This window comes from Rhizobium herbae (assembly GCF_019511375.1).
In the GTDB taxonomy this organism is placed as follows: Bacteria; Pseudomonadota; Alphaproteobacteria; order Rhizobiales; family Rhizobiaceae; genus Pararhizobium; species Pararhizobium herbae_A.
In genome coordinates this window covers 229015-285871 of sequence record NZ_JAEUAO010000004.1, presented here as the reverse complement: position 1 = coordinate 285871, position 56857 = coordinate 229015, and the positions used below count along the sequence as shown (strand labels likewise).

Genomic DNA, 56857 nt, shown 5'->3' with positions numbered 1-56857 from the left:
ATTCTCGAAGCGCTCGGCTACGTCGGTGTGGTCGGTGTGGAATTCTTCGTGCTCGCCGATGGCACGCCGATCGTCAACGAAATCGCCCCCCGCGTCCACAATTCCGGCCACTGGACCGAGGCTGCCTGCGTCGTCTCGCAGTTCGAGCAGCACATCCGCGCTGTCACAGGATTGACGCTGTCCGATGGCGCCCGGCATTCCGACTGCGTGATGCAGAACCTGATCGGCGACGACATCAATGACGTCCCGCAGTGGCTCGCCCAGCCGAACGCGCTGGTCCATCTCTATGGCAAGTCCGAAGCCCGGCCGGGCCGCAAGATGGGCCACGTCACCTGGCTGATTTAAGGGTTTAACCCACAGAAAAGCCGAAAGCCGGCGTTAAAACCGGCTCTCTGTGGTTGACACTTTTGCGATGCCGGGTTATTTGCCTGCCACCCTAAGAGCGCGCTCGGCCCGAACGGTCTGCAAGCGCGCTTTTGATTGTTAAAGAGCGGCGAATTCGGATTCGCCAAAACTGCGGATCAGAAAAATGAAGATCAAAAATTCGCTCAAGTCGCTGAAGGCCCGCCATCGCGAAAACCGTCTGGTGCGCCGCAAGGGCCGCATCTACATCATCAACAAGCTGAACCCGCGCTTCAAGGCCCGTCAGGGCTGATCCATTCTGCGGACCGGAGATCGTGGTTTCGGTCGGTCGGCGAATGGAATGAAAGCGCTTGGGCTCCCTCATTGGGGCTCATGCGGTTCATCGAATTGATGTCTCAAATTTGATTTGATCTTCGGCCATGGCGGACTACCTTATCTGTCATGGCTAAACTCATGTCTGCTTTTTCGATTCTCGTGATTGCGCTTTTCGCGTCGATCACTGGCGCACCCGGTCTTCTTGCAGCAGACACCTCACAGGCTTCGGCGACATCGGAACTGGCGACGCCGAAGCAGCGGCTCGACACGCTCTTTTCCGAACTGAAACGGGAACGCGACCCCGAAAAGGCACGCGAAATTTCCGATCGCATCCGCGGCGAATGGCGGGATTCCGGCAGCGCCTCCATCAATCTCTTGATGCAATGGGCAGCAAAAGCGCTCGAAGCGGATCGCAAGGCGAGCGCGCTCGATATCTTCGATCAGGTCATCTATCTTGCGCCGCAATATGTCGAGGGCTGGAACCAGCGCGCGACACTGCACTACAGGATGGGCAACTATCGCAAGTCGATGTCGGACATCAACCAGGTGCTGGCGATCGAGCCGCGGCATTTCGGGGCGCTCGCCGGCATGGCGGCGATCCTTACCGCTGCTGGCAAGGATGAACTGGCGCTGCGGGCCTGGGAACAGTTTCTCGACATCTACCCTGCCGATCGCCAGGCACAGGAACAACTCGGTGACCTTGAAGAAAAGCTCGCCGGCAATCGCACGTAGTTCTGCGCGCCTTCCATTTTTAATGAGTGGCCGATCCAATCAGCAGGCCGAACCGGCATTTCACCATCAGGCGAAACCGAGGGTCACTCTTTCTCGTATCAGACGATGGTGAACCATCTGATCGGTTGCGCATGCGCGCAAACCGCGCGAGATTGATTGATGTCTTCAGCCTTCAGGAAAGCCATGCTGTTCGTCGCATCCGTGTTTCTCGCCCTGCTCGTCACGGGGTTCGGCTTCAGCGCCTATCAGGCAACCGCTTTCGAGAAGAGCAATCCGAACAGGGGCGAACGCTTGGACGTTGGCGGCTATCGGATGAACAGCGTCTACGTGCCGCGCCCGAACACCGCCGACCTGCCGACCCTTGTCTTCATTCACGGCGCAAGCGCCAATCTGCGTGATCAGATGACCGCCTTCAGAAGCAGGCTCGAAGGGCGAGCCGATATGCTGTTTCTCGACCGTCCGGGATTCGGCTTCTCCGACCGCGGCGGTGCGCAAAACGCCTATCCCGACGGCCAGGCCGATGCGATCGCGGCCTTGATGAAGAAGCGCGGCATCAGCAAGGCGATCATCGTCAGCCATTCCTTCGGCGGGGCGGTCGCCGCCAGTTTCGCGCTGAACCACAAGGACATGGTCGCGGGCCTTCTCTTCCTCTCGCCCGCCACACATCCCTGGCCGGGTGGCATCGAATGGTACTACGACGCTGCCAAGGCCCCGGTATTCGGCTGGCTGTTTTCCTCCCTCGTCGCGCCACCCGTCGGCATGGCCTTGATCGACAGTGCGACGAAAACCGTCTTCGAACCCAACGCGCGCCCGGACGACTACGTCGAGCAGACGGCGGCCTATCTGGCCCTCAGGCCGCGCGCCTTCCGCAACAACGCCATCGATGTCGCCAATCTGCTGGACTATGTGAAACGGACGTCGCCGCGCTACAGGGAGATCGAGGCGCCGGCCGTCATCATCACCGGCGATACCGACCGTATCGTTTATCCCGAAATCCATTCTCGCCAGTTGCACGAAGACATCAGGGGTTCCATGCTCCTGCGCATCCACAATCTCGGCCACAAACCGGATTATGCCGCAACCGACGTGGTAATCGCGGCGCTCGAGACGCTGGCGGGAAAGACGCCCGACCTCGAAGGCGTGGTACGCCGGGCCGAGGCCCGCATCGCCGGCGACATGCGCCAATGAACCGCCGCGCCTCGATCGAGGGCGCGGCGTTCGACAGGCTCACAAAGCTGGTATTCAGACGCCGCTGAGGCCGTCCGAACCGATATAGGCGATGCGCAGCATATTGGTGGCGCCGGGTGTTCCAAGGGGTACCCCGGCCGAAATGATCACGCGGTCGCCCGGCTTGCCGAAGCCTTCCGCCGCGACGATGCGGCAGGCGCGGTTGACCATGTCGTCGAGATCGGTCGCGTCACTGGTAACGACGCTGTGCAGCCCCCAGACGACCGAAAGGCGGCGGGCAGTCTGGATGACCGGCGAAAGCGCGAGAACGGGAACCTGCGGACGCTCACGCGCGGCTCTCAGGCCGGTCGTTCCGGACGAGGTGTAGCAGACGATGGCGGAGAGCTGCAGCGTCTCGGCAATCTGGTGGGCGGCCAGCGAAATCGCGTCAGCGCCCGTCGCTTCAGGCGGCGTGCGCTGGGCATAGATGATGCCGGGATAATGCGGATCGCGTTCGACCTTGCTGGCGATCGACGCCATGGTCGTGACGGCTTCGACCGGATATTCCCCGGAAGCCGATTCCGCCGACAGCATGACCGCGTCGGCACCTTCAAAGACGGCGGTCGCAACGTCCGACACCTCGGCGCGGGTCGGGACCGGTGCGGAAATCATCGATTCCAGCATCTGGGTGGCGACGACGACAGGCTTGCCGGCGCGGCGACAGGCGCGGATCAACTGCTTCTGAAGACCCGGAACCGCTTCAAGCGGCATCTCCACGCCGAGGTCGCCGCGAGCAACCATCAGGGCGTCGGAGAGCTCGATGATCTCGTCGATCCGCTCGATTGCCTGCGGCTTCTCGATCTTCGACATCAGGCCGACGCGGCCTCGCGAGACCTTGCGGACCTCCGACAGATCTTCCGGCCGCTGGATGAACGACAGGGCAACCCAGTCGACCTCGTCGGTCTCTAGCACCGCATCCAGATCGGCCCTGTCCTTCTCGGTCAGCGCGCCGACGCCGAGCAGCGTGTCTGGCAGGCTGACGCCCTTGCGGTCGGAAATCTTGGTGCCGGCGACGACGGTGCAGACGATGCTCTTGCCATCGGTCCTGTCCGCCCGCAAATGCAGCCTGCCGTCGTCGATCAGCAGCCGGTGGCCAGGCTGGACGGCTTCGAGGATTTCCGGATGCGGCAGGAAGACACGCGTGTTGTCGCCCGGCTCTTCCTTGTTGTCGAGCGTAAAAGTCTGGCCCGGAACCAGATCGACCTTGCCGGCCGCGAACTTGCCGACGCGCAGCTTCGGCCCCTGAAGGTCGGCGAGAATGCCGATCGGCCGGCCGCTGCGCTGCTCGACATTGCGGATACGCTGGATCAGCGTGCGCATCATCTCATGGCTGGCGTGGCTCATGTTGATCCGGAAAAGATCAGCCCCCGCCTCGTGCAGCTTCTGGATCATCTCTTCTTCGCTGGACGCTGGTCCAAGCGTGGCGAGGATTTTGACTTTTCTGTTCCGCTTCATCAGTTGTGGCTTTCCTGGGTCCCTGGAGTATCGGACAACTGAACCATCCAGCTCCCCTGACGCCCCGTGTCGTATTCCTTGAACCCCATCCGCTGGAAACCGCGGGCGAAGCAATCCTGCACGCCAGTGATCTTGAACTCGTTTTCAGCGACGCACATGTTGATGCCGCCCGTCCAGCGGCCGCCGCGGGCCGCATCCTCAGCGTAGAGGTAATAGTACCGTGATTGAAGTTCGCCCTGGATCAGGGTGGCGCAGGTGGTCGCGGGAACCTGCCACCAGCCTTCCGTGATCCAGCCCTCCTTGGCCCGGTAGCCGATGGCCACGCCGACGAGATTCTGGGTGCCGTTGCAGACGCGGAACTCGGCCCGCGCTTCACTCGCCATCAGCACCGGCGAGAACGCCGCCAGAACGAAAAGAATGCCGGCGCTCAAGGACCAGCTCCGGACGTTCAGCCTGGAAAGAGGATATCTGGACACGGTTTCCAATGGGTCTCCATTGTGATTTGTCGTGGCACTTTCTTGCGACGGTGGGCCCGGAAAGTCAACGCGACTCTAATCGATTATATTCGGCTTTTTGTAGACCGAAATGTCACAAATTCTCCTTTGCCTTGCGATAAGCGCCGCAGCATGCCATCAAATTTCGTCAAGCATGAATCGAGTTGATACTGTATGCGGCAAACATCACCGTTCGAGATCATTGAGGGCAACAGTGCAGCCGGGCTGGTACTCTTGGCGGATCATGCCACCAACCTGCTGCCGCCGGAATACGGCAGGCTCGGCCTCCCCGAAAGTGCCTTCGAAAGGCACATCGCCTACGATATCGGTGTCGAAGCCCTTGTCCGGCGGCTCGCGGCCAGGCTCGGCGTTCCCGCTGTCCTCAGCTGCTTTTCGCGGCTGCTGATCGATCCTAACCGGGGCGAGGACGATCCGACGCTGATCATGAAAATATCGGACGGCGCTATCGTTCCCGGCAACCATCCGATTTCGTCAGAAGAATGGGAAAGCCGCCTCAACCGCTTTCACCGGCCCTATCACCGTGCCGTCGCCGAGACCATCGCGGCGGTGGGCGCGGCGAGCGGCAAAGCGCCGCTGGTAATTTCCCTCCATTCCTACACGCCGGCCTGGAAAGGCACGCCCCGTCCCTGGCATGCTGCCGTCCTCTGGGACAGCGATCCGCGCGCGGTCAACCCGCTGATCGAGGCGCTGGAGGGGTCGGGCGATATTCTCGTGGGTAACAATGAGCCCTATGACGGCGCCCTGCGCGGCGACACGATGTTTCGCCATTGCATGGAAGCCGGCCTCGCCCATGCGCTGATCGAGGTAAGGCAGGACCTGATCGGCGACGAACTCGGCGTGGCGCAATGGGATGAGCGGCTTGGACCGATCCTCGCCGCCTTGAACCAACGCCCTGAATTGCACGAAATCCGGCGATATCCTTCCCGCACCGGGCCGTATGCATCCTCCTGCATACTTCCTTAATTCGGAAGCGATTTAAGGATAAAATTATGCAGCGGACTTAAAGTGTTACAGCGTCCCTTGCGCGTCATGGCCGACGCGCGGCGCTGTCGGCTGAAAGAGACGACGATGACCGAATTGACGCCACAGCAGCAAACGGAATTCGAAGCGGCCGCATTCCGCCGCCTCGTCGCCCATCTGCGCGAGCGCAGCGATGTCCAGAACATCGACCTGATGAACCTCGCCGGCTTCTGCCGCAACTGCCTGTCCAACTGGTATCGCGACGCTGCCAACGCCGCCGGCGTGCCGATCGACAAGGACCAGTCGCGCGAGATCGTCTACGGCATGCCCTATGACGAATGGCGGGCGCTTTACCAGAAGGAAGCCTCCAGCGAGCAGCAGGCCGCCTTCGAGGTCAATAAGCCCAGGCACTAGCCAGCCCAGGCGTGTTCCTCCGTGAAAATGCTGCGCCGTTACGCAATGTCACTTGACGTTGGGCGCGCTTCACGGCAGGTCACAGGCCTTCGCAAATTCAGTCCCCCACCAATCCCCCAACAAGGAGAAGACCATGTCGGATGCCCATGGCGTCGCCCGCGATCAGCTTCGCTCTTTCATCGAGCGGATCGAGCGGCTGGAAGAAGAAAAGAAGACAATCGCGGACGACATCAAGGATGTGTATGGCGAAGCAAAGGGAACCGGCTTCGACACCAAGATTCTGAAAAAGGTCATTGCCATCCGCAAGCAGGACAAGGACGAGCGCATGGAGCAGGAAGCCATCCTCGACACCTATCTCGCCGCACTCGGCATGATCGACGCGACGGAAGCCGAATAAGCGCTCCGCACCAACAAAAAAAACCCGCCATGCGGCGGGTTTTTTTTATGCCTGATGCCTGGAAGATCAGTTCGTGCTGAACTTCTTCACTTCCAGGAAATTGACCGCACTGCCGCTGAACCTTGCCGTGTCCACCGAGACTGCATCGTTCGAGAAGCCGGCCGAATAGACGGTGGTCGGCGAGGCCCTGAGCGTCTTGCTGACGAAGCGCGGCGCCTTCACCGGCTTGGACAAGGTCGCCATGCGGCCATTCGACAGCGCCCAGTTCGAAATGATCTGCTGGGTCAGCTTCGGCTCGGTGCGCACCGACGAACGGGTGGCCGCGTCAGCCTCCTGCTTGTTCGGACGCTTCCCCTTGGCGGGCGCATCTGCATTCGCATCGAAGGCATCCTCGAAGATTGCGGCGCGTGCTTCGGCGCTCGACGGCGGCACGTAGGCCGCAAGCTCGACAGGCCGCTCCTGCGGCGTCGGCTGCGCGAGCGCCACCCGCGTCTGCGCTTCGGCGACCGCCTCGACCGGCTGCTCCGCCTCGGCCACGGCCTGTGGCTGCTGCTCCGTCCGTTCGGCAAAGGACGGCACGACGACATTAGCGTCGGCGACGGCCATCAACGAAGCCTCGTCAGCCGGGCGCATCGCCGGCACGGGAACAAAACCAAGCGCTGCGACATCCTCGCCAAGCACCGCAGCGTTCGGATCGGTCGAGGCCATCAGCGTGTCGCTGCCCGCGTCACCGTTCAGACCGCGCTTGCCGAGTATCTGCGGCACTGGAATCTTGTAGGCGCTGAGATCAGCATATTCGCCTGCGGTGGCGGTCTGTTCGGGCAAGGCCGCAGCCCACGCCGCCTGCGCCGTCTGCTTGGTCGGAGCAACGAGCGCCGTCTGGACGCCAGCGTCAGCCGGTGCATCCTGGAAGGCTGGCCGAGAGCCGGGGACGGGAGCGGCCACTTCCTTCTCGGGGGCGGGCTGCGAGCCGTCAACACCGGGAAGGGCCTGCTCGGCCTCGGCAACGGCGACTTCAGAGACCTTGGCCCTGGCAGCCGGCTGCTCATCCCCACCCTCTTGCCCGCCGCTGGCAATGGCATTGGGTTCCTCGTCTTCGTCACCGCCGCCAAACAGCATGGCGAAGAGATTGCCCTTGCGTTTGGTGTCCTTGTCGCCCGGCCCCTTGGCACCGCCGCCGGCCACTTCGATGGCATCGGCACCGACACGGCGCTTGTAGTCGGCGAGCGCCTGCTGGTAACCGGGCAGCGGTCCACCGCCGTCGGCAGGCATATGTATGGTCTTGCCGTCAGGGAACAGGCGGGCGAGTTCGCTGCGGCTCATGCGCGGCCAGGCGCGAACGCCGCCGACATCCATGTGCACGAAGGGCGAGCCCGAGGTCGGGTAATAACCGACACCGCCGACCTGGAACTTCATGCCGATTTCGCGCAGCGTCTTCAGCTTGACGTCGGGCAGATAGAAATCCATCGCCTTGCCAAGCATGTGCTGGCTCTTCTTCGCCACGCCCTTGGAACGCGACCGCAGCATGCCATTGGTGGCCGGCGAGCGGTAAGCGGAAACCACATGGATATAATCGCGCGAGCCGCTCTTCTGGTAGACTTCCCAGACCAGGTCGAGAAGACGCGGGTCCATCTTTGTCGGCTCGTTGCGGCGCCAGTCGCGCAGGAAGCGATTGATCTGCTGCAGGCCCTTGGAATCATAGCGACCATTGCGCTTGAACGTGATCGACGCCTTTTCACGGGTATGGACGAAATAGAGTTTGAGCGTGCGGGTCTGGCCGGCAGCCTCCACCGGAGGAGCCATGCCCGGCGTGACCATCGATGCTGCGATCAGGAGTGATGCGAGGACGCGCGGTGCCTTTCGGGCTGCCGCGGCGCAAAAGCGGGTGATCACGGAGCCGCTAGGCTTCTTGAATCCGAACAAATTTTGCAAACTCAATCCCCGTCCGACGGACAATGTGTCCCGTGGCTGCTCAGATGACTGTCAATTGCGGTCACAGCATGGCAAATATGCCACAGTCATCGGTTATCCTTATAATATAGTGAATGGATCACTAACAAGGTCTAAACGACAACAGCCAAATACGAGCGATCGTTATGCTTTGTTATCCCTCGTTTTATGCGGCTTCACTGAACGGATCGTCGGGATTAATGCCATAATCCTTGAGTTTGCGGTACAAAGTCGACCTGCCTATGCCCAGCTTTCGGGCCACCTGGCTCATCTGACCCCGGTAGAATTTGAGCGCAAAGCGAATCAGTTCCTCTTCAACCTCGGCCAATTTGCGGACGTTGCCGCCGTCATCGACGCTGGCAATCGCATTTTCGGGTTGATGATCCGCCGCCAGGGCATTGCGCCCTTCTCCCCTTTCGGCCGTGGCGAAATGCGGATAGACCGGCGGCAGGTGACCGGCGTCGGCCACGGCGATCTTGGCGGGCCCGGCCTCTTCCCAGGTGAAGCCCGACTTCTCGGCAACGACATAGCCGGGGATCTGGGTGGCGATCTGCGGAAAATCCTTGACCGTCAGCTCCCCCCCTTCGGCAAGCACGACCGCCCGGAAGATGGCGTTCTCCAGCTGGCGGATATTGCCCGGCCAATCATAGGCGGTCAGCAATGCCATTGCTCCGCTGGAGACGACGAGCGGCGCCGTAAGCCTCTGTTCCGCCGAGAAACGTTCGACAAAGGTACGCACCAGGACCGGAATGTCTTCCTTGCGCTTGCGCAGCGCCGGAATGGCGATGGGGAAAACATTCAGCCGGTAGTACAGGTCTTCGCGGAAGCGGCCTTCGCGCACCTCGTTGATCAGGTCTTTGTTGGTCGCCGAAATCAGCCGCACATTGACCTTCTGCGGATGGCGCGCACCAATCGTCTCGATCTCGCCCTGCTGCACCGCGCGCAACAGCTTCACCTGCACTTCCACCGGCAGGTCGCCGATCTCGTCCAGGAACAATGTGCCGCCATCGGCATCGGCAAACTTGCCGGAATGCTTGTCCGTAGCGCCGGTAAAGGCGCCCTTCTCATGGCCGAAGAGGATGCTCTCGACCAGATTGTGCGGGATCGCACCGCAATTGACGGTGACGAAGGGCTTGCCGGCGCGCTCGCTGGCGTGCTGGATGGCGCGGGCGACCATTTCCTTGCCGACGCCCGATTCACCTTCGAGCACGATCGGAATATTCGACTGCGCGGCGCGGCGCGCGAGATCGAGCACGCGGATCATCGCAGGGCTGGCGGACACCACGTCATCGAAGGCAACGGTACCGCTGCGCGACCGCTTTGACGCCCGCCCGCGGTTTTCGCGCTGGTCCAGCTTCAGGGCGTTGGTGATCGCGACGTTGAGACGTTCGGGCGAAACCGGCTTGACGACGAAGTCGAAGGCGCCGGCCTGCATGGCGAGAACGACCGTCTCGATGCCGCCTTGGCCCGTCTGTACGATGACCGGCGTTTCGATACCGCGCTCGGCGATCGCTTCGAGGAAGCCGTGGCCATTCATTTCGGGCATCATCAGATCGAGCAGGATGACGCTGATCAGGCCGCGCTTGCGTTCCAGCAGTTCAAGGCCGCTGCGGCCGTTGTCGGCCAGATGGGCGATATGCCCGAGGCGCTCGATCATGTTCGTCAGCAGCCGGCGCTGGACCGGATCATCATCGATGACGAGAATTTGGGATGTCATGAAGGCCTCCTGCTCTCTACATAGAACCAAAACGACACCTCATGTGCCGCATCATGGGAAGGATTCGTGTCACAAAGGCCTGAAAATCCTCTTTTGAGAAATGCTTGCATTTTAACCATTGCCGACGTTAGCTCATGGCCCCATATCCGCCCTCTGCTTCGCCGCCCGAATCCGGGCCGGCGCCCGTTGAAAAGAGTGAACGTTCATGCGCCATCTTCCTTCCTTCCGCATCGCCCGTGCGACCGCTTCAGGCGCTGCTGAAGCAGCGCCGCTCGGCGACCTGCCGTCCTGGAAACTCGAGGATCTCTACCCGTCGGCGACATCCCCGGAATATCTCGGCGACCTTGCGAAGGCCGAGGCGGCAGCCAAGGCTTTCGAAGAGAAATGGAAAGGCAAGCTCGCCGCTGCCGCGACGCGCGGCGGTGACGCGGGCATCGGCGCGGCCGTGCGCGAATACGAGGCACTGGAAGACCTGATGGGCAAGATCGGCTCCTTTGCCGGCCTCACCTATTTCTCCGACACCGCCAACCCGGCGAACGGCAAGCTCTACGGCGACGCCCAGTCGAAGCTGACGGACATGGCGAGCCATCTGTTGTTCCTCTCGCTGGAATTGAACCGGATCGACGACGCCGTCATCGATGCCGCGCTCGAAAGCGATCCGCTGGCGGGCCATTACAAGCCATGGATCGTCGATCTGCGCATGGACAAGCCCTACCAGCTCGACGACAAGCTGGAGCAGCTCTTCCTCGAAAAGTCGATGACCGGTGCCAGCGCCTTCAACCGCCTTTTCGACGAGACGATGGCCTCGCTGACCTTCAATGTCGACGGCGAGGAACTGCCGCTCGAAGTGACGCTGAGCATGCTGCAGGAGGCCGATCCGGCCATCCGGAAAAAGGCAGCGCAGGCGCTGGCCAAGACCTTCAAGGCCAATATCCGCACCTTCACCCTGATCACCAACACGCTCGCCAAGGACAAGGAAATCTCCGATCGCTGGCGCGGCTTCAAGGACATCGCCGACAGCCGGCATTTGGCAAACCGGGTCGAGCGCGACGTGGTCGACGCGCTTGCCGCTGCCGTGAAGGAGGCCTATCCGCGCCTGTCTCACCGCTATTATGCGATGAAGGCGAAGTGGCTCGGCATGGAACAGATGGAATTCTGGGACCGCAACGCGCCGCTGCCGGAAACGCCGACTTCGCTCATTCCCTGGAGCGAGGCCAAGGAGACCGTGCTTTCCGCCTACGGCAATTTCGACCCCGAAATGGCAGCGATCGCTCAGCGATTCTTCGACGGCGGCTGGATCGACGCGCCGGTCCGCCCGGGCAAGGCGCCGGGCGCCTTCGCGCATCCGACAGTGCCGTCTGCACATCCCTATGTGCTCGTCAACTACATGGGCAAGCCGCGCGACGTCATGACGCTCGCCCATGAACTCGGCCATGGCGTGCACCAGGTTCTCGCCGGCGCTCAAGGGGCGCTGATGGCCTCGACACCGCTGACGCTTGCAGAAACCGCCTCCGTCTTTGGCGAAATGCTGACGTTCCGCGCCCTTCTCGACAAGACGAAGGACAAGCGCGAACGCAAGGCCATGCTCGCCCAGAAGGTCGAGGACATGATCAATACGGTCGTGCGCCAGATCGCCTTCTACGAATTCGAGCGCAAGGTCCACACGGCCCGCAGACAAGGCGAACTGACCGCCGACGACATTGGCGAACTGTGGCTGTCCGTTCAGACGGAAAGCCTCGGCCCGGCGATCCGGATTTCGGAAGGCTACGAGACCTATTGGGCCTATATTCCCCACTTCATCCATTCGCCCTTCTATGTCTACGCCTATGCCTTTGGCGATTGCCTGGTGAATTCGCTCTACGCAGTCTACCAAAAGGCCGAAGCCGGCTTTCAGCAGAAGTACTTCGAGTTGCTCAAGGCCGGCGGCACCAAGCATCATTCCGAACTGCTCGCCCCGTTCGGCCTCGACGCTGCCGATCCGTCGTTCTGGGCACAGGGGTTGTCGATGCTGGAGGGGCTGATCGACGAGCTTGAGGCGCTTGATAGACAGGCGTAGGAAGCGGGCTTAGCGCGTCTCGCCATGGATCCTCGGGTCGAGCCCGAGGATGACGAACCGGGGACTTGGCTAACTGAAAAACCGCTACCGACATTGATTTGGCACCCGATTCTCCGTCATCCTCGGGCTCGACCCGGGGATCCACGCGGATACCGACATGAGCAGCATGACCGACACCGGCCCCTTTGTCCTTTTCCGCGACGACAGCGAAGACAGGACGACCGTTTTCTCCGAGCCGACGCATGTCATCACCGCACGGACGAAAGCTGAGTTCTGGCGCGGACTTAAGGACATGGAAGCCGCACATGCGGCGGGAAAGTGGCTTGCGGGCTTCATGAGCTACGAGGCCGGCCATCTGTTCGAAAGGAAGCTTGCTCCCTTTGCCGAGGAAAACCGCCGCACGCCGCTGATGTCCTTCGGCGTTTTCGACGGGCCGGCCGAGGCACATCCGCTTTGCGCGCCCAAGCGCCGCATCGAGAACGAGCCCTTCATCACCGAGCCGCGCGCAAGCTGGAACTTCGAAGCCTACAGGAAGCGCTTCGACCGCCTGCACCAGCACCTGCGACAGGGCGATTGTTACCAGGCCAATCTCACCATGCCGGTCACCGCCCGCTGGAACGGCGATCCGCTGGCCGCCTTCTGGTCGCTGATCGAGCGGCAGCCGGTGAAATATGGCGCGCTCGTCTCCCTCGACGGCCCTGCCCTTCTGTCCCGCTCGCCGGAACTTTTCTTCAAGGTCGACAAGCAAGGCTGGATCGAGACCCATCCGATGAAGGGCACCGCCCCGCGCGGCGCAAGCCCGGCGGAGGACGAGGAGATCATCCGCGAGATGCAGGCCGATCCGAAGTCCCAGGCGGAGAACCGGATGATCGTCGATCTCTTGCGCAACGACATCTCCCGCATCACCGAGGTCGGCACGCTGGAAGTCCCGCGCCTGTTCGATGTCGAGACCTATCCGACGGTGCACCAGATGGTGAGCCACGTCCGGGCGAAACTGCTGCCCGATGTCGGTATCACCCAAATCTTCGAAGCCCTGTTCCCCTGTGGCTCGGTCACCGGCGCGCCGAAAATGCGGGCGATGGAAATCCTGCACGATCTGGAAGCCGGGCCGCGCGACGCCTATTGCGGCTCGATCGGCTTCATCGCGCCGGACGGCACCATGCGCTTCAACGTGGCCATCCGCACCCTGTCGCTGTTTGCGGATGGCGAAGCCGTCTTCAACGTCGGCGGCGGCATCGTCTTCGATTCGACCGCCGAAGCGGAGTACGAGGAATGCCTGCTGAAGGCCCGTTTTGCGGTCGGTGACGCCTGGATCGAGCGATGACGGATTTTTCCCTGATCGAAACGATGCGATGGGAGCCCGGCACCGGCATCGTCCGCCTGCGGCTGCACCTCGCCCGACTGAAAAGATCGGCCGGGCGGTTAGGGTTTGCGGGGGCGGAAACGGCGGAGCGACGTCTGGCAGAAGCGATTGCAGAGGCTTTACCCCCCTCTGTCCCTCCGGGACATCTCCCCCTCAAGGGGGGAGATTATTCGCCTCAACCGCACGCGACATCCCAAGGGTCCGTGGGCAGTGAATTCGCGCCACTTGTGATCTCCCCCCTTGAGGGGGAGATGCCCGGCAGGGCAGAGGGGGGTAACACCGCGGATACCACAGCAGAATTTTCGCAATCACCCCTGCGCGTTCGCCTCACGCTCAGCCCTTCCGGCGACATCGCCATTACCACCGCGCCCTTCACGCCGCTTCCGGAAACCACCGTCTGGCGCGTCGCTGTCGCCGCCGCCCGCCTCGATTCGGCCAACAAGCTCCTGCGCCACAAGACCACCAGGCGCGAGATCTACGAGCAAGCGCGGGGCGAGTACCCGCCCGCAGCTGCCGACGAAGTCCTGCTGCTCAACGAGAAGGGCGAGCCGTGCGAGGGCACGATCACCTCGCTTTTCATCGACGACGGCTCGGGCGTCCTGAAAACGCCGCCGATTTCCTGCGGGCTGCTGGCCGGCGTGCTCAGGACCGAATTGATCTGCGCCCGCCGCGCCCGCGTCCAGCGCCTGACGCTTGGCGACCTGCGCAACGGAACATTGTTCATGGGCAACTCGCTGCGCGGCCTGATCCGGGCCCGGCTGATTTAGCGCAGGCTGACGGCGATCCGGTCGCGGCCGGAATGCTTGGCCTCGTAAAGCGCGGCATCGGCCCGCGAATAGAGCGACCTTGCGGTATCACCCCGCTCCAGCACGGCAATGCCGGCGGAACAGGTATAGAAAAACTGCGGTGCCGACGGTAGCGGGCGCGCGGTGCGCACCTTGTCCAGCACCCGATCGACGATTTTGCGACCTTCCGGCAATGTCGTCTCCGGAAAGATCAGCATGAACTCCTCACCACCGATGCGCCCGAAGCAATCGTGACGCCGCACCACCGGATGCACCCGGCGCGCAAAATCGAGGAGAATGTCGTCGCCCGTCTGATGGCCGTACAGGTCATTGATGCCCTTGAAAAAATCGATGTCGAGAATGCAGATGCAGCCCCTCCCCGAGCCTGCCGCGGCTTGGCTCTGCACCATCTCCTCGAGCTTCGACATCATGTAGCGGCGGTTGGAAATGCCGGTCAGTTCGTCGGTCTGGGAGGCTTTCAGGGCGAAGTCGCGATCCTGCCGCAACGTACGCTCATCGGCGCGCAAATGGGTGATGTCGTTGGCAATGCACAGCATCCAGCCGTTGCGATCGACGGTTTCGGTCATCCACAGCCAGCGGCCGCCGACGACATCGGTCTCGAAGGCCCTGAACGGAACCTTGCCGCGCCGCGACTGGGCCGAGACCACCCAGGCCTCGAAGTCGGGCACGCTGATGACGGTGCCGCGGCCGAGCGCATGATTGCGCCGCATCAGATCCGGCCAAAGCGGCGTCTCGTCGTCGTGAAGATGGAAGGTCGAGCGGAAGGCCCGGTTGGCGTAGCGCAGGCGATCGTCATGATCGTAGAGCGCGATCAGGACTTCGGTGTCGTCTGTTAATGACGCAAGACTGGCCGCTATATCATCCATCGCACCGATTCCGTATTGCCGCATTCATTGTAGGGGGCGCGCAATACAGCACCATCGCGAAATATGGCGAGTCGCGCCGATTGAGCGCATTCATGAAATACGAAAATTTGTCCGAAGAAGGAAGGTCGCAAAGTAATCAAGGGCAGGACGGCAGCCCGCTTGTGCGCAGCAGGCGCCCCGGCAATGCCTTGCCGCTTCACGAACAGCGAAAGATCACCGAATGGACAAGGGCCCCGCCGGCGGGAAGCCGGCAGGGCCTGGATCGAATGTGTGGGGTTCCTTATTCGGCTGCCGCCGGATGGAGAACGCCGCGACGGATCTGGTCGGCCTCGATTGACTCGAACAGCGCCCGGAAGTTGCCTTCGCCGAAGCCTTCATCGCCCTTGCGCTGGATGAACTCGAAGAAGATCGGGCCAATGACGGTTTTCGAGAAGATCTGCAGCAGGATGCGGGTCGTGCCGCCATCCACCACGCCTTCGCCGTCGATCAGGATACCGTGCTGCTTCATCCGCTCGATCGGTTCGTCGTGGCCGTGCACGCGCTCATGCGACAGTTCGTAATAGGTATCAGGCGGACCCGGCATGAATTTCAGACCATTGGCCGCGAGTTTGTCGGTGGCGTCGTAAATGCCCTCCGTGCCGACAGCAATGTGCTGGATGCCCTCGCCCTTGTACTTGCGCAGATATTCCTCGATCTGGCTGGTATCATCCTTGGATTCGTTCAGAGGTATGCGGATCTTGCCGCAGGGCGAGGTGATCGCCCGGCTCGTCAGACCCGTGATGCGGCCATCGATGTTGAAGAAGTGGATCTGCTTGAAACCGAAGAGTTCGCGGTAGAAGTCCCACCACTTGTCCATGTTGCCGCGATAGACGTTGTGGGTCAGGTGATCGAGATAATAGAAGCCGACGCCCTCCGGCTTCGGATCGCGTTCGCCCAGCCATTCGAATTCGGCTTCATAGGGCGAACCCTGCTTGCCGTAGGTCTCGATGAAATAAAGCAGCGACCCGCCGATGCCGACGATGGCCGGCACGTCAAGCGCCTTGTCCTTGCCTTCATAGGGCGTCGCGCCCTTGGATACGGCGTGCTCGAAAGCATGTCTGGCATCGACGACGCGCCAGGCCATGGACGGCGCGCAGGGGCCGTGATCGGCGACGAAGCGCATGGCATGGCTGCCCGGCTCGGCATTGATGAGATAGTTGATGTCGCCCTGGCGCCAGACGGTGACGTCCTTCGTGCGGTGCTTGGCAACGCAGGTGTAGCCCATGCGCGTGAACAGTTCTCTCAGCTGTTCCGGCTCGGGATGGGCGAACTCGACAAATTCGAAGCCATCGGTTCCTGCCGGGTTCTCGGCGGTGATGCCGGACGGGGGTGCGTCATGCGGGAAGGGTCCCATGGTTCTCTCCTCTGAACTCATCGACTGTCGAGGCGATCATGACGCAAATCCCGTGCATTGTGCTTGCATTCTTGCGTGTTATAACCAGATCAGCGCACGATCTGTGCGAAATTTGACGAAGGCATGCACAAATGGAACAGATGGACGGCTATGACCTGAAGATCCTTGCCGAATTGCAGCGCGACGGCCGCCTGACCAACAACGAACTGTCGGATCTGATCGCTCTGTCGCCGTCGCAATGTTCCCGTCGCCGCGCCCGGCTGGAGGCGGAAGGCTTCATTCACGGCTACCGCGCCGTGCTCGACCGCGGCCGACTCGGGCTTGATCTGATGGTCGTGATCGCCGTCACGCTTGCCACCCACAATCGCGACAATGCGAAGCGTTTCGCCGCCCTGATCGCCGATCTGCCGGAGGTGCTCGAATGCTACGCACTGACCGGCGAAATGGACTATCACCTCAAGGTCGTCACCTATGACCTTGCCGGCCTGTCACACTTCGTCAACGAAGTGCTCTTGCCGCATGACAGCGTGCAGCATGTGAAAACATCGATCGTGCTGGCGACACTGAAGGATTTTCAGGGACTACCGGTCCGCCAGCGCGGCAGGCATTGAGCGTGCCTGAACAGGTGTCGGAAAAGTGTCCCACGGTTTTCCGATCAAAACCTGCGACAAACAAGAAAAGCCAAGCAGTCGAATCGTTGGCTTGCCAACGAAAGTGTGCTCAGCGGCGCCGTTTCACCATGGCGTTTTCAACGGCGGTCAGCCCGGACGACAGGGCCTTGAGGCCGTCGCTTCCCAGCAGGTTTTCCAGCTCTGCCGAATAGGCGCGCGCAAGCCGCGTCAGTTCCCGATAGGCCTTGATCCCGGCCGCCGTCAGCTCCAGATGTTCGACCCGGCGGTCGTCCTCGTGCTGCGTCCGCTTCAGCCAGCGGCGTTCCTCCAGCGCGAAGACGGCGCGGCTGACCTTGGTCTTGTGCATGGTCGAATGAACGCCGACCTCGGTCGCCGTCATGCGCCCTGAGCTGCCGAGCGCCGCCAGCGTCCGCCACTCCGGCCGTGTCAGGCCGTATTCGGCCTTGTAGGCGGCGGCAAAGCGCAGCGCGATGAACTCCGCCGCGCGATTGAGACGAAATGGCACAAATTGCTCCAGATCGAAGTCGTCCATGGCTTCCTTGATAGTTACAAAATTGACAGTTACGTTTGTAACCATATAGACGGAGGAGGTGCAAGCCATGTTGGAGAAAGCCAAGGGGTTCGCGGTCGATGCCGTGGCCAACAACCCGCAATACATGCCGGGCTTCGGCAACGACTTCGAGACCGAATCCCTGCCCGGCGCGCTGCCGCAGGGACAGAACAGTCCGCAGAAGTGCAATTATGGACTCTATGCCGAACAGCTCTCCGGTTCCCCCTTCACCGCACCGCGTGGCACCAACGAGCGCTCCTGGCTCTACCGCATCCGCCCGAGCGTGCGCCACACCCGCCGTTTCTCCAATGCGAGCTATCCCTTCTGGAAATCGGCCCCATGCCTGGACGACCACTCTCTGCCGCTCGGCCAGCTGCGCTGGAACCCGATCCCGGCGCCCACGGAAAAGCTCGACTTCCTCGCCGGTATCCGCACGATGACGGCTGCGGGCGATGTCATGACCCAGGTCGGCATGGCCGCGCATGCCTATGTCTTCAATGAAGACATGATCGACGACTATTTCTTCAACGCCGACGGCGAACTGCTGGTCGTGCCGCAGCTTGGCAGCATGCGCGTCTTCACCGAAATGGGCATCATCGATGTCGAGCCATCCGAGATCTGCCTCATCCCGCGCGGCATGATGTTCAAGGTGTCGCGCCTCGGTGATGGGCCGGAATGGCGCGGCTACATCTGCGAGAACTACGGCGCCAAGTTCACGCTGCCGGATCGCGGCCCGATCGGTGCCAATTGCCTCGCCAACCCGCGTGACTTCAAGACGCCGGTTGCAAGCTATGAAGACAAGGAGACGCCGTGCCGAGTGCATGTCAAATGGTGCGGCAAGTTCTATGTCACCGAGATCGGCCATTCGCCGCTCGACGTCGTCGCCTGGCACGGCAACTACGCGCCGTTCAAATATGATCTCAGGACCTTCTCGCCCGTCGGCGCCATCCTGTTCGACCATCCCGATCCGTCGATCTTCACCGTGCTGACGGCGCCGACGGAGGAATCGGGCACCGCCAATGTCGATTTCGTCATCTTCCCGCCGCGCTGGCTGGTCGCCGAGCACACGTTCCGTCCGCCCTGGTACCACCGCAACATCATGAGCGAGTTCATGGGCCTGATCCATGGGCAATACGACGCCAAGGAACAGGGCTTCGTGCCGGGCGGCATGAGCCTGCACAATATGATGCTGCCGCACGGTCCGGATTCAATGGGCTTCGAAAAGGCCTCCAATGTCGAGCTGAAGCCGGTCAAGCTCGACCACACCATGGCCTTCATGTTCGAGACCCGTTACCCGCAGCAGTTGACGCGCTACGCCGCCGAACTGGAGACGCTGCAGGACAACTATCTCGAATGCTGGGACGGCCTGGAGCGCAAGTTCGACGGGACGCCGGGAATCAAGTGAAGTAGACTTCGGAGCTGCACCTGATCTGCACTACAATGCCCCTCATCCGCCCTATCGGGCACCTTCTCCCCGCCAAGACGGGGAGAAGGAACCAGCGGCAAACCTCCGTCGTCCCCTCTCCCCGCATGCGGGGAGAGGGCTAGGGTGAGGGGCAAGCCATGAACAAACTACGGAAGCAAAGAACATGAAACTTGCAACGCTCAAGGATTCGACCCGTGACGGCCGGTTGGTCGTCGTCTCCCGCGACCTCACCCGCTGCTCTGAGGTCGGCCATATCGCCCGAACACTGCAGGCGGCGCTGGACGACTGGGAACACGTGGCACCACGTCTCGCCGCGGTGGCCGAAGGGCTGGAGGCCGGCGCGCAGCCGTCGATGCGGTTTCATGAACACGAAGCCGCCTCGCCGCTGCCGCGCGCCTATCAGTGGGCGGATGGTTCGGCCTATGTCAATCACGTCGAGCTGGTACGCAAGGCCCGCAATGCCGAAATGCCGGTAACGTTCTGGACCGACCCGCTGATGTACCAGGGCGGCTCGGACAGCTTCATCGGTCCGCGCGATCCGATCGTCATGGCCGACGAATCCTGGGGCATCGACATGGAGGCAGAGATCGCCGTCATCGTCGACGACGTACCGATGGGAGCGACGATCGACGAAGCCCGCGCGGCGATTCGGCTGGTGATGCTCGTCAACGACGTCTCCCTGCGCGGGCTGATCCCCGCCGAACTCGCCAAGGGCTTCGGCTTCTTCCAGTCCAAACCCTCTTCCGCCTTCTCGCCCGTTGCGGTGACGCCGGATGAACTGGGCAGCGCCTGGGACAGTGGCAAGCTACACCTGCCCCTGCTCGTCGACCTGAATGGCAAGCCTTTCGGCCGCGCCGATGCCGGCGTCGACATGACCTTCGATTTCGGCCAGCTCATTGCCCATGCCGCCAAGACCCGGACACTCTCAGCCGGCTCCATCATCGGCTCGGGCACGGTTTCCAACAAGCTCGACGGCGAGCCGGGCAAGCCGGTGTCGGAAGGTGGCGTCGGCTATTCCTGCATCGCCGAACTGCGCACGATCGAAACAATCGAGACAGGGGCTGCCGTTACGCCGTTCATGCGGTTTGGCGATACCGTCCGCATCGAGATGAAGGACAAGGCAGGACATTCGATTTTCGGGGCGATCGAGCAGACCGTCATGCAATACGAGAAGCGCTGAGGGCCTCGTCATGAGCGACACGGTTCTGTTCGACTACTGGCGTTCCTCGGCCAGCTACCGGGTGCGGATCGCGCTCAATATGCTGGCAATCCCCTATCGCTCCGTGGCCATCGATCTTCTGGCCGGGGAACACAGGCAAGCGGAGCACCTCGCCCGCAATCCGCAAGGCCTGGTTCCAGCGCTTGAGATCGATGGGCAAATGCTGACACAGTCGCTGGCGATCATCGAATATCTGTCGGAGACGCGGCCCGGTTCCGGCCTCCTGCCCTTAGACCCGGTGGCGCGCCAGCGCGTGCGGGCGCTGTCCTACGCAATTGCAATGGACATTCACCCGATCTGCAATCTGGGCGTCGTCGTCCATGTCATGCAGCAATCGCAAGACCCGGATGCGGCTCGATCGGCATGGATGCGCAAATTCATCGGCGATGGCCTGGGTGCCTTCGAGCGGATGCTGGACACGCGAGAAACCGGCGAATTCTGCCACGGCGACCAGCCGACGATGGCTGATCTCTGCCTCGTGCCGCAGATCTACAATGCCCGCCGGTGGAACGTTGATCTTTCCACCTGCCCGCGCGCCGCGGCAATCGCCATGACATGCGAACGGCTTCCCGCATTTGCAAAGGCTCATCCGGATCAGTGCCGCACTAATATTAGCAATTTCTAATTGATATTTTGAAAATGATGAGATTTCTGCCATAATGCCGGTGTGGCGGCACCGCTTACGCGTGTCGCATTCGGTCCGACCATAGAATTGCCGGCCCCGGCAGGACGGGTCAAACCAATCTCCTTTTCCGCCAGGCTTCGGTAAAAGGAGGTGCCTGATGGCACGTAAACCGATCCGCTCTTTCATCCGGTTCGCTCTTATGGCGCTTGCGCTGACAGCGTACCCGGCAGCCGCCCAGCCGGTCCTCAACTGCGCCGAACATTCCAAGATCGTCGAATTCCTCGGCTCTCATTATTCCGAGACGCTGCAGGCCATCGGCCTTATCAATGACGCCGCCATTCTTGAGGTCTATGTGTCGAAGGGCGGCAGTTGGACAATATTGGTGACCAACGTCAGCGGTCGCAGCTGTGTGGTCTTTGCCGGCCAGAACTGGGAGACGCTCCCGATTGGCCCCGGCTTGAAAACATGATCGTGCAGCAGCGCCTGCAGCATTCCGCGTATGGGTAAGGAGCCAAACGCGCAGCGCGTCGAGGCGTCGCCTTTCTTCTCCTTCATTGCATCAGCCTGACGACCCCCCACCACGGCGAATCGGCGTCGCTTGGCCACCCCGCAATGTCCGCTGGCAGCGACGAGAGCTCCCTGCGCTCGCTTTCCGGCTCTTTATTGTGACAGAAATCTATGCTCTAGGGCCATTCGAGGCATGACAGGGCAGAATCTGCCCGCTAAACAGTCGAGAGACCCCGTCGCAGGAGAGAAAGCGAAATGACAGAAACAACCTACCCGGTTTACGGCGAAATCACCGGGCCGATCGTGATGATCGGTTTCGGCTCCATCGGTCGCGGCACCCTGCCCCTGATCGAGCGCCACTTTAAATTCGACAAGAGCCGGATGGTTGTCATCGACCCGCGCGACGACGAAGACCACACCGAAATTCTGGCAAGGCACGGCGTCAGGCACATCAAGTCGCATGTCACCAAGGACAACTACAAGGATCTCTTGAAGCCGCTTTTGACCGAAGGCGAAGGCCAGGGCTTCTGCGTCAATCTTTCCGTCGATACCGGTTCGGTCGACCTGATGAAGCTCTGCCGCAAGCTCGATGTCCTCTACATCGACACGGTCATCGAGCCCTGGCTCGGCTTCTATTTCGACAAGTCCATGGAGAATGCCGACCGCACCAACTACGCGTTGCGCGAAACCTTGCGCAAGGAAAAGGCGAAGAACCCTGGCGGCGCGACGGCCATTTCCACCTGCGGTGCCAACCCGGGCATGGTATCCTGGTTCGTCAAGCAGGCGCTGCTCAACCTTGCCAATGACCTCGAGATCAAGTTCGACGAGCCGGACCAGCATGACCGCGAAGGCTGGGCCAGGCTGATGAGAAAGGTCGGCGTCAAGGGCATTCACATCGCCGAACGCGACACCCAGCGCACCAAGCACCCAAAGCCGCTCAACGTCTTCTGGAACACCTGGTCGGTCGAGGGCTTCATCTCCGAAGGCATGCAGCCCGCCGAACTCGGCTGGGGGACGCATGAGAACTGGATGCCGAAGAACGCCAGGAGGCACAAGAAGGGTTGCCAGGCCGCCATTTACCTTGAGCAGCCGGGCGCCAACACCCGCGTGCGCACCTGGTGCCCGACGCCGGGTCCGCAGTACGGCTTCCTCGTCACCCACAATGAATCCATCTCGATCGCCGACTATTTCACTGTGCGCGACAAGGATGGCGACGTGACTTTCCGTCCGACCTGCCACTATGCCTATCATCCTGCCAATGACGCCGTGCTGTCGCTGCATGAAATGTTCGGCAACGGCGGCAATCCGCAGCCCGTCCATCACGTTCTGGACGAGGACGAGCTGGAGGACGGCATCGACGAACTCGGCGTGCTGCTCTACGGCCACGCCAAGAACGCCTACTGGTATGGTTCGCGCCTGTCGCTGGAAGAGACCCGCCGCATCGCCCCCTACCAGAACGCCACCGGTCTGCAGGTGACCTCGGCCGTGCTCGCCGGAATGGTCTGGGCGATTGAAAACCCGACCGCCGGAATCGTCGAAGCCGACGAAATCGACTACAAGCGCTGCCTTGAAGTGCAGACGCCCTATCTCGGCCCGGTTGAAGGCCACTACACCGACTGGACCCCGCTCGATGGTCGTCCGGGCCTCTTCCCGGAAGATCTCGACACCAAGGACCCCTGGCAGTTCAGGAACATCCTGGTTCGGTGAACCCGCTGATTAGGCTTGAAAATTCCACGCCCGGGGACCGATCTCCGGGCGTTTTTTGTTGCCTTTGCGAATAATCCCGCCGTGCTCGTGCCCCACTCTTGCATTCAACTCCTGATCACGGCATGGTTTTTTCGACTGAAAGACAGCTTTGCGCAGAGCCTCCGGGAGACATATATGAAGCCGATCACCATCCTGACCCTTCTGTCCGCAGCGGCAGCGCTGGCCTCCTGCATGGGGCCGCGCGAAGTGCGCCAACAGCCGCCCGCCCAGATGGCACCGGCCGGCGTCGAGGGCGCATGGGTGGATCCGAACGGCATCGTCTCGACATTCGCGGCGGGCACCTTCACCACGCGCACGACCGACACCAATCAGGTCCTGGCCTCCGGCAACTACACCAATCTTTCGCCGAAGCTGGTCGAGATCAACATGACCTCGATGGTCCGCAACACCCAATCCAAGGTCAACTGCGCCATGGTGAGCCCGACGCAGCTCAACTGCACGACGGATTCCGGCGCCCAGTTCTCGCTTACCCGCAAGAGCTGAACAGCGCCAGACAGCCTGAAAAGCCTCCCGCCGCGGAGGCTTTTTCCGTTTAAACCCCTGGTTTTTAACCTTGCGGGGAATTGGTTGCAAAGAGTGGATTTTGCCGCTTGATGTCTGCAGCGTCTGGTGAAACCATCATTGCCGACACCGCTGTCACGGAACACGCACTGCTCTGTTCCGCTGCCGGCAGACCGACCCGTCGAAACAGGAGATATTCATGATCAAACATTTGCGAACCGGGCTGATGACGGCCTCGATCCTTGCACTTTCAACCGGTGCCGCCTTCGCCGATTATGAATTGAACATCCTGCACATCAACGATTTCCACTCGCGCATCGAATCGATCAACAAGTTCGATTCCACCTGCACGGCGGAGGAAGAAGGCAAGAACGAATGCTTCGGCGGCGCCGCCCGGCTGAAGGTGGCGATCGACCAGAAACGCCAGGAATTGACCGGCAAGAACGTGCTGCTTCTGAATGCCGGCGACAACTTCCAGGGCTCGCTGTTCTTCACGACCTACAAGGGTGCCGCCGAAGCCGAATTCCTCAACCTGATGAAGTTCGACGCCATGACCATCGGCAACCACGAATTCGATGAAGGCGAAGACGGCCTGGCGACCTTCCTCGACAAGGTCACCTTCCCGGTCATCTCCTCCAACGTGCTGGCCGGCTACAAGTCGAAACTGATCGACCGCATCAAGCCCTCGCTGGTGCTCGATGTCGGTGGCCAGAAGATCGGCATCGTCGGCGCGGTCACCAACGACACGGCCGAAATCTCCTCGCCGGGCGACAACGTGCTGATCGGGATCGACGTCGATACGATCACCACCGCTGTCCAGGACCTGAAGAAGCAGGGTATCGACAAGATCGTCGCGCTCACCCATGTCGGCTATCCGCGCGACCTCGCCGTCATTGCGAAGATCCCGGATGTCGACGTGGTTGTCGGCGGCCATTCGCACAGCCTCTTGTCCAACACGGCCGAGAAGGCCGAAGGCCCCTACCCGACGATGGTCGACAATCCCGGCGGCTACAAGGTGCCCGTCGTTCAGGCCGGATCCTACAGCAAGTATCTTGGGGACCTCGTCGTCACCTTCGATGACAGCGGCGTCGTCAAGTCGGCCAAGGGCGATCCCATCCTGATCGATTCCAAGATCAAGCCGGACCAAGCGGTCCTCGCGCGCATCAAGGAACTGGCAAAGCCGATCGAGGAGCTTAAGACCAAGATCATCGGCAAGACCGACGCGCCGATCGACGGAAGCCGCGAATCCTGCCGCGCCCGCGAATGCCAGATGGGCGACCTCGTGACCGATGCCATGCTTGACCGCGTCAAGGGCCAGGGCGTTACCATCGCCATCACCAACGGCGGCGGCCTCAGGGCCTCGATCGATGCCGGCGACGTCTCGATGGGCGAAGTGATCACCGTTCTGCCCTTCCAGAACACGCTCTCGACCTTCCAGATCAAGGGCGCCGATATCGTTGCAGCGCTTGAAAACGGCGTAAGCCAGATCGAGGAAGGGGGCGGTCGCTTCCCCCAGGTGGCCGGCCTTAAGTTCGCCTTCGACAGGTCCAAGCCCGTCGGCAGCCGTATTTCGAACGTCGAGGTCAAGGAAGGCGAAGCCTTTGTCGCGCTTGATCCGGCCAAGGCCTACAATGTCGTCTCCAACAACTATATGCGAAATGGCGGCGACGGCTACAGCATCTTCAAGACCAAGGCCGAGAACGCCTATGACTACGGTCCGGGCCTTGAGACGGTGCTCGCCGACTACCTGGCGGCCCACAACCCCTACAGGCCAATGACCGACGGGCGCATCACCGAAATCGCCGCTGCGACCGAGATCAAGCCCTCGGCGCAGGCAAGCACCGACACCACCGCACAGACTGCAACCCCGGATGTCAAGCCGGCCGAGCAGACCAAGACGGAAACCGCAACGCCGGAAGCCAAGCCGGCAGCAGAAGCGGCGGCAGGGGCAGAAACCAAGCACGTCATTGCCAAGGGCGATACGCTCTGGGGCCTGGCCAAGGCCATCTACGGCAATGGCGAGCTCTGGAAGACGATTGCTGCTGCCAACGGCAATCCGGTTCCGGAAAAGCTGGAAATCGGCAAGGAGCTGCAGATTCCCGCCAAGTAAGACAATATGTCTCTTGTCCAAGGACCGGTCCGGGCTTTCCCGGGCCGGTTTTTCTTTTTAAGAACGGCATGAATCGCCGGGCTGCCTGCACCATATAGCAGGCACGCCCACTTACCCGCAGGATATCCGCATGACCGCGACCGACATCACCGCCCCGAACCATCCGCCTGTCAAATTCGGGAAAGTGGGCGTTTTGCTGGTCAATCTCGGCACGCCCGACGGCACCGACAAGGTCTCGATGCGGCGCTACCTCAAGGAATTCCTGACGGATCGGCGCGTCATCGAATGGTCGCCGTTCTTCTGGTATCCGATCCTGTTCGGCATCGTTCTCAACAGCCGTCCTGCCAAGGTCGGCAAGGCCTATGCGACGATCTGGAACAAGGACCTGAACGAGAGCTACCTGCGCACCTACACCCGCAACCAGGCAGAACTCATGGCGAAATCCCTCGCCGATCTGCCTGATGTGCGTGTCGACTGGGCCATGCGCTACGGCCAGCCGTCGATCCGGTCGAAGATGGAGGAACTGCACAAGGACGGCTGCGAAAGGATCCTCGTCTTCCCGCTATACCCGCAATATGCGGCCGCGACCACGGCGACCGTCAATGACGAGGCCTTCAAGGCACTCCTGAAAATGCGCTGGCAGCCAGCCCTGCGCACGGCAGCGCCCTACCACGACGATCCCGTCTATATCGATGCCTTGGCCAACTCGATCACCAGCCACCTCGCCACGCTCGACTGGCAGCCGGAAGTGGTGCTCGCCTCATTCCACGGCATCCCGCAGTCCTATTTCGACAAGGGCGACCCCTATTACTGTCAGTGTCAGAAGACCGCCCGGCTCTTGCGCGAAAAGCTCGGCTGGCCGAAGGAAAAGCTGCAGGTCACCTTCCAGTCGCGTTTCGGGCCTGAGGAATGGCTGCAGCCCTATACCGACAAGACCGTCGAGAAACTGGCTCAGCAAGGCACCAGGCGCATCGCCGTCATCAATCCCGGCTTCGTCTCGGACTGCCTGGAAACGCTGGAGGAAATCGCCGAACAGGCGGCCGAGAGCTTCCATCACAACGGCGGCGAGAAATTCACCCATATCCCCTGCCTCAACGACGGCGCCGACGGCATGAAGGTGCTTGAGACCGTGGTGCGCCGGGAGCTTCGGGGCTGGGTCTGACCACCTTCACTGGCCAGGGGCGAACCGCAGGTCAGGGTCGGGGTGACCGTGGCGTCACCGCGCCCTCTCCCCACCCGCAACCTCGTCGCCAGCCCCCTAAAACAGAGCCGCAACAGCGCCGAAGAAACTCCACCAGTCCTTGCAAATAACCCTGCCAACTGTCACGTCTTGTCCTAGAGTGCATCAACAACAGGATGCGCCCAACAGGAGAACACCCAATGCCACTGGCCGGACTGGATATTGCCGTTATCGTACTTGTGGTCCTTGCCGTTCTGGTCATTTTCAAAGGCGTAAAAACCGTCCCTCAAGGCTACCGCTACACCGTCGAACGTTTCGGCCGATACACGAAAACCCTTGAGCCCGGCCTGAACATCATCATTCCGTTCATAGACGGCATTGGTGCCCGGATGAACGTGATGGAACAGGTGCTCGACGTGCCGACGCAGGAGGTCATCACCCGCGACAATGCGAGCGTCTCGGCCGACGCCGTCGCCTTCTACCAGGTGCTGAACGCCGCCGAGGCCGCCTATCAGGTCTCCAGTCTTGAAACCGCCATCCTCAACCTCACCATGACCAATATCCGCTCCGTCATGGGCTCGATGGACCTCGACGAGCTGCTGTCGAACCGCGACACGATCAACGACAAGCTGTTGCGCGTCGTCGATGAAGCCGTCGGCCCCTGGGGCATCAAGGTTACCCGCGTCGAGATCAAGGACATCCAGCCGCCGAAGGATCTGGTCGACGCGATGGCGCGGCAGATGAAGGCGGAGCGCGAAAAGCGCGCCCAGGTGCTCGAAGCCGAAGGCTCGCGCAACGCCCAGATCCTGCGCGCCGAGGGCGCCAAGCAATCGGCGATCCTCCAGGCCGAGGGCCAACGGGAAGCTGCCTACCGCGAGGCCGAAGCGCGCGAGCGCCTCGCCGAAGCCGAAGCCAAGGCCACCAGGATGGTGTCGGAAGCGATCGCTGCCGGCGACGTGCAGGCGATCAACTACTTCGTCGCGCAAAAATACACCGAAGCGATGGCCTCGATCGGCACTGCCCCGAATTCGAAGGTCGTGCTGATGCCGATGGAAGCCTCCTCGCTGATCGGCTCGCTCGGCGGCATCGGCGCGATCGCCAGGGAGGTGTTCGGCGATGGCGGTACGCCGGCTCCCTTGCGGCAAGCGACGCCACGCACGACGCCCGTGCGCAATCCATTCGCAACACCGCAACAGGAAAGCTGATCCATGATCGAGCGCATCATCCTTGAACTTGGTCCCTGGGGTTGGTGGGCATTGGGTCTGGTGCTGCTGGCAGCCGAAGTCGTGGCGCCCGGCATGTTCCTCGTCTGGATCGGCATAGCCGCCATTCTGACCGGCGCCGTCTCGCTGCTGCTCTGGGAAGCCAGCTTCTGGGTCTGGCAGGTGCAGCTGGTATTCTTCGCCCTCCTTGCCGTCCTCGCGGTTTTTGTGGGACGCCGCCTCATTGCCCGCTCGGACGCGTCGGACGAGCCGCTCCTCAACCAGCGTGGCGCCCGGCTGATCGGCCGTACCGCCGTACTGGAAAAGCCGATCACCGAGGGCCGCGGCCGGATCCGGCTCGACGACACGACATGGACCGTCAGCGGACCGGATCTTCCCGCCGGTGCGCGTGTCAAGGTAACCGGCAGCAGCGGCGGCCGGCTGACCGTGGAAAGCGCCTGAAATTAAAGCCGAAAGCCGTTTCGGAAAGAAACGGTTAACCACATCCGTTTACGGTTGCGCAACACTGGTAAACGGATTCCCGGGCATTCGGCAGATGGCGCCAATCTTTCCACGAACGAAGAGGACTTGCGTCCCGCGCCCGGCCGCGGTTGCGTGGGCCGTCGCCGGCTGTACGCTGCTTTCGCCCCATCTGGTTTTCGCCCAGGCCTTTTTGCCTGCATCTGACGACGCCGACACGACAACCGTCAGCAGCACTGCAACAACAACAACCGGCACCGCCGCAGCCAATGCGACCACACCGGGCTCCGCGGCCGGCCAGGACCCTGTAGCTACGCTGACCACCGGTTCGATCAGCACCGATTCCGGCGAACCGCTGCTCAATGATCCCACCATCGATGAAGACTTGACCCGCACCAATCTGCGCGAAAGCACCGTCGATGGCCTGCGGTCGCAACTCGATCTCGACCGCAACGATGCGCCCGGCGTCCGGCTTGGCAGCTTCGTCCTGAAACCGACCCTTGGCCAGACCTTCAATTACGAAAGCACCAAGACCGGCGGTTCGAAGCAAAGCCGCAGCTATCTCGAAACCGGCATGAAGGGCACTCTGACCTCCGATTGGTCGCGCCACCAGTTGACCGTCACCGGCGAAGGCACCTGGCAACGCAACGTCTCCGGCTCCGGCGAAACCGAACCGACCGCCGACATGGAGGCGGCCCTTCGCCTCGACATCGGCAACGACACCACGGGGACGCTGAAGGCCGGCTATCATTTCGAGCGCGAGGATGCGACCGATCCGAACGCGATCAGCGATGCCAGCTCGCAGTCGGGCGTCAACCAATATACGCTCGGCGCCGGCATTGCGCATGACTTCGGCATCCTGCGCGGCTCTGCCAAGGTGGATTACGACCGCTACGTCTATGGCGATGTGGATCTCAGCGACGGCTCGACATTGTCGCAGGAAGACAGGAACCGCAACGCAGGCGCAGTCACGGTGCGCGTCGGCTATGACCTTTCGCCGGCGCTCATCCCGTTCATCGAAGCCTCGGCCGGAAAATCGATCTACGACCTGCGCACGGACACCTCCGGTTTCGAGCGATCCTATGACAGCTACGGCGGCCGGGCCGGCGTCGAGGTCGATCTCGGCGAAAAGCTCAACGGCGAAATCGCGCTCGGCTATCAAACCTACCGGTTCGACGACAATCGCCTCGAAGACCTAGACGGCGTCACCATCGACGGCCTGCTCAACTGGTCGCCGCAACGCGGCACGGACATAACATACGGCATTTCCACCGGCATCGAACCCTCCACCACCCCCGGCGACAGCGGCGCGCTCGCCTATACGCTAAGCAGCAAGGCGACGCATGAACTGCGCTCGAACCTCGTGGCCCGCCTGTCGAACAGCCTGACGTTCCGAAACTATCCGTCCGGCAGCGTTTCGGAAGACCAGAGGGTCTGGCTGGCGGGCGCCGGCTTGACCTGGGACCTGAACCGCTATCTCGCCCTCACCGGCGATGTCGGATACGAACGCACCACGCAGGATACCGCCCCATCGACCAATATTGCCCGCGTGGGCGTCGGCCTGACGTTGCGGCGCTAACAACAGCCCCCCGCCTGCGCGGCATACGGGGGTTCCATGCATGTCCGGCGGGTTACTGCAGCTTCGAAACCAGCGCCTTGAACTGGGCTTCGACGGCCGGGCGGATATCGGCGCGCTCGAGGGCGAAGGCAACGTTGGCAAGGATGAAACCGTCCTTGGCGCCACAGTCATAGGTGTTGCCGCGGAACACGTAGCCGGCGAAATCCTGGGACCGAAGCAGCTTGAGCATGCCGTCCGTGAGCTGGATCTCATTGCCGGCGCCACGCTCCTGGTTTTCCAGGATAGAGAAGATTTCCGGCTGCAGGATATAGCGGCCGTTGATGAAGAAGTTGGACGGTGCCGTTCCCTTGGCCGGTTTTTCGACCATGCCGGTGATGCGGAAGCCGTCGCCGATCTTTTCGCCAACGCCGACAATGCCGTATTTGTGCGCCTGGTCGGGTTCGCACTCCTCCACCGCTATGATGTTACCGCCGCTCTGAGAATAGAGATCCATCATTCCCTTCATGCAACCCGGCTCGCCGCGCATGATCATGTCGGGCAAAAGCAGCGCGAAGGGTTCGTTGCCGACGATCTCGCGGGCGCACCAGACGGCGTGACCAAGCCCCAGCGGCTCCTGCTGGCGCGTGAAGCTCACCGAGCCCGCCTTGGGCAGTTGCTGCGCCAGAAGCGTCATCTCGGCCTTCTTGCTGCGCTCGCGCAACGTCTGCTCGAGCTCGAAATGAATGTCGAAATAGTCCTCGATCACGTGCTTGTTGCGGCCGGTGACGAAAACGAAATGTTCGATGCCTGCCTCCAGCGCCTCGTCGACGACATACTGAATGATGGGCTTGTCGACGACCGTCAGCATTTCCTTCGGCACGGCCTTTGTTGCCGGGAGAAATCTCGTCCCAAGCCCCGCCACGGGGAATACGGCCTTACGAACCTTGCGCTTGTCAGTCATTGACATCTCCAGAATCACGAACAGTGCGATTTAAAACGGGGTAAATTGGTATGAATAGGGATTAAATGGCAAATTGCTATTTTTTTGCGAAGCAAGACGGTTCCACCCATTCATGGTAAAGAATTTGTTGACTTCATTTTCGTAAGCTTCCCACTCTGGCGGTTGCATTTTGGCTGAACGGCCCGAAAATGGAACCACATGCATGTAACCTATGCGTGAAGCTTGGCTCTAATACTGTAAATTTGCGCGCTTCAGACTCATGGTGCCTGGCAGCGCGCCGAGCAACGGAAACGACAGCTGATGACAAAGACCCGAAAAGATCTCCTTTGCCGTGCCGCAGCCGCGTTCATCACAGCCACAGCCTTGTTTGCCTCGTCCCCCGCCCGGGCGGATGCCGGTTTCGAGACCTGGATCAACAGCTTCTATGCCACCGCGGCAAAGAGCGGGATCAGCAAGGCCACCTATCGACAAGCCTTCGCCGGTATCAAGACGCCCGATCCGGACGTGCTTGAGAAAGCACGCTACCAGCCCGAATTCAAGCACAAGATCTGGGAATATATCGATAGCCGCGTAAACCCCTATACGCGCAAGATCGGGCAGGAAATGGCGGTCAAGCATGGCCGGACCCTCGCTGCCCTCGAGCGCCACTTCGGCATCGACAGGAACATTCTTCTGGCGATCTGGTCGATGGAATCCAACTATGGCGCGGTCCTGGCAAAGGACGAGCGGCTTCACTATGTCCCGCGCGCTTTGGCCACGCTTGCCTATGCCGATCCGAAACGGGCCAAATACGCCAAGACGCAGCTGATCGCTGCCCTGAAGATCCTGCAGAACGGCGATGTCGGCCCGCGCGACCTGAACGGCTCCTGGGCCGGCGCCATGGGCCACACGCAGTTCATTCCGACCAGCTATCTGCTCTACGCCATCGACGCCGATGGCAATGGCCACAAGGACATCTGGAACTCCGTGCCGGATGCGCTGGCAACCGCTGCCAATCTGTTGAAGAAGAATGGCTGGCAGCCCGGCCAGACCTGGGGCTATGAAGTGGCCCCGCCCCGCGACGGCAGCCAGTATGCCGGCCAGACGAAGACGCTGGCACAGTGGGCCGCCCTCGGCTTTACCCGCCCGAACGGCAAGGGCTTCCGCAACGGCGACCAGCGCGCGGAGCTGAAAATGCCCGGCGGCGCCGGCAGCCCGGGGTTCCTGATGACCAAGAACTTCTTTGTCATCAAGCGCTATAACGCCTCCGATTCCTATGCGCTCGGCGTTGGCCTGCTTGCCGACGAAATCGCCGGCTATGGCGGCATGCAGCAGGCCTGGAGCCGTCCGGACGGCTCGCTCGACATCAAGCAGAAGTTCGAGCTTCAGTCGCGGCTGAAGCAGCTCGGCTATTATGACGGCGAAGTCGACGGCAATTTCGGCTCCGGCTCCAAGGCCGCCATTCAGGCCTTCCAGAGCCGCAACGGCCTCGCACCGGACGGCGAACCGACGCAGCATCTGTTAAAGGCTCTGCGCAACTAGCCCTCAATTGCGGCGCATTCCTGCGCCACGATCGACGGATAAGGTCCTAAAGGGAGCCGATGCGCATTGGCTTTAGCGCGAAAGACGCCCGGTACGGTTCATGAGCACGAAGACGATGGCATTCAGACGCGGCATGAAGTGGCTGCTCAATAGCCTGATCGTCGTTGCGGTCGGCGTCACGGCATTCGTGATCGAACCGCCACGACAGGCCGGCGCCCAGGAGCGCCGGTCGATCCTCGACATGCTGTTCGGCTTCGGCCGGCGGCGGCCGCCGCCGGTCTATGAAGACGTTCCGATCTACGAGCCCCGGCAGCGGCAGCCGCAGCAACAGCGGCAGCGGCCGCGAAAGGTAAAGCAGAAGGCCAAGCCCGCACCGGTCGAGCCCGCCCCCGTCGTGGTGGAAAAACTGGACAATGCCAAGAAGGTGCTGGTCGTCGGCGACTTCATGGCTGGCAGCCTCGGCGACGGGCTGAAGACCGCATTTGAAACAACCCCCGGCATTGTCATCGAAACCCGCGCCAACGGCTCCTCCGGCCTGGTGCGCGAAGATTATTTCAACTGGCCGGAAAGCCTGCCGGCCTATGTCGCCGAGATAAAACCGTCGATCGTCATCGTCAGCCTCGGTGCCAACGAACGCCAGCAAATGTCGATCGATGGGGAAAAGGAAAAATTCCGCACGGATCGCTGGCTTGCCGAATATACCCGCCGCACCAGCGCCTTTGCGGCGCTTGCCCGCAACGGGAATATCCCCCTGCTCTGGGTCGGCATGCCGCCCTTCCAGTCCACCGCGATGACCGCCGACATGGTTACGTTGAACGGCATCTTCCGCACGGAAACGGAAAAGGTCGGCGGCACCTTCATCGACATATGGGACGGCTTCGTTGACGAGGGCGGCAAATTCGTCATGACCGGCTCTGACATCAACGGCCAGCAGGTCCGCCTGCGCGGCTCGGACGGCATCAACCTGACCAAGGCCGGCAAGCGCAAGCTCGCCTTTTACGTCGAGAAGGACATCCGCAAGCTGCTCGGCGATGCCGCCGCCTCGACGCTGGACGTTCCGGGCGCCGCCGGCCTCAAAGACCTCGTCGTCGCTGCTCCGACCGCCAACGAAGATATCATCCAGACCCAACCGATCAGCCTCGACGACCCCAATCTGGACGGCGGCGCGAGCCTTCTCGACGGCGCGACGGCGCTCACCAGCAACGGCAAAAGCCCACGCGACCGCCTCGTCGAAAAAGGCGAGGTCGCCGATGCTCCGATCGGACGCGTCGACGACTTCCGCCTGGCAAAGCCGCAGACGGTGATCAGCAACCCAGTGATCCGGAATTGAACGAAGGCAACGTGGCGTGCGAACCTCGCAGCAGGCGTCGTTGACTTGACGACGGCGTCGGTTTCCGTTACATGTAACAGGAATCGGAGGACTTCGAGCCATGCCGACGCCTGTCAATCAGCGGGTCCAAAAGCGCCGGGAGAGTCTCCGCGCAGCAGGACTGCGGCCTTTGCAGATATGGGTTCCCGACACGCGGCGACCAGGATTCGCGGAGGAATGCCGCCGTCAATCGCTATTGGTGGCGAAGGCCGACGTGCTCGATCAAGACCTGCGGGACTTCATGGACGCAGCCCTTGCCGAACTGGATAGCGACAGCGCATGAGGCGGGGCGACCTTGTGACGGTTGCGATGCCCGGCGATTTCGGTAAGCCGCGTCCCGCCCTGGTTATTCAGTCAGATCAATTCGATCGCACCGCTACAGTCACGGTCCTTTTGATTTCCAGCACGCTGGTCGATGCGCCCTTGATCCGGGTGATCACATATCCGACTCCCGGAAACGGGCTTCGCAAGGCATCACAGATCATGATTGACAAGGTCATGACCGTAAAGCGCGACAGGCTGGGAGAGGCGTTCGGCCGGATCGACGACGAAACAATGATCGCCGTCAATCGGTCCCTAGCCCTGTTCTTTGGCTTCGCCTGATCGTTGCCGTTGCCAACGTGACCATGCGACACCCTCCGGTGGCGCCTCGACGAATTCCGCCTGGCAAAGCCCGTCAGCAACCCGGTCATCCGGCATTAGCGAGAGGCAACGGGTCTGCGGTCTGCCCCGCAGCATCCCCGGATTTGACGGAAAATCCCGAGGCGAGGACGCGGAATGCCTCGACGGCCTTCGGCAACACGTCCTGCGGGTTTTCGCTGGCAGCGATCCATAATGCCGCGTTCAGCGCCGCGCCACTCAGGAGCCGGGCTGCCGCTTCGGCATCGACCGGCTTGACCACCCCCTGCGCAATCAGTCGCTCCACGGCCCGCTTGGTGACCTGCAGGCAGCTGTTCTGACTGGGCCATTGAGACGGATCGCCCAGCACGGCGGGTCCGTCGAGCAGAACGATACGCTGGACTTCCGGATCAAGCGCCATCTCGATATAGGCCACCCCTTCCGAAAGCAGGCGCTGCCAATCATCTCCCGCGCGAGCTCCAATTTCCTGCGCGCGCGATGCCATTTCCGAATCGATCTGGTCGACGACCGCCGCCAGAAGCCCGCGTTTGTCCCCGAAGTTGTGATAGAGCGCGCCGCGCGTCAGTCCGGCATCGGCGGTCAGTTCATCCATCGACGCAGCGGAATATCCTTTTTCGGCAAATGCCTTGCGACCCGCGGCAATCAACTTTGCCCGGTTCTGCTCCATCGTTTCGGCGCGCTTGTTCGCCATTTTCGATAATTCCACATACGCATCGTATATTAATTTGACATACGGGTCGTATATCAGTATCTGCATACGCACCGTATATCAAAGGGAGCCGCGTGTGAAGGGCAGCCCGCAGGCTGGCGCTCCCCCACAAAGGAAGGATCAGACATGATTGAACGACAGGCAGTCTTCCCCGCCAACCGGCACGCTCTCTACGAGGCGCATGGCTATTCGGCGGCAATCCGTTCCGGTGACCTGCTGTTCGTTTCCGGGCAGGTCGGCAGTCGCGCCGACGGAACACCTGAACCGGATTTCGAACAGCAGGTGAAACTGGCTTTCGACAACCTCAAGGCGACGCTGAACGCGGCAGGCTGCACGTTCGACGATCTGGTGGACGTAACCACCTTCCACACCGACCCCGAAAATCAATTCGGGGCGATCATGGCCGTCAAGCAGTCGATTTTCGAACGGCCGCCCTACCCGAACTGGACGGCTGTCGGCGTAAACTGGCTCGCGGGATTCGATTTCGAGATCAAGGTCATCGCCCGTATTCCTTCGAAATCATGACGCTGTTAACGTTTTTTGGGGGAAGCCGCAGACTTCCGGAATTGACGAGAAGCCTGCCGCAAACCGGACGAACAAACCCGGTTTTGCGGCAGTTCTCGTTCTTTTAGCCGGCGCATGGCATTGCCGGAAAGCCGCTTATCAGCGCGGCAGCACCGTCGACCCCATCAGCGCCTCGTCGATGGCGCGGGCCGCTTGGCGGCCTTCGCGGATCGCCCAGACGACCAGCGACTGGCCGCGGCGCACATCGCCGGCCACCCAGAGCTTGTCGACCGAGGTACGGTAGTCCTTGTCGTTGGCAACGACATTGGTCGAGCCGCGGCGGTCGGTGTTGATCTTCAGCTTGTCGCCGAGATCCTTCAGCACGCTGTCGGTGAACGGGCCGCTGAAGCCGATTGCGATGAAGGCGAGATCGGCCTTGATGACGAATTCCGTGCCGGCGATCGGCTTGCGGCGCTCGTCGACCTGGCAGCATTTGACGCCCGTCAGCATGCCGTCTTCGCCGACGAATTCGAGCGTCGCCACCTGGAACTCGCGCACGGCGCCTTCGGCCTGCGAGGACGAGGTGCGCATCTTCGTTGCCCAGAACGGCCAGACGGCAAGCTTGTCTTCCTTTTCCGGCGGCATCGGGCGGATATCGAGCTGGGTCACCTTGACGGCGCCCTGGCGAAAAGCGGTGCCGACGCAGTCGGATGCGGTATCGCCGCCGCCGACGACCACCACATGCTTGCCGCCGGCAAGGATCGGGTCCGACGGCCAGCCGACGCTGTCGATATTCTCGCGGCCGACGCGGCGATTCTGCTGGACAAGATAGGGCATCGCGTCATGCACGCCGGCGAGATCGACGCCCGGAATGCCGGCATCGCGCGGCGTTTCCGAACCGCCGCAATAGAGCACGGCATCATGGTCGGCCATCAGGCTTTCGACGGTGCGATCGACACCGACATTGACGCCGCAATGGAAGGTGACCCCCTCGCCGCGCATCTGGTCGACGCGGCGGTCGATGAAGTTCTTCTCCATCTTGAAGTCGGGAATGCCGTAGCGCAGCAGGCCGCCCGGCTTGCTCTCGCGCTCGAACACATGGACCTCGTGGCCGGCGCGGGCGAGCTGCTGCGCGGCTGCCATGCCGGCCGGGCCCGAGCCGATGATCGCCACCTTCTTGCCGGTCTTCACGACGGCCGGTTGCGGCACGATATAGCCCATTTCATAGGCCTTGTCAGCGATCGCCTGCTCGACGGTCTTGATCGCCACCGGCGCGTCCTCGAGGTTCAGCGTGCAGGCTTCCTCGCAGGGAGCGGGGCAGATGCGGCCGGTGAACTCCGGAAAATTGTTTGTCGAGTGCAGGTTGCGGATCGCCTCGTCCCAGTTGCCGTTGTAGACGAGATCGTTCCAGTCGGGGATCTGGTTGTGCACCGGGCAACCGGTCGGACCGTGGCAATAGGGGATGCCACAGTCCATGCAGCGCGCGGCCTGTTTCTGCACTTCCGGGTCCGACATCGGGATTGTGAATTCGCGGAAATGCCGAATGCGGTCCGATGCCGGCTGATACTTCGCCAGCTGCCGGTCGATTTCCATGAAACCTGTAACCTTACCCATGTTTCGTCCCTTATATCATAGAGGAGGCCACGCGGGACCCCAGTACCAGAAGGCGAAGCCGATCAGCGCCCCAGCACAATGAATTCCATATCGATCTCGCCGTTCGCCATGAACCGATCGCCGGAACAGCGACCGCGACACCCGCCGAAATCACCCGATGAATGGCAGCGCCGCGCGGCATTACTCCGCCGCAATGCCCATCCGCATGCGCTCCATCTCCTCCAGCGCACGCCGGTATTCCACCGGCATGACCTTGCGGAATTTCGGCCGGAACTCGACCCAGTGGTCGAGGATTTCCTTGGCGCGCGGCGAGCCGGTGTAGTGCAGATGGTTCGAGATCAGCTGGTAGAGCCGCTCGTCGTCATGGCGCGTCATGTCGCCGGACACATCCACCCTGCCCTTGTGCATGAGATCGCCGCCGTGATGATGCAGCTTCTCCAGCATGTCGTCTTCTTCCGGAACAGGCTCGAGCTCGACCATCGCCATGTTGCAGCGCTTGGGGAAATCGTCGCTCTCGTCCAGCACATAGGCGACGCCGCCCGACATGCCGGCCGCGAAGTTGCGGCCCGTCTCGCCAAGAACCACGACCACACCGCCGGTCATGTATTCGCAGCCGTGGTCGCCCACACCCTCAACGACGGCGATGGCGCCCGAGTTGCGCACGGCGAAGCGTTCGCCGGCGACGCCGTTGAAGTAGCATTCGCCGGAGATGGCACCGTAGAGCACCGTGTTGCCGACGATGATCGACTTCGCCGCGACGATCTTCGAGTTTTCCGGCGGGCGCACGACGATGCGGCCGCCCGAAAGGCCCTTGCCGACATAGTCGTTGCCGTCGCCGATCAGCTCGAAGGTGATGCCGCGCGCCAGGAAGGCGCCGAAGGACTGGCCGGCCGTGCCGCGCAGCTTCACGGAGATCGTGTCGTCCTTCAGGCCCTTGTGGCGATAGCGCTTGGCGACTTCGCCCGAGAGCATGGCACCGGCCGAACGGTCGACGTTCTTGATGTCGACCTCGATCGAGACCGGGGTCTTCGCTTCCAGCGCCGGCTGTGCGGCGGCAATCAGCTTGCGGTCGAGGATGTCGTGGATCGGATGGTTCTGCCTCTCGGTCCAGTAGGTCTTTTCCTTCGGCGCATCGACCTTGTGGAAGATGCGCGAGAAGTCGAGCCCATTGGCCTTCCAGTGCGAGATCATCGCGTCCTTCTCGAGCAGTTCGGAAAGGCCGATGATGTCGTCGAACTTGGCAAAGCCGAGCGATGCGAGGATTTCGCGCACTTCTTCGGCCACGAAGAAGAAGTAGTTGACCACGTGCTCCGGCGCGCCCTTGAAGCGCTTGCGCAGGACAGGATCCTGCGTCGCCACGCCCACCGGACAGGTGTTGAGGTGGCACTTGCGCATCATGATGCAGCCGGCGGCAATCAGCGGTGCCGTCGAGAAGCCGAACTCGTCGGCACCGAGCAGCGCGCCGATGATGACGTCGCGGCCGGTCTTCAGGCCACCATCGACCTGCAGCGCGATGCGCGAGCGAAGCCCGTTCAGCACCAGCGTCTGATGGGTTTCGGCAAGGCCGATTTCCCATGGGCTACCGGCATGCTTCAGCGAGGTGAGTGGCGAGGCACCCGTGCCGCCGTCGTAGCCGGAAATGGTGATGTGATCGGCGCGCGCCTTGGCAACGCCGGCCGCAACCGTGCCGACGCCGACTTCGGAAACGAGCTTCACCGAGACATCGGCTTGCGGGTTGACGTTCTTCAGGTCGTAGATCAGCTGCGCCAGATCCTCGATCGAATAGATGTCATGGTGCGGCGGCGGCGAGATCAGGCCGACGCCCGGCGTCGAATGCCGGGTCTTGGCAACCGTCGCATCGACCTTGTGGCCGGGCAGCTGGCCGCCCTCGCCTGGCTTTGCCCCCTGCGCCACCTTGATCTGCAGCATGTCGGCATTGACCAGATATTCGGTCGTCACACCGAAGCGGCCGGACGCCACCTGCTTGATGGCGGAGCGCTCGGGGTTCGGCGAACCGTCATAGAGCGGGAAATAGCGATCGCTCTCCTCGCCGCCTTCGCCGGTGTTGGACTTGCCGCCGATGCTGTTCATCGCGATCGCCAGCGTCGTATGCGCCTCGCGGCTGATCGAGCCGAAGGACATCGCCCCTGTCGAGAAGCGCTTGACGATGTTGACGGCCGGCTCGACCTCGTCGATCGGGATCGGCTTGCGGCCGAGCGCCTCGGCCGACCTGATCGAGAACAGGCCACGAATGGTGTTCATGCGCAGTGCGGCACCATTCACCATCTCGGCAAATTCGCGGTAGCGCTCGACGGCATTGCCGCGCACGGCATGCTGCAGCGAGGCAACCGCGTCCGGCGACCAGGCATGGCCTTCGCCGCGCATGCGGTAGGCATATTCGCCGCCGATCTCCAACGTGTTCTTGAGCAGCGGGTCCGGACCGAAGGCGGCCTGATGGCGGCGGAAGGTTTCCTCCGCGATCTCCGTCAGGCCGATGCCTTCGATCTGCGTTGCCGTACCGAAAAAGTACTTGTCGACAAGCTCCTGCTTCAGACCGACGGCATCGAAGATCTGGCCACCGCAATAGGACTGATAGGTCGAGATGCCCATCTTGGACATGACCTTGAGGATGCCCTTGCCGACTGCCTTGATGTAGCGGTAGACGACTTCGCTGCTCTCAACCTCCTTCGGAAACTCGCCGCGCTTGTGCATGTCGGTGAGCGTGTCGAAGGCGAGGTAGGGGTTGATCGCCTCGGCGCCATAGCCCGCGAGCAGGCAGAAATGGTGCACTTCGCGCGGCTCGCCGCTCTCGACGACGAGGCCGACGGAGGTACGCAGCCCCTTGCGGATCAGGTGATGGTGCACGGCAGCGGTCGCCAGAAGTGCGGGGATCGCGACGCGATCCGGGCCGATCTGGCGGTCGGACAGCACGATGATGTTGTAGCCGCCCTTGACGGCGGCTTCCGCCCGCTCGCAGAGCCGGTCGAGGATTTCCGGCATACCTTCGGCGCCACGCCCGACGTCATAGGTGAAGTCGAGCGTCTTGGTGTCGAACCGGTCTTCCGTGTGGCCGATCGAGCGGATCTTTTCCAGATCGCCATTGGTCAGGATCGGCTGACGCACCTCGAGCCGCTTGGCATGCGACATGCCGGCATGGTCGAGAATGTTCGGCCGCGGCCCGATGAAAGAGACGAGGCTCATCACCAGCTCCTCGCGGATCGGATCGATCGGCGGGTTGGTGACCTGCGCAAAGTTCTGCTTGAAATAGGTGTAGAGCAGCTTGGTCTTGTCCGACATTGCCGAAATCGGCGTGTCGGTCCCCATCGAGCCGATCGCTTCCTGGCCGGTCGTCGCCATCGGCGACATCAGGATCTTGGTGTCTTCCTGGCTGTAGCCGAAGGCCTGCTGGCGGTCGAGCAGCGACACGTCGCGGCGCAGCGCGCGCGGCTCGACGGGCTTCAGATCCTCCAGGATGAGCTGGGTGTTGTCCAGCCACTGGCGATAGGGGTGCTCGTTGGCGAGCTTCGACTTCACCTCCTCGTCGGAGATGATGCGGCCTTCCTCCATGTCGATCAAAAGCATCTTGCCCGGCTGCAGCCGCCACTTCTTGACGATGCTTTCTTCCTTCACCGGCAGGGTGCCGGCTTCGGACGCCAGGATGACGCGGTCGTCATCCGTGACGAGATAGCGGGCCGGACGCAGGCCGTTGCGGTCGAGCGTCGCGCCGATCTGCCGGCCATCGGTGAAGCAGACGGCGGCAGGCCCGTCCCACGGCTCCATCAGGGCAGCATGATATTCGTAGAAGGCCTTGCGTGCGGGCGCCATCAGCTGGTTGCCGGCCCAGGCTTCGGGAATGAGCATCATGACGGCATGCGACAGCGGATAGCCGCCCTGCACGAGGAATTCAAGCGCGTTGTCGAAGCAGGCCGTGTCCGACTGCCCCTCATAGGAGATCGGCCAGAGCTTGGAGATATCGTCGCCGAACAGGGGCGAGGACACCGAAGCCTGGCGCGCCGCCATCCAGTTGACGTTGGCGCGAAGCGTGTTGATTTCGCCGTTATGCGCGACCATGCGGTAAGGATGCGCCAGCTTCCACGAGGGGAAGGTGTTGGTCGAGAACCGCTGGTGAACGAGTGCGACTGCCGATTCGAAGCGCGGGTCGGACAGGTCCTTGAAATAGGCGGCCACCTGGTAGGCGAGGAACATGCCCTTGTAGACGATGGTCTTCGACGACAGCGATACCGGATAGAAACCGGTCTCGGCGCCATGGAACGCGTCATAGATACGGTTTGAGATCACCTTGCGCAGCGTGAACAGGCGGCGTTCGAACTCGGCGTTGGTCGCTGCATCGCGGCTGGCACCGATGAACACCTGCAGGTGGTGCGGCTCCGTCGCGGCGATCTCAGGTGCCTTTGACAATGAGGAATTGTCGACCGGAACCTCGCGGAAGCCAAGCAGCACCTGACCTTCTTCCGCAACGACGTCGGCGATCACCTGCTTGAAGTGGGCGATTTGCGCCTCGTCGCGAGGCATGAAGAGATAGCCGACGGCATAATCGCCGGCCTTCGGCAGGGTCACGCCCTGGAGCGCCATTTCCTCGCGGAAGAAGCGGTCGGGAATCTGCACGAGAATGCCCGCGCCGTCGCCCATCAGCGGATCGGCACCGACGGCGCCGCGATGCGTCAGGTTTTCAAGGATGAAGAGGCCGTCCTTGACGATCTGGTGCGACTTCTGGCCCTTCATATGCGCAACAAAGCCGACGCCGCAGGCGTCATGCTCGTTCGTCGGGTCATAGAGACCCTGTTTTTTCGGCAGGCCGGACGGGAATGCGGTGTTTTTCTCAACCGTCGCCGTTGGGCGCACAGTGTTGAGTCCAGTTTCGGTGGATGGCGTAAAGTCCGTCATCGTCTTCCTCCTGTTGACCCGGCCGAGCCGGATTTTCCGCAGTCCAGGCAGGCTTTCGCGGGCAAGTTTCCCGTTCCAGCCCGGCGCCGGCATTATCGTTGCATGATCCTGAGCCGGTCGCAAATGAAGCGTTTACTGCATCAGGCATGATGCTCGCGACCATCGCGATTGCCACGTCGGCCCGGACAGCGAGCGTCCGGCGCGGTTGACAATCGTCGGCCGGCCACCGCGTTTGCATGGGCGTTCCGGCGTCTTTCCGGTCTTGAGACCGAAATAGGACAGTCTTGCTGTCCTATTTCATAGGCTCTATGCCAGAAACCTCCCCGCACCGCAAGGGTACCAATATAAAATATTCCGGGAGATTTTGCCGAACATTGCGGTTAATTTCGCGTTTTTGTAATTTTCTTTCGCAATCCCGCGGTTTTCTTCAATTTGGTTTCAAACTGGTCTGACATTGTCCTTATCCGGCAATTCCGGATTGATTGCCGCTGGAGCATCTTTATGGTCGCGACCAGCCATCCCGCCGGAGCGTTTTGCCCGCAAACCACAGGACCACATCGATGATCTTTTCTTCCGACAACTGGGCGGGCGCCCACCCCGTGATTGCCGAAAGCCTGGTCAAAGCCGCCAGCGGCTACGCCTCCGCCTATGGCACCAGCGACCTCGACAAGAAGGTTGAGAAGACCCTTTCGGAGATTTTCGAACGCGATGTCGCCGTCTTCTTCGTCGCCACCGGAACGGCGGCCAATTCACTGGCGCTTTCCAGCGCCAACCGCCCGGGCGGCCATGTCTTCTGCCATCGCGAGGCGCATGTGAATGTCGACGAATGCGGCGCGCCGGAATTCTTCTCGCACGGCAGCCGCATGACCCCGGTGGACGGCTCGTTGGGCAAGATCGATCCCGTAAAACTGGAGGCCGAGATCAGGCGCTTCCCGCCCGGCTTCGTCCATGGCGGACAGCCGATGGCGATCACGATGACGCAGGCCACCGAGGCGGGCACGGTTTACAGTCTCGACGAGATCGACGTGATCGCGCATATCGCCCGGAAATTCAAACTGCCCCTGCACATGGACGGTGCGCGCTTCGCCAATGCGCTGGTGACGCTCGACGTCACCCCGGCTGAAATGACCTGGAAACGTGGCATCGACCTGCTCTCCTTCGGCGGCACGAAGAACGGCTGCTGGTGCGCCGAGGCGCTCATCCTGTTCGATACCGCCAAGGCCAGTCAGATGCACTATCTGCGCAAGCGCTCCGGCCAGCTCTTCTCCAAATCCCGCTTCATCGCCGCCCAGTTCGATGCCTATCTCGCAGGAGGCCTCTGGCTGGACCTTGCCCGCCACGCAAACGGCATGGCGAATCGGCTGGCCGAGGGCATCGAAGCATCGAACGGCGCAAGGCTTGCCTGGCCGAGCGGCTCCAATGAACTCTTCGTCATCCTGAAGAAGGACACCGCAAAAAAGCTGGAAGAAGGGGGCGCCGTCTTCTACGACTGGCCCGTGCCATACACCCTGGCGGGATCGATCGCGGCCGATGAAGGCCTCTATCGCCTGGTCACCAGCTTCGCGACGTCGAGGGAGGACGTCGAGCAATTCATTGCGGCTTGCTAAACCCGGCCCGCGGGTCTACCGGCACAACAGGAGGAAGAGCGGACCAAAGGGGCCCGCGGTCGCCGGCGTCCAGCGCCGGGGATCAGGCCCTGGGAAGACGGCTCTTGAGTTTCATGACCCTGCCATAGGCGGCAACGATCGCGTTACGCACCGCGGGGTCTTTTGCGGCCGCCGCCTCCAGAATGGCGGTCACTTTCGCATCGATCTGCGGATCGACCGATTTGGCATTGCCAAAGACGATGATGTCGTTGCCGGCAAGCACCGCGCCAACGACCGCATCCTTCAGCGCAAACCGGCCGCTGACCGCCGCCATCTGCAGATCGTCGGAAATGACGGCACCGCGAAAGCCGAGCCGTTTCCGCAACAGACTGCGCAGCACGCCCGGCTCGAGGCTGGCCGGCAGCCTGCGGGATCCCGTCTGGAATTTTGCGTCGTACATATGCCCGCTCATCACCAGGTCCGCATAGCCCTGAGAGATGAGGGTGCGGAACACCTCGATCTCCGCCGGTTTCGACGTTTCGGTAACATCCGTCCAGCCGTCGTGGCTGTCGCGGCGACTAGAGCCATGGCCCGGGAAATGCTTCAGCGCCGTCAGCACGCCCTGCTCGCGGTGGCTTTCCACGAAGGCGGCGCAATACTGCACCACCGTCGCCGGATCGGCAGAAAAGCTCCGGCCGAGACGGCCGATGACCGGGTTATCAGGATTGACGTCGAGATCGGCGACAGGGCCGAGGTTGAGGTTGAACCCCCACCGGCGCAGATGGCTGGCCAGATTGCCATAGGTCTCATAGGCATCCCGCGGTGTCGTTCGACCTGCGACCGAGCGCGCCGACGGCACCTGCGGAAAACCGGCTTTCGCCGACGCCCGCTGGATGGCGCCGCCTTCCTGATCGATGGCAATCAGCAAAGGCCGGCCAGCGGAGCGCTGCAGCGCCCTGTTCATCGCGCTGACGCGCGCGCGACCGGCAATATTGCGCTGGAGGTAGAGCACACCGGTAATGCGCCCCCGCCGCGCCTTTTCCAGGATGTGGCGAAAGGCCGGATCGTCGACCGAGGCCCCCTCGAAACCGACCATGATCATCTGCCCGATCATGAGGGCGAGATCGGTTTCGGAGGCGGGCGTGGCAGCCGGCGCAGGCGTCTCCTGCGCAAGCGGCGCCGAGCCCCCGATCGAGCCAAGGAAAAGGAGAGCGATGAAGGCGACGGCTCGCAGCATGCGGTTCCCCTGATCAAGTCTCTCGACACCACCTGACGCGCGGCCGGTCCAGGCCACCGGGCAGGATCGCGGCATCCGCTCTAATCCTTGGGCAGCGCCGGCACCACCCTGAAGGGCGAAACCTGTTCCTCGGCGCGGCGGGCAGAAACGACGCCCCGCGCATCGACGCTGTTTCCGGCATAGCCACCCTTCAGCCAGCACTTGTTCCGCTTTGCCCGGCTGGCGAAGGAGAGCGCGGTGCACCGGTTGTCGCTCCGGCAGTTCTGGAAGCAGGCCGCATAGCTACGATCGTTTGTCGGGCCGAGATCGATCGCCCGGATATCCGCCGACACCATCAGTTCCCACTGGATGCTGATCACCGGCGGCGGTTCGCTGCGCCCGGCCTTGAAGAAGTAGCCGCCGGTCACCCCATCGGCCCGTTGCGCCACCTCATAGCTGCCCTTCAGGAAGCAACGCTGGGCCTTGGCGTTGTAGGTGAACATCCGGCAGGCGAGATTGCTGCCACACAGCGCCGCACATTGATCCGCGCTCTGCACCTTCAGGCCGCTGTCATAGAGGTCGCCGCCGAAGAAATCGATATTGGCATAGGTCGCCATGAACCAGGCCTTCTGCTCGCTTTGCTCCGGAGTGCGTTGCATGGCGCCGTTGAATTCGCCGGGCGTGTTCAGCGCCAGTTCCGTCGCCTCGCCCGGCTCGTGCGCGCCTTCGTCGGCGGTGATCTTGGCGATCCTCGCCTGGGCGAGGTCCGCATAGACCGTTCCGGGGAACATCCGCACGATCGTCTCCATGTCCGTGCGGTTGTTGCTGGTGCTGACGGCTTCCCAGGCGACACGCGCCTTGTCGATCTCGCTGCGCACGTCGTTCTGTCCCGCCGCCTCAGCGCCGCCCTGCCCGGTCTTTTGTCGTTGCGCCGCTGCCTCCTCGGTTTCGGCCATGGTCAGGTTTTCGGCAGGCAGCGAGCCGTATTTGAAGGGTTCCTGCCTGCCGCCGGTGTCCTTCATGACGTCGTCGCGCACATGCCGAAGCATGAAATCGACATCGAGACCGGGCTGCACGATGTGCTTCAACAGCGCCTTGGTAAAGGGGCTGTTGCGCTCGCTCCCGTCGCTCGCCGTCGTCCCGCCCTTGGCGGCAAAGGCAACGACGGTGCCCTCATTGGGTTCGATCGGCGCAAGTCCCCGGCCCAGCGCCGAACGGCTTGCGCCGGGACGTGACTGGAGTTTCTTCAGGAACGGATTGTTGCGGCAGGCATCGAGGAAAACGATACGCAGCCGCGAGGCGCCGTTGACCGCATTGAGAACCAGGTCCAGCGGCAGCGCCTGGAACGCGATCTGGCTTTCATTGTCGAGCCGCGCATCGATCGGGATGAGATAATTGGTGCCGGACATTTCGATGCCGTGGCCGGCATAGAACACGGCAGCGATTTCCGCCTGGTCCGCGAACTGGGTAAATTCCATCAGCGCGTTTCGCAGCGAATTGTAGTCGAGATCGAACTTGACGATGACCTTGAACCCGATGCGCGACAGGACTTCGGCCATATCCTCGGCGTCGTTCTGCGGATTGACGAGCGCTGCCTCGTTCGCATATCGGGAGTTGCCGATGACGAGAGCCACCTTCTTGTCCGACTGCGCTTCAGCCACTTCGCACGTCACAACAAGAGCCACGGCCGCCAAAACCAGCAGCATCACGACGCGAACCCTGAAAAGCTCCAGGCCTGACACGGCTACTCCCCCCATGCGGGATCGGGACGCCGAACAACCGAACCGCGCACATCGTTCAGATTGACACAATTGCGGCAGGAATCAACGCCGCTGACTCAATGACGAATCAGCAGGAAAAATGAGCCAAATAAAAAACGGCGCCCTTCCGGACGCCGCTTCTTCATCTGGTGATCGATGCGCAAGGCTTACTTGGCAGCTGCCTCGACCTGGGTCGCCTCGATCTGCTTCGGCTGCGATGTCGCAGCGCTGATTTCGATGCGGCGCGGCTTGGCGGCTTCGGGGATCTCGCGCAGGAGATCGATGTGAAGCAGGCCGTGCTTCAGCGAAGCGGACTGGATTTCCACGTGATCGGCGAGCTGGAAGCGGCGCTCGAAGGCGCGCTTGGCGATGCCGCGATACAGGAACTGGTTTTCCGGGGTCTTTTCTTCGCTCTTCTCACCCTTGACGGTCAGCGTGTGCTCTCGCGCTTCGATCGAAAGCTCGGTTTCATCGAAGCCGGCGACGGCCATGGTGATCCGGTAGGTGTTTTCACCGGTCCGCTCGATGTTGTACGGCGGATAGGTTTGCGACTGGTCCGGCTGGCCGAGACTGTCAAGCATGGTGAAGAGACGATCGAAGCCGACCGTGGAACGATACAGGGGGGAAAAATCAACGTGACGCATGGTGTCCTCTTGAGAGCAACTGTTAGCGATCATGGCCTTGTCACCCCGAAAAGCGGCGATGGCAAAGCCGGTTAGACGGGCCCGCCTTCGGCGCCCGCAACGATGAGATGGGGATTGTTTTTCCGGCCTTCAAGACCCCGGAAAACAAGTTCGGGCTGCCGGAAACAAGGGCCTTTTTCGGTAAACGCAGGATGAACGGTCGGTTCGTCTTGCGTTCAGCTTGAGCCGGCTAGATTGGCACGATCGGAAGACAAGGCGGGCAGCACGGTCAACGTCCCTTCTCCCGCAGGCTGCCCTGCCCGGCCGACCGACTGTCTCTGGCCGGGAACGGTAAACCTGTCCCCCACCGTTTCCGGCCCTTTTTCTTTGACGGCTGGTGCGCGCTCGCCTATCCCTTGATGCGCAGGCCTGCACCCTTCCTTAATCGGAATCTTTCAAGGTTGGGTCCTGAGTATCCAGTGCTATCAGCACGCAACTTGAGAGCGCCGCCGGACCGACCTTGCCATGATGCCAACCCTTCATTCCACCCCGGACAATCCGATCCCCGGCAATCATACCGTCGGCTTCTTCGAAGGGGTCGGGGGCAAGAAAATCCGCTATGCCATTTTCAAATGCGCCGCGCCGGTCGCGAGCGGCACCGTCGTGCTTTTGCAGGGCCGCAACGAATCGATCGAGAAATATGCCGAGACCATCGGCGAATTGACGGCGCGGGGTCTCTGGGTCGCGACCTTCGACTGGCGCGGCCAGGCCGGCTCGGAGCGCCTCTTGAAGAAGCCGCGCCGCGGCCATGTCCGCCGTTTCTGCGACTATGAGCGCGACCTCACCATCTTCCTCGACAGGATCGTGCTGCCCGATACGCGCCTGCCCTTCTTCATGATCGCCCATTCGATGGGTGCGCTGGTCGCGCTGTCGCAGGCGCCGCTGCTCGCCAGCCGCATCGATCGCCTGGCGATCCTGGCGCCCTTCGTCGCGCTTGGCGCTCAAAGGTTTGGGCACCGCACGATCGGCTTTCTCGCCGCCGCCTTCAGCCTGTGCGGCCTGGGGTTCCTGCCCTTGATGCGCGATAAAGGCGCGCTGCCGTTTTCGCAAAACCTGCTGACATCGGATGCGCGCCGCTTCGCCCGCAACATCGCGCTGACCGACATCCACCCGGAACTGGCGCTGGGGCCGCCGACCGCCCGCTGGCTGCATGAGACCTTCAAGGCCATCAGGCGCGTTTCAAGCCGCGAGCACCTGACGCAGATCCGGGTGCCGACAATCCTTTTGGCACCGACGCGGGACCTGCTCGTGCCGCATCTCGCCGTCGAGAACCTTGCCCGCAACTTCCGCGCCGGCCACATGATTCCGATCGACGGGGCCCGCCACGAGTTGCTGCAGGAGGCCGACTACTACCGCGCCCAGGCGATTGCCGCGATCGAAGCCTTCATTCCCGGCAGCAGCGGCGATATGGCGATGACGGACGCCGATGAACCGGCCGGCGAGAGCGTCTCAGCCCTTTAGAATGGCCAGCGCCTGCCGGTGAACCTCTGCGCTGCCGGCCGCGATGATTTCGCCGCCCATTTCCGCCGGCCCGCCGTTCCAGTCGGTGACGATGCCGCCGGCCTGCTCGATCAGCGGGATCAGCCCGCCGACATCATAGGGTTTCAGGCCACATTCGATGACAACGTCGATATGGCCGGAGGCGAGCAGCGCGAAGGCGTAGCAATCGCAGCCGTAGCGGGCGAGTTGCACCTTGCTCTGCACCGCCTCGAACCGGACCTTGATGTCACCGGTATAGAGATGCGGCGAGGTGGTGAACAGGATCGCCTGCGAAAGATCGGCGCAAGCGCGCGTCGCGATCTTCCGGTTGCCATCGCGGCCGCGATAGAAGGCATCCTTGCCGTCGGCGAAATAGCGCTCCTCGGTGAAAGGCTGGTCCATCAACCCCATTACGGCCTCGCCCTTGTGATAGAGGCCGATCAGCGTGCCCCAGACCGGCAGCCCGGAGATGAAGGCACGCGTGCCGTCGATCGGGTCGATGACCCAGACATAATCCCGGTCGAGGCCGACATTGCCGAATTCCTCCCCGAGGATGCCGTGATCCGGGAAATGGCTTTCGATCAGGCTGCGGATCGCCGCTTCTGCCGCACGGTCGCCTTCGGTCACCGGGTCGAAACCGGCAGCCTCCTTGTTGGCAACGCTGATGCCGGTGCGGAAACGCGGCAGTGTTTCGGCCTTGGCCGCATCGGCGAGGCGGTCGAAAAATTCACGGTCCGGCAGCATGGGGCCTCACGAAATTCGAGGAAGGAGGGTGCATGACGTGCTTATTGCAGATTTTTTTAAAAAAGAAGGCCATGCCTGAAAAATTGGAAAAACGCGGGCAATTTATTCTGGAGAAGCGACATCTGCCGGGATTTTCCGAAGAACGTGCCTCGAAAATCCCAATGCGCCTCGAAAACCCGCCGTTTTCGGCAAATTTGCTTCGATCCCGAAATGGCGCAGCGCAGCACGAAAAGCCCGGCCCCGCTTGACAATTGTGCGCTGCAATAATAGCTTTTTTCCTACAGTCACTTGTGGCTGTAAATACCCTCCTTGGGTGTTTCCTCCCTAGACTTAGCCGCGCCACAAGCGCGGTTTTTTTTGCCTGGATTTTGGGGCTGCAGTGCTATTCGGCCGCCAGCGAAGAATTCCCGGCGTATTTTTCCACATGCGCGGCAAGGCCGGCGAGGAAGATGCCGATGGCGTCAGCCAGCGTCCGAAAGCCGTTCTTCTTCTGCAGCGTCGTCTCATCGACATAGAGACCGCGATTGATCTCGATCTGCAGGGCATGCAGCCCGCGCGCGGGCCGGCCGTAGTGCTCGGTGATGAAGCCGCCGGCATAAGGCTTGTTGCGGGCAACCGAAAAGCCGAGATCCTCCAGCAACGAGACGGCCGTGCGCGACAGGTCGGCTGCGGCGCTGGTGCCGTAGCGGTCGCCGATGATGAAATCCGGACGCTGGCCGGTGCCGGCCAGCCGGATATTGCCCGGCATTGAATGGCAATCGATCAGCACTGCCAGCCCGAACTGGACATGGGTGCGGGCGATCAGCCGCCGCAGGCAGGCATGATAGGGCTTGTAGATGGTTTCGATCCGCTCCAGCGCCTCGGCGACCGGAAAGCGGCTGCGGTAGATTTCCATGTTTTCCGCCACCAGCCGAGGCACGGTGCCGAGGCCGCCGGCCACCCGCATCGAACTGATATTGGCATGCGGCGGCAACGGCCCCTCGAACATGCGCGGATCGAGTTCATAAGGCTCGCGGTTGACGTCGAGAAAGGCGCGCGGGAAATGCGCCAGCAGCAGGGGCGCACCGAGATTAGTCACACAATGGAACAGCTCGTCGACGAAATGATCCTCCGAACGACGGATCGACAGGCCGTCCAGACGCGACTGCTCGAGAAAGGACTGGGTATAGGTCCGGCCGCTGTGAGGGGAATTGAACACAAAAGGAATGCGCTGCAGTTCCGGCTCGCGAACTTCGAAGTGTTCGGTTTCGCTGACGTTCTGCGCCATCGCAGCCCTTTTTTACCATGTCACAATCTTGGTGCTTCGTGTATGTTGCCAGCAGGCAGCATTCATGTCCATAGTCGTTTCCTGCCAGTGAACGGGGCTTGACCTCATGTCTTCACCGGATATTTACCCACATGCGGTTTCCTGAAAGTCACCGCAATTCCCGACATCGACACGTAAGGTGCAACGGCTTTATCCATGAGTCCAAAAATTCTCCTCGCCGAAGACGATAACGACATGCGCCGCTTTCTGGTGAAAGCCCTGGAAAAGGCCGGCTACAAGGTATTGTCCTTCGACAATGGCGCAAGCGCCTATGACCGGCTGCGCGAAGAACCGTTCTCGCTCCTTCTGACCGACATCGTCATGCCTGAAATGGACGGCATCGAACTTGCCCGCCGCGCAACCGAGCTCGATCCGGACCTGAAAGTGATGTTCATCACCGGCTTTGCCGCCGTCGCCCTGAACCCCGATTCGAAGGCCCCGAAGGATGCAAAGGTGCTGTCCAAGCCGTTCCACCTGCGCGATCTCGTCGACGAAGTGAACAAGATGCTGGCCGCCTGAGGCCGGGTTTTTAAAGGCGTCCACGAACTCGCAAAACTTCCTGTCAAAAAGCCGATAAAAGCCTATTGACGCCGCAAGAGGTTTTGTGGTCTATGCGCCGACATCGGATGGGCGTGTAGCTCAGCGGGAGAGCACTACGTTGACATCGTAGGGGTCACAGGTTCAATCCCTGTCACGCCCACCATTCCGATACTCCAAGATGAAAATGGCTCCTTCGGGAGCCTTTTTCATTTGCGTCGCAGGGTTACAGGCCCCTTGCCGCCTACCCGCTCTTTCGACATGTCAGCCCGTTGACTCCCCGCCGGCCAACACGAACTGCCCCCATTTGGGGCACTGTTCATCCTTTGCTAAGCACCTGAGGGTTTCCGGCGCGCCTCACTCTTCCCATCAACCTCGACCGATCTATAGTTGTATCAGCCGCATGATGCGGCTGATAGGAGAGCATGATGCCCAATACCGTGGCCAAGAAATTGGCCGCTGATCCAAGTGTCGGTACCGAAGAATTGGAAGCGGCCGTACATTATATGAGAGAAAAACTTATTGAAGCTGCACTGAGGGACGACCCAGCGCCTTTTCTCACTTATCGCAACAAAGTGATTTTCGAGACCACACTGCAAATCCGGCGCAGAAGACAGTCGTCGATCTGAGCACAACCCAAAATAGCCCCTCGGGGATATGGGTATATTGTTCCAACACCTCCGAGCGGGATCATCACACGCTCAGCCCTGAACCCGGGTACGTCCCCGCCGGATACTGACCGGCGGGGACTTCATGCGACACCGGCATCGCGCGACACCAATGCCGTCATCCGCACGGCCTGTGGCGGCGAAATGCGGGGCCGCAGACGCACAAAGGACATTTCGGCACTTGGAAGTGCCGCATGTTTCCTTAAATCCGGCTAGGATCGAAGGAAGCATGCAGTAGGACATCTGCCGATGAACGAGCCCCGCTATAGCCTGCGCCAGGAAACGAACGGCACCTGGACCGTGATCGACATCATCACCCGCCTGCCGGCAGCGTCGGACGGGCGTGACCTGACCGGCCTTGAACATGACGATGCGAGAGACATTGCCGAGGCGCTGAACCGCGATTACCTCGCCGGCCGCGAAAGTCCGCTCGTCTAGAACGAAAAAGCCCTTCCCCGTTGCCGGAGAGGGGCTGGAAAAATGTTGCGTGCTGAAATTGCCGACTGCAAAGTGTCCGGCAGTACCAATAAAGAATGAAACGCCGCGCCGCGCATCCCCCGAATGGGTTAGGTCTTTGTCATCGCCCGCCAGAAAAATTCAAAGTCTTGCGAAGCGTAATTCCGCGGCGCGGTTGCAAGGACACCGCGGACATCTGCCGCGGGCGGGTCATGTGTCGTGCCTCCCCCCAAGACCGGTTCAACGCTCCGTCGCTCCGTCGCTGAAAAAACACGAAATATTGTTACGAAAATCGTGACGGGGGCGCAGTTTTACGATAGGAACCGCTGCAATTGTAAGCCCTGCTCCCCATATCCGCCCTTACCCAGGCTTAACGTTCAAGGAAGACGTCCATGCCCGCCTATCGCTCCCGCACCACCACCCACGGCCGCAACATGGCCGGCGCTCGCGGCCTCTGGCGCGCGACGGGCATGAAGGATAGCGATTTCGGCAAGCCGATCATCGCCGTGGTGAACTCGTTCACGCAGTTCGTGCCCGGCCATGTCCACCTCAAGGACCTCGGCCAGCTGGTCGCGCGCGAGATCGAAGCGAACGGCGGCGTCGCCAAGGAATTCAACACGATCGCCGTGGACGACGGTATCGCCATGGGCCATGACGGCATGCTCTATTCGCTGCCGTCGCGCGAACTGATCGCCGACTCGGTCGAATACATGGTCAATGCCCACTGCGCTGACGCCATGGTCTGCATTTCCAACTGCGACAAGATCACCCCTGGCATGCTGATGGCTTCGCTGCGGCTCAACATCCCGGTCATCTTTGTTTCCGGCGGCCCGATGGAAGCCGGCAAGGTCGTGCTGTCGGACGGCAAGATCCATGCGCTCGACCTGGTCGACGCCATGGTTGCCGCCGCCGACGACAAGGTGTCCGACGAGGATGTCAAGGTCATCGAGCGCTCCGCCTGCCCGACCTGCGGCTCGTGCTCGGGCATGTTCACCGCCAATTCGATGAACTGTCTGACCGAGGCGCTCGGCCTGTCCTTGCCCGGCAACGGTTCGACGCTTGCCACCCATTCCGACCGCGAAAAGCTGTTCCTGCGCGCGGGCCGCGAGATCGTCTCGCTCGCCAAGCGCTACTACGAGGCCGAAGACGTCACCGCCCTCCCCCGCACGATCGCCAGCAAGGGCGCCTTCGAAAACGCCATGGCGCTCGATATCGCCATGGGCGGCTCGACCAACACCGTCCTGCATATCCTGGCTGCTGCCCATGAGGCCGAAGTCGATTTCACAATGGACGACATCGACCGTCTGTCGCGCAAGGTGCCGTGCCTCTCCAAGGTGGCGCCGGCCAAGGCGGACGTGCACATGGAAGACGTGCACCGCGCCGGCGGCATCATGGCGATCCTCGGCGAACTCGACCGGGCCGGCCTGTTGAACAGCGACCTGCCGACTGTGCATTCGAAGACCCTCGCCGAAGCGCTGGCCAGCTGGGACATCGCCGTCACCGACAATCCGGCGGCGCTCGAACTGTTCAGCGCAGCCCCTGGCGGCGTGCCAACCCAGGTCGCCTTCAGCCAGAGCGCGCGCTGGAAGGAACTCGACCTCGACCGCGAACATGGCGTCATCCGCGATGCCCAGCATCCCTTTTCCAAGGATGGCGGCCTGGCCGTATTGAAGGGCAACATCGCGCTCAACGGCTGCATCGTGAAAACCGCCGGCGTCGATGAATCGATCCTGAAGTTCTCCGGTCCCGCCCGCGTCTTCGAAAGTCAGGACGCTTCGGTCAAGGCGATCCTCGCCAACGAGATCAAGGCCGGCGACGTCGTCGTCATCCGCTACGAAGGCCCGAAGGGCGGACCGGGCATGCAGGAAATGCTCTATCCCACGAGCTACCTGAAATCGAAGGGCCTTGGAAAGGCCTGCGCGCTGATTACCGACGGCCGCTTCTCCGGCGGCACCTCGGGTCTTTCGATCGGCCACGTTTCGCCGGAAGCCGCCAATGGCGGCCTGATCGGCATCGTGCGGGAAGGCGACATGATCGACATCGACATCCCCAACCGGACGATCTCGCTGCGCGTCGACGAGGCCGAAATCGCCACCCGCCGCGCCGTACAGGACGCCAAGGGCTGGAAGCCGGTCGAGCAGCGCAAGCGCAAGGTCACGACGGCGCTGAAAGCCTACGCCGCCTTCGCCACCTCCGCCGACCGCGGCGCCGTGCGCGATCTGGGCGACCACTGACGAGGTTGAACGCCGTTTCCCTCCGGAAAGGCGCAACCGATAGTGCCGCGCGTGAAACATGGCGCGGCATGGCCATGGCCCCTCATCCGCCCCTCTTTGTTGGAGAAGTAGGCCGGGCACCTTCTCCTCGTAAACGGGGAGAGGGACCATACGGCCGACTCGGGAACAAGTCCCCTCTCCCCGCGAGCGGGGAGAGGCTAGGGTGAGGGGCAAAAGCGGCCCAGTCGGGCTTTATTTGGTGTACGGTGACACCCGGGCGGCCTGTCGGCAGACCGACACTCAACCGTTCTCGGAAACGAATATGACGACGCCTCCGTCGCACGGCACTGCTCGCGCAAGCCGCTACATGTGCCGCGTTTCCGCCGGTTCATTCCACCAGTTGTTGTGCAGGCCGTCCATATACCGGACCGGCAAGGATGCCAGCACTGTCGGGTCCATGTCGTCCAAGCAAGCGATATTGATGGAAACGAAGGCGCCGCCGATCTCCTCGACATAGCCATGGCCATAAGGTGCGACGCCGCAGGTGTGGCAGAACCGATGATGGCCGCTCATCGTCCCGAACTGGTAGTCGCCAATGCCTGCCTCCTCGCACAACAGACGGAAGTCCTCCGGCTTCACGCTCGCGCCCCAGTACCGCCGTTTGGAGCAGATGGAGCAGTTGCACCGGCTCGTTCCCGCCTCAAGGTCGATATCGGCTTCAAATCGAATGCGGCCGCAATGACAGCTGCCCTTGTAGGTCATTTTCATTCGAATTCTCCCTTGCCTGACGCATCGCAATATGACAGCAAGCAGCCGCTTCCGTGCCGACCAGCTGGAGCATCGATCTTCCGGCCCGCGCACACAAGGACAAGGACGCCAACCGAAGCCCGCGCCCCCAAAAATCAACGGCAAAAGCCCAGCCGCCGCTCAGTTCGCCTGCTGCGGTTCCATATAGGCCAGTTCCCAGACGTGGCCGTCCGGATCCTGGAAGCTGCAGCCATACATGAAGCCATAATCCATCACCGGCCGCCATTCCTTGCCGCCCAGCGAAAGCGCCTTGGCCAGCGTCTCGTCCACCTCCTGTCGGCTTGCGGCCGACAGCGCCGTCAGCACTTCCGTGGTCTTGCTGGTGTCGCTGATTTCATCGATGATGAATTCCTTGAAGCGTGCCTCATGCATCAGCATGACGAAGATATTTTCCTCGACGATCATGCACAGCGTATCGTCGCTCGAAAAGTCCGGGTTGAAACTGAAACCGAGCCCGCTGAAAAATGCTTTCGAACGCGGAACGTCCTTGACCGGCAAGTTCACGAAAATCATCCTCATCTGCTTTCTCCTGTTGATGGAAGGGTTGCCGCCGCCGGCGGAGATGGCATGGGGCTCAGGCGAGCGCCAGGAGGTCCGAACGCAACCGGTCAGGCCGGCCTTCGCCCAGTGCGTCATCGACCTCGGCATGTGTCTTGACCCAGATCGGCAACGCCCGGGAAAGTAGGGCATGGCCTGCCGGCGTCAACTTCATCCGGCGAAGGCGCCGGTCCTTGGCATCGGTCATCGTTTGCAAGAGCCCCCGCTTTTCCAGCGGCTTCAGCGCCGCCGTCAGCGTCGTCCGGTCCATGGCGAGCAGATGGGCGACGGCGCCCATGCCCGGCGGTTCCGGCCGGTTGAGCGACATCAGCAGCGAAAACTGCCCGTTGGTCAGGT

General features: G+C 61.8%; 53 protein-coding genes, 1 tRNA gene and 1 pseudogene (2 of these 55 running past the window's edge). 36 read left to right on the top strand and 19 right to left on the bottom strand.

What is annotated here, in order from left to right; genetic code table 11:
• The 4 genes from JNB71_RS18095 to JNB71_RS18080 all read left to right on the top strand — a co-directional run.
• Positions 1 to 345: the final stretch of a 5-(carboxyamino)imidazole ribonucleotide synthase gene (locus JNB71_RS18095; RefSeq protein WP_220373201.1), read on the top strand. The gene continues 705 nt to the left of window position 1, outside the view; the window shows 345 of its 1050 coding nt (coding positions 706–1050); its start codon lies off the left edge, out of view; it ends in the stop codon at positions 343 to 345.
• Positions 346 to 529: 184 nt separating this feature from the next.
• Positions 530 to 655: a type B 50S ribosomal protein L36 gene (gene ykgO, locus JNB71_RS18090; RefSeq protein WP_018327898.1), complete on the top strand. Its 126-nt coding sequence runs from the start codon at positions 530 to 532 to the stop codon at positions 653 to 655.
• 161 nt (positions 656 to 816) lie between these two features.
• Complete coding sequence (locus JNB71_RS18085; RefSeq protein ID WP_220373200.1) at positions 817 to 1410, top strand: hypothetical protein; 594 nt, start codon at positions 817 to 819, stop codon at positions 1408 to 1410.
• Between the two features lie 183 nt (positions 1411 to 1593).
• Positions 1594 to 2598, top strand: coding sequence for an alpha/beta fold hydrolase (locus tag JNB71_RS18080; RefSeq protein WP_220373377.1), 1005 nt, complete (start codon positions 1594 to 1596; stop codon positions 2596 to 2598).
• A 54-nt stretch (positions 2599 to 2652) separates the two neighbouring features.
• Here JNB71_RS18080 and pyk read toward each other — a convergent pair whose 3' ends face one another.
• Both pyk and JNB71_RS18070 read right to left on the bottom strand, forming a co-directional pair.
• Complete coding sequence (gene pyk, locus JNB71_RS18075) at positions 2653 to 4092, bottom strand: pyruvate kinase (protein WP_220373199.1); 1440 nt, start codon at positions 4090 to 4092, stop codon at positions 2653 to 2655.
• On the bottom strand, positions 4092 to 4475 hold the full coding sequence (locus JNB71_RS18070) for a DUF1036 domain-containing protein (protein WP_223215918.1): 384 nt from the start codon (positions 4473 to 4475) through the stop codon (positions 4092 to 4094). Before JNB71_RS18070 ends, pyk begins: the two co-directional genes overlap by 1 nt.
• A gap of 285 nt (positions 4476 to 4760) precedes the next feature.
• Between JNB71_RS18070 and JNB71_RS18065 the strand changes: the two genes are divergently transcribed.
• From JNB71_RS18065 to JNB71_RS18055, 3 genes are all read left to right on the top strand, one after another.
• Positions 4761 to 5570, top strand: coding sequence for an N-formylglutamate amidohydrolase (locus tag JNB71_RS18065; protein ID WP_220373198.1), 810 nt, complete (start codon positions 4761 to 4763; stop codon positions 5568 to 5570).
• Positions 5571 to 5675: 105 nt separating this feature from the next.
• Entirely contained in the window at positions 5676 to 5981 is a 306-nt protein-coding gene (locus tag JNB71_RS18060) for a DUF1244 domain-containing protein (protein WP_220373197.1), read from the top strand.
• A gap of 133 nt (positions 5982 to 6114) precedes the next feature.
• Complete coding sequence (locus JNB71_RS18055) at positions 6115 to 6378, top strand: DUF2312 domain-containing protein (protein ID WP_220373196.1); 264 nt, start codon at positions 6115 to 6117, stop codon at positions 6376 to 6378.
• 66 nt (positions 6379 to 6444) lie between these two features.
• Here JNB71_RS18055 and JNB71_RS18050 read toward each other — a convergent pair whose 3' ends face one another.
• Both JNB71_RS18050 and JNB71_RS18045 read right to left on the bottom strand, forming a co-directional pair.
• The gene (locus JNB71_RS18050; RefSeq protein WP_220373195.1) at positions 6445 to 8310 is read right to left on the bottom strand and encodes a DUF882 domain-containing protein; all 1866 of its coding nucleotides are present in this window, start codon (positions 8308 to 8310) and stop codon (positions 6445 to 6447) included.
• 184 nt (positions 8311 to 8494) lie between these two features.
• Complete coding sequence (locus JNB71_RS18045; RefSeq protein ID WP_220373194.1) at positions 8495 to 10045, bottom strand: sigma-54-dependent transcriptional regulator; 1551 nt, start codon at positions 10043 to 10045, stop codon at positions 8495 to 8497.
• 205 nt (positions 10046 to 10250) lie between these two features.
• Between JNB71_RS18045 and JNB71_RS18040 the strand changes: the two genes are divergently transcribed.
• From JNB71_RS18040 to JNB71_RS18030, 4 genes and pseudogenes are all read left to right on the top strand, one after another.
• Positions 10251 to 12101 carry a M3 family oligoendopeptidase gene (locus JNB71_RS18040; protein ID WP_220373193.1) on the top strand — a complete coding sequence of 617 codons (1851 nt, stop codon included), beginning with the start codon at positions 10251 to 10253 and terminating at the stop codon, positions 12099 to 12101.
• Between the two features lie 166 nt (positions 12102 to 12267).
• Positions 12268 to 13425, top strand: coding sequence for an aminodeoxychorismate synthase component I (locus tag JNB71_RS18035; RefSeq protein ID WP_220373375.1), 1158 nt, complete (start codon positions 12268 to 12270; stop codon positions 13423 to 13425).
• Positions 13410 to 13673 (top strand): annotated as a pseudogene (locus tag JNB71_RS24850) (hypothetical protein); the annotation flags it as partial. The gene JNB71_RS18035 and the pseudogene JNB71_RS24850, both read left to right, overlap by 16 nt.
• Positions 13674 to 13715: 42 nt before the next feature.
• Positions 13716 to 14231, top strand: coding sequence for an aminotransferase class IV family protein (locus JNB71_RS18030; protein WP_220373192.1), 516 nt, complete (start codon positions 13716 to 13718; stop codon positions 14229 to 14231).
• Here JNB71_RS18030 and JNB71_RS18025 read toward each other — a convergent pair.
• Together JNB71_RS18025 and hppD are read right to left on the bottom strand one after the other, a co-directional pair.
• Complete coding sequence (locus JNB71_RS18025) at positions 14228 to 15136, bottom strand: sensor domain-containing diguanylate cyclase (protein WP_220373191.1); 909 nt, start codon at positions 15134 to 15136, stop codon at positions 14228 to 14230. The genes JNB71_RS18030 and JNB71_RS18025 overlap by 4 nt on opposite strands.
• Before the next feature lie 280 nt (positions 15137 to 15416).
• Positions 15417 to 16529 (bottom strand): 4-hydroxyphenylpyruvate dioxygenase, encoded by a 1113-nt coding sequence (hppD, locus tag JNB71_RS18020; RefSeq protein ID WP_220373190.1) that lies wholly within the window; start codon positions 16527 to 16529, stop codon positions 15417 to 15419.
• A gap of 131 nt (positions 16530 to 16660) precedes the next feature.
• Here hppD and JNB71_RS18015 point away from each other — a divergent pair, with 131 nt between their 5' ends.
• On the top strand, positions 16661 to 17140 hold the full coding sequence (locus tag JNB71_RS18015; protein ID WP_220373189.1) for an Lrp/AsnC family transcriptional regulator: 480 nt from the start codon (positions 16661 to 16663) through the stop codon (positions 17138 to 17140).
• A 109-nt stretch (positions 17141 to 17249) separates the two neighbouring features.
• Here JNB71_RS18015 and JNB71_RS18010 read toward each other — a convergent pair whose 3' ends face one another.
• Positions 17250 to 17693 (bottom strand): MarR family winged helix-turn-helix transcriptional regulator, encoded by a 444-nt coding sequence (locus tag JNB71_RS18010; RefSeq protein WP_220373188.1) that lies wholly within the window; start codon positions 17691 to 17693, stop codon positions 17250 to 17252.
• Positions 17694 to 17760: 67 nt separating this feature from the next.
• Here JNB71_RS18010 and hmgA point away from each other — a divergent pair, with 67 nt between their 5' ends.
• From hmgA to JNB71_RS17955, 11 genes are all read left to right on the top strand, one after another.
• Positions 17761 to 19116, top strand: coding sequence for a homogentisate 1,2-dioxygenase (gene hmgA / locus JNB71_RS18005; RefSeq protein ID WP_220373187.1), 1356 nt, complete (start codon positions 17761 to 17763; stop codon positions 19114 to 19116).
• Positions 19117 to 19300: 184 nt separating this feature from the next.
• A complete protein-coding gene (locus JNB71_RS18000; RefSeq protein ID WP_220373186.1) occupies positions 19301 to 20317 on the top strand; it encodes a fumarylacetoacetate hydrolase family protein in 1017 nt (338 codons plus the stop codon).
• A 10-nt stretch (positions 20318 to 20327) separates the two neighbouring features.
• The gene (gene maiA, locus JNB71_RS17995) at positions 20328 to 20981 is read left to right on the top strand and encodes a maleylacetoacetate isomerase (RefSeq protein WP_220373185.1); all 654 of its coding nucleotides are present in this window, start codon (positions 20328 to 20330) and stop codon (positions 20979 to 20981) included.
• Between the two features lie 157 nt (positions 20982 to 21138).
• Positions 21139 to 21450 (top strand): hypothetical protein, encoded by a 312-nt coding sequence (locus JNB71_RS17990; RefSeq protein ID WP_220373184.1) that lies wholly within the window; start codon positions 21139 to 21141, stop codon positions 21448 to 21450.
• A 293-nt stretch (positions 21451 to 21743) separates the two neighbouring features.
• Positions 21744 to 23195: a homospermidine synthase gene (locus JNB71_RS17985; RefSeq protein ID WP_220373183.1), complete on the top strand. Its 1452-nt coding sequence runs from the start codon at positions 21744 to 21746 to the stop codon at positions 23193 to 23195.
• A gap of 174 nt (positions 23196 to 23369) precedes the next feature.
• Complete coding sequence (omp10, locus tag JNB71_RS17980) at positions 23370 to 23738, top strand: outer membrane lipoprotein Omp10 (protein WP_220373182.1); 369 nt, start codon at positions 23370 to 23372, stop codon at positions 23736 to 23738.
• Positions 23739 to 23955: 217 nt separating this feature from the next.
• Positions 23956 to 25866 (top strand): 5'-nucleotidase C-terminal domain-containing protein, encoded by a 1911-nt coding sequence (locus JNB71_RS17975; protein WP_220373181.1) that lies wholly within the window; start codon positions 23956 to 23958, stop codon positions 25864 to 25866.
• Positions 25867 to 25996: 130 nt separating this feature from the next.
• The gene (gene hemH, locus JNB71_RS17970) at positions 25997 to 27028 is read left to right on the top strand and encodes a ferrochelatase (RefSeq protein WP_220373180.1); all 1032 of its coding nucleotides are present in this window, start codon (positions 25997 to 25999) and stop codon (positions 27026 to 27028) included.
• A gap of 218 nt (positions 27029 to 27246) precedes the next feature.
• A complete protein-coding gene (locus JNB71_RS17965) occupies positions 27247 to 28251 on the top strand; it encodes an SPFH domain-containing protein (protein WP_220373179.1) in 1005 nt (334 codons plus the stop codon).
• Between the two features lie 3 nt (positions 28252 to 28254).
• Positions 28255 to 28710, top strand: coding sequence for an NfeD family protein (locus tag JNB71_RS17960; RefSeq protein WP_220373178.1), 456 nt, complete (start codon positions 28255 to 28257; stop codon positions 28708 to 28710).
• A 94-nt stretch (positions 28711 to 28804) separates the two neighbouring features.
• Positions 28805 to 30307, top strand: coding sequence for an outer membrane beta-barrel protein (locus JNB71_RS17955; RefSeq protein WP_220373177.1), 1503 nt, complete (start codon positions 28805 to 28807; stop codon positions 30305 to 30307).
• A gap of 52 nt (positions 30308 to 30359) precedes the next feature.
• On the opposite strand, the gene galU is transcribed toward JNB71_RS17955, so the two are convergent.
• A complete protein-coding gene (gene galU / locus JNB71_RS17950) occupies positions 30360 to 31247 on the bottom strand; it encodes a UTP--glucose-1-phosphate uridylyltransferase GalU (RefSeq protein ID WP_220373176.1) in 888 nt (295 codons plus the stop codon).
• Positions 31248 to 31547: 300 nt separating this feature from the next.
• Between galU and JNB71_RS17945 the strand changes: the two genes are divergently transcribed.
• The 4 genes from JNB71_RS17945 to JNB71_RS17930 all read left to right on the top strand — a co-directional run bounded on the left by JNB71_RS17945 (position 31548) and on the right by JNB71_RS17930 (position 34740).
• The gene (locus JNB71_RS17945) at positions 31548 to 32768 is read left to right on the top strand and encodes a lytic murein transglycosylase (RefSeq protein ID WP_220373175.1); all 1221 of its coding nucleotides are present in this window, start codon (positions 31548 to 31550) and stop codon (positions 32766 to 32768) included.
• A gap of 100 nt (positions 32769 to 32868) precedes the next feature.
• A complete protein-coding gene (locus JNB71_RS17940) occupies positions 32869 to 34098 on the top strand; it encodes an SGNH/GDSL hydrolase family protein (protein ID WP_220373174.1) in 1230 nt (409 codons plus the stop codon).
• Between the two features lie 100 nt (positions 34099 to 34198).
• Complete coding sequence (locus tag JNB71_RS17935; RefSeq protein WP_220373173.1) at positions 34199 to 34420, top strand: antitoxin MazE family protein; 222 nt, start codon at positions 34199 to 34201, stop codon at positions 34418 to 34420.
• Positions 34417 to 34740 carry a type II toxin-antitoxin system PemK/MazF family toxin gene (locus tag JNB71_RS17930; protein ID WP_220373172.1) on the top strand — a complete coding sequence of 108 codons (324 nt, stop codon included), beginning with the start codon at positions 34417 to 34419 and terminating at the stop codon, positions 34738 to 34740. Before JNB71_RS17935 ends, JNB71_RS17930 begins: the two co-directional genes overlap by 4 nt.
• An 85-nt stretch (positions 34741 to 34825) precedes the next feature.
• Here the strand turns inward: JNB71_RS17930 and JNB71_RS17925 are convergent, their stop codons facing one another.
• A complete protein-coding gene (locus JNB71_RS17925; RefSeq protein ID WP_220373171.1) occupies positions 34826 to 35467 on the bottom strand; it encodes a TetR/AcrR family transcriptional regulator in 642 nt (213 codons plus the stop codon).
• Positions 35468 to 35611: 144 nt separating this feature from the next.
• Between JNB71_RS17925 and JNB71_RS17920 the strand changes: the two genes are divergently transcribed.
• Positions 35612 to 36010, top strand: coding sequence for a RidA family protein (locus JNB71_RS17920; RefSeq protein ID WP_220373170.1), 399 nt, complete (start codon positions 35612 to 35614; stop codon positions 36008 to 36010).
• A gap of 138 nt (positions 36011 to 36148) precedes the next feature.
• On the opposite strand, the gene JNB71_RS17915 is transcribed toward JNB71_RS17920, so the two are convergent.
• Together JNB71_RS17915 and gltB are read right to left on the bottom strand one after the other, a co-directional pair.
• Positions 36149 to 37603: a glutamate synthase subunit beta gene (locus JNB71_RS17915; protein ID WP_220373169.1), complete on the bottom strand. Its 1455-nt coding sequence runs from the start codon at positions 37601 to 37603 to the stop codon at positions 36149 to 36151.
• A 180-nt stretch (positions 37604 to 37783) separates the two neighbouring features.
• Positions 37784 to 42508 carry a glutamate synthase large subunit gene (gene gltB, locus JNB71_RS17910; protein WP_220373168.1) on the bottom strand — a complete coding sequence of 1575 codons (4725 nt, stop codon included), beginning with the start codon at positions 42506 to 42508 and terminating at the stop codon, positions 37784 to 37786.
• A gap of 560 nt (positions 42509 to 43068) precedes the next feature.
• On the opposite strand from gltB, the gene JNB71_RS17905 reads away from it, so the two are divergent.
• A complete protein-coding gene (locus JNB71_RS17905; RefSeq protein ID WP_220373167.1) occupies positions 43069 to 44115 on the top strand; it encodes a threonine aldolase family protein in 1047 nt (348 codons plus the stop codon).
• An 82-nt stretch (positions 44116 to 44197) separates the two neighbouring features.
• On the opposite strand, the gene JNB71_RS17900 is transcribed toward JNB71_RS17905, so the two are convergent.
• The 3 genes from JNB71_RS17900 to JNB71_RS17890 form a co-directional block, all read right to left on the bottom strand.
• Positions 44198 to 45331 carry a glycoside hydrolase family 3 N-terminal domain-containing protein gene (locus tag JNB71_RS17900; RefSeq protein ID WP_220373166.1) on the bottom strand — a complete coding sequence of 378 codons (1134 nt, stop codon included), beginning with the start codon at positions 45329 to 45331 and terminating at the stop codon, positions 44198 to 44200.
• Positions 45332 to 45411: 80 nt separating this feature from the next.
• Positions 45412 to 47052, bottom strand: a complete 1641-nt coding sequence (locus JNB71_RS17895) for a caspase family protein (RefSeq protein WP_220373165.1) — start codon at positions 47050 to 47052, stop codon at positions 45412 to 45414.
• A gap of 185 nt (positions 47053 to 47237) precedes the next feature.
• Entirely contained in the window at positions 47238 to 47714 is a 477-nt protein-coding gene (locus JNB71_RS17890) for an Hsp20 family protein (RefSeq protein WP_220373164.1), read from the bottom strand.
• 504 nt (positions 47715 to 48218) lie between these two features.
• Here JNB71_RS17890 and JNB71_RS17885 point away from each other — a divergent pair.
• Positions 48219 to 49214, top strand: coding sequence for an alpha/beta fold hydrolase (locus JNB71_RS17885; RefSeq protein ID WP_220373163.1), 996 nt, complete (start codon positions 48219 to 48221; stop codon positions 49212 to 49214).
• On the opposite strand, the gene hisN is transcribed toward JNB71_RS17885, so the two are convergent.
• Positions 49203 to 49976 carry a histidinol-phosphatase gene (gene hisN / locus JNB71_RS17880; RefSeq protein ID WP_220373162.1) on the bottom strand — a complete coding sequence of 258 codons (774 nt, stop codon included), beginning with the start codon at positions 49974 to 49976 and terminating at the stop codon, positions 49203 to 49205. The genes JNB71_RS17885 and hisN overlap by 12 nt on opposite strands.
• A gap of 32 nt (positions 49977 to 50008) precedes the next feature.
• Here hisN and JNB71_RS17875 point away from each other — a divergent pair, with 32 nt between their 5' ends.
• The gene (locus tag JNB71_RS17875; RefSeq protein ID WP_220373161.1) at positions 50009 to 50224 is read left to right on the top strand and encodes a hypothetical protein; all 216 of its coding nucleotides are present in this window, start codon (positions 50009 to 50011) and stop codon (positions 50222 to 50224) included.
• Between the two features lie 134 nt (positions 50225 to 50358).
• On the opposite strand, the gene JNB71_RS17870 is transcribed toward JNB71_RS17875, so the two are convergent.
• Positions 50359 to 51243 carry an N-formylglutamate amidohydrolase gene (locus JNB71_RS17870; RefSeq protein WP_220373160.1) on the bottom strand — a complete coding sequence of 295 codons (885 nt, stop codon included), beginning with the start codon at positions 51241 to 51243 and terminating at the stop codon, positions 50359 to 50361.
• A 195-nt stretch (positions 51244 to 51438) separates the two neighbouring features.
• Between JNB71_RS17870 and cpdR1 the strand changes: the two genes are divergently transcribed.
• From cpdR1 to ilvD, 5 genes are all read left to right on the top strand, one after another.
• Positions 51439 to 51801 carry a response regulator CpdR1 gene (gene cpdR1, locus JNB71_RS17865; RefSeq protein WP_018327941.1) on the top strand — a complete coding sequence of 121 codons (363 nt, stop codon included), beginning with the start codon at positions 51439 to 51441 and terminating at the stop codon, positions 51799 to 51801.
• Positions 51802 to 51910: 109 nt separating this feature from the next.
• Positions 51911 to 51985, top strand: a tRNA-Val gene (locus JNB71_RS17860).
• Positions 51986 to 52247: 262 nt separating this feature from the next.
• A complete protein-coding gene (locus JNB71_RS17855) occupies positions 52248 to 52448 on the top strand; it encodes a hypothetical protein (RefSeq protein ID WP_220373159.1) in 201 nt (66 codons plus the stop codon).
• Between the two features lie 288 nt (positions 52449 to 52736).
• On the top strand, positions 52737 to 52925 hold the full coding sequence (locus JNB71_RS17850; RefSeq protein ID WP_220373158.1) for a hypothetical protein: 189 nt from the start codon (positions 52737 to 52739) through the stop codon (positions 52923 to 52925).
• 410 nt (positions 52926 to 53335) lie between these two features.
• Positions 53336 to 55177 (top strand): dihydroxy-acid dehydratase, encoded by a 1842-nt coding sequence (gene ilvD / locus JNB71_RS17845; RefSeq protein WP_220373157.1) that lies wholly within the window; start codon positions 53336 to 53338, stop codon positions 55175 to 55177.
• 342 nt (positions 55178 to 55519) lie between these two features.
• On the opposite strand, the gene JNB71_RS17840 is transcribed toward ilvD, so the two are convergent.
• The 3 genes from JNB71_RS17840 to JNB71_RS17830 all read right to left on the bottom strand — a co-directional run.
• On the bottom strand, positions 55520 to 55924 hold the full coding sequence (locus tag JNB71_RS17840) for a GFA family protein (protein WP_220373156.1): 405 nt from the start codon (positions 55922 to 55924) through the stop codon (positions 55520 to 55522).
• Between the two features lie 159 nt (positions 55925 to 56083).
• Positions 56084 to 56482: a VOC family protein gene (locus tag JNB71_RS17835; protein ID WP_220373155.1), complete on the bottom strand. Its 399-nt coding sequence runs from the start codon at positions 56480 to 56482 to the stop codon at positions 56084 to 56086.
• A gap of 55 nt (positions 56483 to 56537) precedes the next feature.
• Positions 56538 to 56857, bottom strand: partial view of a MarR family winged helix-turn-helix transcriptional regulator gene (locus JNB71_RS17830; protein WP_220373154.1) — the 3' portion only. Its footprint extends 127 nt past the window's final position; the window shows 320 of its 447 coding nt (coding positions 128–447); its start codon lies off the right edge, out of view — the gene reads right to left on this strand; the stop codon is at positions 56538 to 56540.

Coding starts and splice junctions, on each gene's coding strand:
- JNB71_RS17985 (WP_220373183.1), top strand. CDS start 21,744: ATGACAGAAACAACCTACCCGGTTTACGGCGAAATCACCGGGCCGATC.
- JNB71_RS18040 (WP_220373193.1), top strand. CDS start 10,251: ATGCGCCATCTTCCTTCCTTCCGCATCGCCCGTGCGACCGCTTCAGGC.
- JNB71_RS17935 (WP_220373173.1), top strand. CDS start 34,199: ATGCCGACGCCTGTCAATCAGCGGGTCCAAAAGCGCCGGGAGAGTCTC.
- JNB71_RS17840 (WP_220373156.1), bottom strand. CDS start 55,924: ATGAAAATGACCTACAAGGGCAGCTGTCATTGCGGCCGCATTCGATTT.
- JNB71_RS17885 (WP_220373163.1), top strand. CDS start 48,219: ATGATGCCAACCCTTCATTCCACCCCGGACAATCCGATCCCCGGCAAT.
- JNB71_RS17920 (WP_220373170.1), top strand. CDS start 35,612: ATGATTGAACGACAGGCAGTCTTCCCCGCCAACCGGCACGCTCTCTAC.
- JNB71_RS17870 (WP_220373160.1), bottom strand. CDS start 51,243: ATGGCGCAGAACGTCAGCGAAACCGAACACTTCGAAGTTCGCGAGCCG.
- JNB71_RS17945 (WP_220373175.1), top strand. CDS start 31,548: ATGACAAAGACCCGAAAAGATCTCCTTTGCCGTGCCGCAGCCGCGTTC.
- omp10 (WP_220373182.1), top strand. CDS start 23,370: ATGAAGCCGATCACCATCCTGACCCTTCTGTCCGCAGCGGCAGCGCTG.
- hppD (WP_220373190.1), bottom strand. CDS start 16,529: ATGGGACCCTTCCCGCATGACGCACCCCCGTCCGGCATCACCGCCGAG.
- JNB71_RS18065 (WP_220373198.1), top strand. CDS start 4,761: ATGCGGCAAACATCACCGTTCGAGATCATTGAGGGCAACAGTGCAGCC.
- hemH (WP_220373180.1), top strand. CDS start 25,997: ATGACCGCGACCGACATCACCGCCCCGAACCATCCGCCTGTCAAATTC.
- JNB71_RS18000 (WP_220373186.1), top strand. CDS start 19,301: ATGAAACTTGCAACGCTCAAGGATTCGACCCGTGACGGCCGGTTGGTC.
- JNB71_RS17890 (WP_220373164.1), bottom strand. CDS start 47,714: ATGCGTCACGTTGATTTTTCCCCCCTGTATCGTTCCACGGTCGGCTTC.
- JNB71_RS18060 (WP_220373197.1), top strand. CDS start 5,676: ATGACCGAATTGACGCCACAGCAGCAAACGGAATTCGAAGCGGCCGCA.
- JNB71_RS18070 (WP_223215918.1), bottom strand. CDS start 4,475: ATGGCGAGTGAAGCGCGGGCCGAGTTCCGCGTCTGCAACGGCACCCAG.
- JNB71_RS18010 (WP_220373188.1), bottom strand. CDS start 17,693: ATGGACGACTTCGATCTGGAGCAATTTGTGCCATTTCGTCTCAATCGC.
- JNB71_RS18015 (WP_220373189.1), top strand. CDS start 16,661: ATGGAACAGATGGACGGCTATGACCTGAAGATCCTTGCCGAATTGCAG.
- JNB71_RS17930 (WP_220373172.1), top strand. CDS start 34,417: ATGAGGCGGGGCGACCTTGTGACGGTTGCGATGCCCGGCGATTTCGGT.
- JNB71_RS17925 (WP_220373171.1), bottom strand. CDS start 35,467: ATGGCGAACAAGCGCGCCGAAACGATGGAGCAGAACCGGGCAAAGTTG.
- JNB71_RS17835 (WP_220373155.1), bottom strand. CDS start 56,482: ATGAGGATGATTTTCGTGAACTTGCCGGTCAAGGACGTTCCGCGTTCG.
- JNB71_RS18045 (WP_220373194.1), bottom strand. CDS start 10,045: ATGACATCCCAAATTCTCGTCATCGATGATGATCCGGTCCAGCGCCGG.
- JNB71_RS18030 (WP_220373192.1), top strand. CDS start 13,716: ATGCCCGGCAGGGCAGAGGGGGGTAACACCGCGGATACCACAGCAGAA.
- ilvD (WP_220373157.1), top strand. CDS start 53,336: ATGCCCGCCTATCGCTCCCGCACCACCACCCACGGCCGCAACATGGCC.
- hmgA (WP_220373187.1), top strand. CDS start 17,761: ATGTTGGAGAAAGCCAAGGGGTTCGCGGTCGATGCCGTGGCCAACAAC.
- gltB (WP_220373168.1), bottom strand. CDS start 42,508: ATGACGGACTTTACGCCATCCACCGAAACTGGACTCAACACTGTGCGC.
- JNB71_RS18085 (WP_220373200.1), top strand. CDS start 817: ATGTCTGCTTTTTCGATTCTCGTGATTGCGCTTTTCGCGTCGATCACT.
- JNB71_RS17905 (WP_220373167.1), top strand. CDS start 43,069: ATGATCTTTTCTTCCGACAACTGGGCGGGCGCCCACCCCGTGATTGCC.
- JNB71_RS17960 (WP_220373178.1), top strand. CDS start 28,255: ATGATCGAGCGCATCATCCTTGAACTTGGTCCCTGGGGTTGGTGGGCA.
- hisN (WP_220373162.1), bottom strand. CDS start 49,976: ATGCTGCCGGACCGTGAATTTTTCGACCGCCTCGCCGATGCGGCCAAG.
- JNB71_RS17855 (WP_220373159.1), top strand. CDS start 52,248: ATGCCCAATACCGTGGCCAAGAAATTGGCCGCTGATCCAAGTGTCGGT.
- JNB71_RS18035 (WP_220373375.1), top strand. CDS start 12,268: ATGACCGACACCGGCCCCTTTGTCCTTTTCCGCGACGACAGCGAAGAC.
- JNB71_RS17915 (WP_220373169.1), bottom strand. CDS start 37,603: ATGGGTAAGGTTACAGGTTTCATGGAAATCGACCGGCAGCTGGCGAAG.
- galU (WP_220373176.1), bottom strand. CDS start 31,247: ATGACTGACAAGCGCAAGGTTCGTAAGGCCGTATTCCCCGTGGCGGGG.
- JNB71_RS17940 (WP_220373174.1), top strand. CDS start 32,869: ATGAGCACGAAGACGATGGCATTCAGACGCGGCATGAAGTGGCTGCTC.
- cpdR1 (WP_018327941.1), top strand. CDS start 51,439: ATGAGTCCAAAAATTCTCCTCGCCGAAGACGATAACGACATGCGCCGC.
- JNB71_RS17965 (WP_220373179.1), top strand. CDS start 27,247: ATGCCACTGGCCGGACTGGATATTGCCGTTATCGTACTTGTGGTCCTT.
- JNB71_RS17955 (WP_220373177.1), top strand. CDS start 28,805: ATGGCGCCAATCTTTCCACGAACGAAGAGGACTTGCGTCCCGCGCCCG.
- JNB71_RS18055 (WP_220373196.1), top strand. CDS start 6,115: ATGTCGGATGCCCATGGCGTCGCCCGCGATCAGCTTCGCTCTTTCATC.
- JNB71_RS17850 (WP_220373158.1), top strand. CDS start 52,737: ATGAACGAGCCCCGCTATAGCCTGCGCCAGGAAACGAACGGCACCTGG.
- JNB71_RS17975 (WP_220373181.1), top strand. CDS start 23,956: ATGATCAAACATTTGCGAACCGGGCTGATGACGGCCTCGATCCTTGCA.
- JNB71_RS18025 (WP_220373191.1), bottom strand. CDS start 15,136: ATGGATGATATAGCGGCCAGTCTTGCGTCATTAACAGACGACACCGAA.
- pyk (WP_220373199.1), bottom strand. CDS start 4,092: ATGAAGCGGAACAGAAAAGTCAAAATCCTCGCCACGCTTGGACCAGCG.
- JNB71_RS17990 (WP_220373184.1), top strand. CDS start 21,139: ATGGCACGTAAACCGATCCGCTCTTTCATCCGGTTCGCTCTTATGGCG.
- JNB71_RS18080 (WP_220373377.1), top strand. CDS start 1,594: ATGCTGTTCGTCGCATCCGTGTTTCTCGCCCTGCTCGTCACGGGGTTC.
- ykgO (WP_018327898.1), top strand. CDS start 530: ATGAAGATCAAAAATTCGCTCAAGTCGCTGAAGGCCCGCCATCGCGAA.
- JNB71_RS17875 (WP_220373161.1), top strand. CDS start 50,009: ATGACGTGCTTATTGCAGATTTTTTTAAAAAAGAAGGCCATGCCTGAA.
- JNB71_RS17900 (WP_220373166.1), bottom strand. CDS start 45,331: ATGCTGCGAGCCGTCGCCTTCATCGCTCTCCTTTTCCTTGGCTCGATC.
- maiA (WP_220373185.1), top strand. CDS start 20,328: ATGAGCGACACGGTTCTGTTCGACTACTGGCGTTCCTCGGCCAGCTAC.